At 60.3% G+C, this 56,730-nt stretch carries 48 protein-coding genes, 2 tRNA genes and 1 pseudogene; 22 read left to right on the top strand and 29 right to left on the bottom strand.

The annotated features are described in order from the left end of the window. The 9 genes and pseudogenes from WMO46_RS14065 to WMO46_RS14025 form a co-directional block, all read left to right on the top strand. Positions 1-180, top strand: a pseudogene (locus WMO46_RS14065) (hypothetical protein); the annotation flags it as partial. Between the two features lie 180 nt (positions 181-360). Beyond that, positions 361-1,059: a 4Fe-4S dicluster domain-containing protein gene (locus WMO46_RS14060; RefSeq protein WP_019149476.1), complete on the top strand. Its 699-nt coding sequence runs from the start codon at positions 361-363 to the stop codon at positions 1,057-1,059. 2 nt (positions 1,060-1,061) lie between these two features. Next, positions 1,062-2,153: a CoB--CoM heterodisulfide reductase iron-sulfur subunit B family protein gene (locus WMO46_RS14055; protein ID WP_129650633.1), complete on the top strand. Its 1,092-nt coding sequence runs from the start codon at positions 1,062-1,064 to the stop codon at positions 2,151-2,153. After that, positions 2,153-3,160: an FAD-dependent oxidoreductase gene (locus WMO46_RS14050; RefSeq protein WP_195497449.1), complete on the top strand. Its 1,008-nt coding sequence runs from the start codon at positions 2,153-2,155 to the stop codon at positions 3,158-3,160. Before WMO46_RS14055 ends, WMO46_RS14050 begins: the two co-directional genes overlap by 1 nt. 2 nt (positions 3,161-3,162) lie before the next feature. Further along, positions 3,163-3,498: a 4Fe-4S dicluster domain-containing protein gene (locus WMO46_RS14045; RefSeq protein WP_015547654.1), complete on the top strand. Its 336-nt coding sequence runs from the start codon at positions 3,163-3,165 to the stop codon at positions 3,496-3,498. A gap of 2 nt (positions 3,499-3,500) precedes the next feature. Beyond that, the gene (locus tag WMO46_RS14040; RefSeq protein WP_349094543.1) at positions 3,501-5,282 is read left to right on the top strand and encodes a (Fe-S)-binding protein; all 1,782 of its coding nucleotides are present in this window, start codon (positions 3,501-3,503) and stop codon (positions 5,280-5,282) included. 137 nt (positions 5,283-5,419) lie between these two features. Further along, a tRNA-Met gene (locus WMO46_RS14035) sits at positions 5,420-5,495 on the top strand. 590 nt (positions 5,496-6,085) lie between these two features. Beyond that, entirely contained in the window at positions 6,086-6,352 is a 267-nt protein-coding gene (locus WMO46_RS14030) for a hypothetical protein (protein ID WP_349094542.1), read from the top strand. Beyond that, the gene (locus WMO46_RS14025; protein WP_349094541.1) at positions 6,349-7,647 is read left to right on the top strand and encodes a leucine-rich repeat domain-containing protein; all 1,299 of its coding nucleotides are present in this window, start codon (positions 6,349-6,351) and stop codon (positions 7,645-7,647) included. Before WMO46_RS14030 ends, WMO46_RS14025 begins: the two co-directional genes overlap by 4 nt. Positions 7,648-7,812: 165 nt before the next feature. On the opposite strand, the gene WMO46_RS14020 is transcribed toward WMO46_RS14025, so the two are convergent. Continuing rightward, positions 7,813-9,831 (bottom strand): protein-disulfide reductase DsbD family protein, encoded by a 2,019-nt coding sequence (locus WMO46_RS14020; RefSeq protein WP_349094540.1) that lies wholly within the window; start codon positions 9,829-9,831, stop codon positions 7,813-7,815. 66 nt (positions 9,832-9,897) lie between these two features. On the opposite strand from WMO46_RS14020, the gene WMO46_RS14015 reads away from it, so the two are divergent. Then, positions 9,898-10,803, top strand: a complete 906-nt coding sequence (locus WMO46_RS14015; RefSeq protein ID WP_302588435.1) for a glycosyltransferase family 2 protein — start codon at positions 9,898-9,900, stop codon at positions 10,801-10,803. Positions 10,804-10,864: 61 nt separating this feature from the next. Here the strand turns inward: WMO46_RS14015 and WMO46_RS14010 are convergent, their stop codons facing one another. The 7 genes from WMO46_RS14010 to WMO46_RS13980 form a co-directional block, all read right to left on the bottom strand. After that, a complete protein-coding gene (locus tag WMO46_RS14010) occupies positions 10,865-11,866 on the bottom strand; it encodes an adenosine kinase (RefSeq protein WP_129650627.1) in 1,002 nt (333 codons plus the stop codon). Positions 11,867-11,889: 23 nt separating this feature from the next. Beyond that, positions 11,890-12,870 carry a 6-phosphofructokinase gene (gene pfkA / locus WMO46_RS14005; protein ID WP_019149486.1) on the bottom strand — a complete coding sequence of 327 codons (981 nt, stop codon included), beginning with the start codon at positions 12,868-12,870 and terminating at the stop codon, positions 11,890-11,892. Positions 12,871-12,992: 122 nt separating this feature from the next. After that, a complete protein-coding gene (locus tag WMO46_RS14000) occupies positions 12,993-14,315 on the bottom strand; it encodes a PspC domain-containing protein (protein ID WP_019149487.1) in 1,323 nt (440 codons plus the stop codon). A 21-nt stretch (positions 14,316-14,336) separates the two neighbouring features. Beyond that, entirely contained in the window at positions 14,337-15,134 is a 798-nt protein-coding gene (locus WMO46_RS13995; protein WP_349094539.1) for a GIN domain-containing protein, read from the bottom strand. Between the two features lie 32 nt (positions 15,135-15,166). Further along, on the bottom strand, positions 15,167-15,496 hold the full coding sequence (locus WMO46_RS13990; protein ID WP_019149489.1) for a PadR family transcriptional regulator: 330 nt from the start codon (positions 15,494-15,496) through the stop codon (positions 15,167-15,169). 4 nt (positions 15,497-15,500) lie between these two features. Next, positions 15,501-15,710 carry a PspC domain-containing protein gene (locus tag WMO46_RS13985; RefSeq protein WP_019149490.1) on the bottom strand — a complete coding sequence of 70 codons (210 nt, stop codon included), beginning with the start codon at positions 15,708-15,710 and terminating at the stop codon, positions 15,501-15,503. A gap of 12 nt (positions 15,711-15,722) precedes the next feature. After that, positions 15,723-16,250, bottom strand: coding sequence for a PspC domain-containing protein (locus tag WMO46_RS13980; RefSeq protein ID WP_019149491.1), 528 nt, complete (start codon positions 16,248-16,250; stop codon positions 15,723-15,725). A gap of 216 nt (positions 16,251-16,466) precedes the next feature. Between WMO46_RS13980 and WMO46_RS13975 the strand changes: the two genes are divergently transcribed. From WMO46_RS13975 to WMO46_RS13960, 4 genes are read left to right on the top strand one after another with little or no spacing between them, the layout of a single operon-like run. Then, positions 16,467-16,985 carry an RNA polymerase sigma factor gene (locus WMO46_RS13975; protein ID WP_019149492.1) on the top strand — a complete coding sequence of 173 codons (519 nt, stop codon included), beginning with the start codon at positions 16,467-16,469 and terminating at the stop codon, positions 16,983-16,985. Beyond that, positions 16,960-17,382, top strand: a complete 423-nt coding sequence (locus WMO46_RS13970; RefSeq protein WP_196017859.1) for a hypothetical protein — start codon at positions 16,960-16,962, stop codon at positions 17,380-17,382. The genes WMO46_RS13975 and WMO46_RS13970 overlap by 26 nt, the downstream gene beginning before the upstream one ends. A gap of 12 nt (positions 17,383-17,394) precedes the next feature. Continuing rightward, positions 17,395-18,219: an outer membrane beta-barrel protein gene (locus tag WMO46_RS13965; protein WP_129650621.1), complete on the top strand. Its 825-nt coding sequence runs from the start codon at positions 17,395-17,397 to the stop codon at positions 18,217-18,219. Between the two features lie 12 nt (positions 18,220-18,231). Next, entirely contained in the window at positions 18,232-18,714 is a 483-nt protein-coding gene (locus WMO46_RS13960) for a DUF4252 domain-containing protein (RefSeq protein WP_129650620.1), read from the top strand. 530 nt (positions 18,715-19,244) lie between these two features. Here WMO46_RS13960 and WMO46_RS13955 read toward each other — a convergent pair. From WMO46_RS13955 to WMO46_RS13945, 3 genes are read right to left on the bottom strand one after another with little or no spacing between them, the layout of a single operon-like run. Beyond that, positions 19,245-19,988: a succinate dehydrogenase/fumarate reductase iron-sulfur subunit gene (locus WMO46_RS13955; protein ID WP_015548041.1), complete on the bottom strand. Its 744-nt coding sequence runs from the start codon at positions 19,986-19,988 to the stop codon at positions 19,245-19,247. Between the two features lie 38 nt (positions 19,989-20,026). Then, a complete protein-coding gene (locus tag WMO46_RS13950) occupies positions 20,027-21,973 on the bottom strand; it encodes a fumarate reductase/succinate dehydrogenase flavoprotein subunit (protein WP_019149496.1) in 1,947 nt (648 codons plus the stop codon). A 36-nt stretch (positions 21,974-22,009) separates the two neighbouring features. Next, positions 22,010-22,705 carry a succinate dehydrogenase cytochrome b subunit gene (locus WMO46_RS13945; RefSeq protein ID WP_302588437.1) on the bottom strand — a complete coding sequence of 232 codons (696 nt, stop codon included), beginning with the start codon at positions 22,703-22,705 and terminating at the stop codon, positions 22,010-22,012. Positions 22,706-22,836: 131 nt separating this feature from the next. Between WMO46_RS13945 and WMO46_RS13940 the strand changes: the two genes are divergently transcribed. Both WMO46_RS13940 and WMO46_RS13935 read left to right on the top strand, forming a co-directional pair. Continuing rightward, a complete protein-coding gene (locus WMO46_RS13940) occupies positions 22,837-23,373 on the top strand; it encodes a 5-formyltetrahydrofolate cyclo-ligase (RefSeq protein ID WP_302588438.1) in 537 nt (178 codons plus the stop codon). Positions 23,374-23,454: 81 nt separating this feature from the next. Continuing rightward, entirely contained in the window at positions 23,455-24,246 is a 792-nt protein-coding gene (locus tag WMO46_RS13935; protein ID WP_195497424.1) for a patatin-like phospholipase family protein, read from the top strand. 378 nt (positions 24,247-24,624) lie between these two features. Here the strand turns inward: WMO46_RS13935 and gdhA are convergent, their stop codons facing one another. The 8 genes from gdhA to WMO46_RS13895 form a co-directional block, all read right to left on the bottom strand. Further along, a complete protein-coding gene (gene gdhA / locus WMO46_RS13930; RefSeq protein ID WP_129650615.1) occupies positions 24,625-25,980 on the bottom strand; it encodes an NADP-specific glutamate dehydrogenase in 1,356 nt (451 codons plus the stop codon). Between the two features lie 253 nt (positions 25,981-26,233). Continuing rightward, entirely contained in the window at positions 26,234-26,839 is a 606-nt protein-coding gene (locus tag WMO46_RS13925; protein WP_349094538.1) for a DUF4923 family protein, read from the bottom strand. Continuing rightward, complete coding sequence (locus WMO46_RS13920) at positions 26,836-28,761, bottom strand: NAD(+) synthase (RefSeq protein ID WP_349094537.1); 1,926 nt, start codon at positions 28,759-28,761, stop codon at positions 26,836-26,838. Before WMO46_RS13920 ends, WMO46_RS13925 begins: the two co-directional genes overlap by 4 nt. 171 nt (positions 28,762-28,932) lie before the next feature. After that, positions 28,933-30,150: a peptidase T gene (gene pepT / locus WMO46_RS13915; RefSeq protein WP_349094536.1), complete on the bottom strand. Its 1,218-nt coding sequence runs from the start codon at positions 30,148-30,150 to the stop codon at positions 28,933-28,935. A 92-nt stretch (positions 30,151-30,242) separates the two neighbouring features. Further along, complete coding sequence (locus WMO46_RS13910; protein WP_196017224.1) at positions 30,243-32,249, bottom strand: OPT family oligopeptide transporter; 2,007 nt, start codon at positions 32,247-32,249, stop codon at positions 30,243-30,245. A gap of 61 nt (positions 32,250-32,310) precedes the next feature. Next, positions 32,311-32,637, bottom strand: coding sequence for a nucleoside triphosphate pyrophosphohydrolase family protein (locus WMO46_RS13905; RefSeq protein WP_129650611.1), 327 nt, complete (start codon positions 32,635-32,637; stop codon positions 32,311-32,313). Positions 32,638-32,793: 156 nt separating this feature from the next. After that, positions 32,794-34,041, bottom strand: coding sequence for a UDP-N-acetylmuramoyl-tripeptide--D-alanyl-D-alanine ligase (locus tag WMO46_RS13900; RefSeq protein WP_349094535.1), 1,248 nt, complete (start codon positions 34,039-34,041; stop codon positions 32,794-32,796). Between the two features lie 81 nt (positions 34,042-34,122). Beyond that, positions 34,123-35,196 (bottom strand): mannose-1-phosphate guanylyltransferase, encoded by a 1,074-nt coding sequence (locus WMO46_RS13895; protein ID WP_349094534.1) that lies wholly within the window; start codon positions 35,194-35,196, stop codon positions 34,123-34,125. A gap of 86 nt (positions 35,197-35,282) precedes the next feature. Here WMO46_RS13895 and WMO46_RS13890 point away from each other — a divergent pair, with 86 nt between their 5' ends. From WMO46_RS13890 to WMO46_RS13880, 3 genes are all read left to right on the top strand, one after another. Continuing rightward, positions 35,283-36,002 (top strand): CDP-alcohol phosphatidyltransferase family protein, encoded by a 720-nt coding sequence (locus tag WMO46_RS13890; RefSeq protein WP_276761020.1) that lies wholly within the window; start codon positions 35,283-35,285, stop codon positions 36,000-36,002. An 85-nt stretch (positions 36,003-36,087) separates the two neighbouring features. Continuing rightward, positions 36,088-38,196 (top strand): putative porin, encoded by a 2,109-nt coding sequence (locus tag WMO46_RS13885; RefSeq protein WP_315968674.1) that lies wholly within the window; start codon positions 36,088-36,090, stop codon positions 38,194-38,196. 44 nt (positions 38,197-38,240) lie between these two features. After that, the gene (locus WMO46_RS13880; protein ID WP_026076284.1) at positions 38,241-38,933 is read left to right on the top strand and encodes a transglycosylase SLT domain-containing protein; all 693 of its coding nucleotides are present in this window, start codon (positions 38,241-38,243) and stop codon (positions 38,931-38,933) included. A gap of 77 nt (positions 38,934-39,010) precedes the next feature. Here WMO46_RS13880 and WMO46_RS13875 read toward each other — a convergent pair whose 3' ends face one another. The 8 genes from WMO46_RS13875 to WMO46_RS13840 all read right to left on the bottom strand — a co-directional run bounded on the left by WMO46_RS13875 (position 39,011) and on the right by WMO46_RS13840 (position 51,427). Beyond that, positions 39,011-40,690, bottom strand: a complete 1,680-nt coding sequence (locus WMO46_RS13875) for a PCMD domain-containing protein (protein WP_349094533.1) — start codon at positions 40,688-40,690, stop codon at positions 39,011-39,013. Between the two features lie 4 nt (positions 40,691-40,694). Then, entirely contained in the window at positions 40,695-41,579 is an 885-nt protein-coding gene (locus WMO46_RS13870) for a hypothetical protein (protein WP_195498187.1), read from the bottom strand. A gap of 13 nt (positions 41,580-41,592) precedes the next feature. Then, on the bottom strand, positions 41,593-42,399 hold the full coding sequence (locus WMO46_RS13865; protein WP_129650606.1) for a hypothetical protein: 807 nt from the start codon (positions 42,397-42,399) through the stop codon (positions 41,593-41,595). A gap of 18 nt (positions 42,400-42,417) precedes the next feature. Continuing rightward, positions 42,418-44,598, bottom strand: coding sequence for a DUF4493 domain-containing protein (locus tag WMO46_RS13860; RefSeq protein WP_302590174.1), 2,181 nt, complete (start codon positions 44,596-44,598; stop codon positions 42,418-42,420). 12 nt (positions 44,599-44,610) lie between these two features. Beyond that, positions 44,611-46,395 carry a DUF4493 domain-containing protein gene (locus WMO46_RS13855; RefSeq protein ID WP_349094532.1) on the bottom strand — a complete coding sequence of 595 codons (1,785 nt, stop codon included), beginning with the start codon at positions 46,393-46,395 and terminating at the stop codon, positions 44,611-44,613. Between the two features lie 13 nt (positions 46,396-46,408). After that, positions 46,409-47,215, bottom strand: a complete 807-nt coding sequence (locus WMO46_RS13850) for a DUF4493 domain-containing protein (protein WP_349094531.1) — start codon at positions 47,213-47,215, stop codon at positions 46,409-46,411. Between the two features lie 5 nt (positions 47,216-47,220). Beyond that, positions 47,221-49,023, bottom strand: a complete 1,803-nt coding sequence (locus tag WMO46_RS13845; RefSeq protein ID WP_349094530.1) for a fimbrillin family protein — start codon at positions 49,021-49,023, stop codon at positions 47,221-47,223. Positions 49,024-49,270: 247 nt separating this feature from the next. After that, entirely contained in the window at positions 49,271-51,427 is a 2,157-nt protein-coding gene (locus WMO46_RS13840) for a S9 family peptidase (RefSeq protein WP_349094529.1), read from the bottom strand. Between the two features lie 48 nt (positions 51,428-51,475). Here WMO46_RS13840 and WMO46_RS13835 point away from each other — a divergent pair, with 48 nt between their 5' ends. Continuing rightward, positions 51,476-52,084: an NUDIX hydrolase gene (locus WMO46_RS13835; RefSeq protein ID WP_195498181.1), complete on the top strand. Its 609-nt coding sequence runs from the start codon at positions 51,476-51,478 to the stop codon at positions 52,082-52,084. 117 nt (positions 52,085-52,201) lie between these two features. Here WMO46_RS13835 and WMO46_RS13830 read toward each other — a convergent pair whose 3' ends face one another. Further along, positions 52,202-53,575 (bottom strand): DUF5723 family protein, encoded by a 1,374-nt coding sequence (locus tag WMO46_RS13830; protein ID WP_349094528.1) that lies wholly within the window; start codon positions 53,573-53,575, stop codon positions 52,202-52,204. Positions 53,576-53,588: 13 nt separating this feature from the next. Continuing rightward, the gene (locus WMO46_RS13825) at positions 53,589-54,539 is read right to left on the bottom strand and encodes a hypothetical protein (protein WP_288661957.1); all 951 of its coding nucleotides are present in this window, start codon (positions 54,537-54,539) and stop codon (positions 53,589-53,591) included. Between the two features lie 149 nt (positions 54,540-54,688). On the opposite strand from WMO46_RS13825, the gene uvrC reads away from it, so the two are divergent. Together uvrC and WMO46_RS13815 are read left to right on the top strand one after the other, a co-directional pair. Then, the gene (gene uvrC / locus WMO46_RS13820) at positions 54,689-56,512 is read left to right on the top strand and encodes an excinuclease ABC subunit UvrC (RefSeq protein WP_019149543.1); all 1,824 of its coding nucleotides are present in this window, start codon (positions 54,689-54,691) and stop codon (positions 56,510-56,512) included. A 71-nt stretch (positions 56,513-56,583) separates the two neighbouring features. Next, positions 56,584-56,667: transfer RNA gene (locus tag WMO46_RS13815), tRNA-Leu, on the top strand. The last annotated feature ends 63 nt before the right edge of the window (positions 56,668-56,730 follow it).

Below are 56,730 nucleotides of genomic sequence, written 5' to 3'. Positions count from 1 at the left end.
CCCGAAACGGCTGCGCAGTACGGATTCAGTCCCGAAGAGATGAATACGCTGGGCGCACAGATCGCCCGCTGCAACCGACGGATCATCGCTGAGCTGCGCGAAGACTACGAGCGGCTGAAGGCGATCGACTGCCTGCACCGGGAGCCGGAAAGCCTCCCCGAAGGCGAAAATCCGGCATAGAAGACCTTGATAAGGCGAACCGGAGTCAGGACCGCGCATTGAATTTACGGACTTGCTCTGTGGCAGCGACCATGTTGTGAAACATTGTCGCTGTCTTTCGTATTTTTACGCATTTATACCACCCTGCGACCCGCCGGGATTCCCTACCTTTGCACTGCAAAGGTTTTTTTGTATATAGGTATGGGAAAATATTTCGACATGCTCATGGAAGACGTGCGGATGAAGGAGGGCCTTCATGCGTGCATGAACTGCGGCGTTTGTACGGGCGTCTGCCCCGCGGCGGAGTTCTACAACTACGATCCGCGGCAGATCGTCTGCATCGTTCAGACGCGCGACGACGACGCCATCGAGGAGCTGCTCAAAAGCGATACGATCTGGTATTGCGGCGAGTGCATGTCGTGCCGTCCGCGCTGTCCGCGGGGCAATACCCCGGGGTATGTGATCCAGGCGCTTCGCACGCTGTCGCAGAAGCTCGGGTTCTTCGTCGAGAGCGAAAAGGGCCGTCAGCAACTGGCCCTGAAGCGCATCATCGGCGAGAACATTCTCCGCACGGGTTACTGCATCGTGCCGCGGCTGGTGAAACCCGAACTGCACCCCGAGCAGGGCACCGTCTGGAAATGGATTTACGACAACGACAAGGAGATCTACGGCCAGTTCACGCCCGTCTACATGCGTCACGGCGCCGGGGCCCTGCGCCGGCTGGACGAGGAGTCGCTCGCCGAGATCAACGAGATATTCAAGGTCAGCGGCGGCAGCGAGATGTTCGACACCATCGAGCAGCACTCCGACCGCAAGGCCCGCGAAATGGGCTACGAGGAGGGCGCCGACCAGCAGTACATGATGGATGTCTTCCTTTCGAACAGCAACGAACATTATTGACGATGACGATGAAACGAAAGAGTTGGCAGGACTATCAGAAGGAGATCGCCGACGACCGCTATTACTATGCGCGCAGCTGCATCCGGCAGAATTTCTTCCCCGGAAGCGAGAAGCTCTTTATCGACATGCTGCACAACGACCTGGGGAAAGACCTGCTGGACGACCCCAAACACTCGTCGTGCACGGGCATCGGGTATCACTCGGACATCGTGCCGCTGGAGACCATTATGACCGTCGTGGCGCGGCAGTTCGCGCTGATGAACGAAGCGGGGTACGAGAATCTCGTGACTTCGTGCATCACCTCCTTCGGCGTGTACACGGAGATTCTGGCTACGTGGAACGAGTTCCCCGAGACGGAGGAGAAGGCCCGCGAGAACCTTTGGAAAGCCACCAAACGCGAGTTCCGGAAGCCCGCGAGCCTGGCCCACACGTCGGACGTTGTGTTCCACTTCCGCGAGGAGATCGCCGCGCGGGCCAAAAAACGGCTGGTGAACGCCGTCACGGGTGAACCGCTGAAAGTCGTGGAGCACATCGGCTGCCACTACGCCAAGATATTCCCGAAATCGGGCATCGGAGGATCGGAATTTCCCTATGTGCTGGCCGGCATGGTCGAGTCGTGGGGCGGCGAGTGCGTGGATTACCCCGAACGCCGCCACTGCTGCGGATTCGGATTCCGCAACTACCTCGTGCAGGCCAACCGCGGCTATTCGATCGCCAATTCGCACAAGAAGCTGGAGAGCATGGCCCCCTACAAGCCCGATTTCATCGTGGCCAACTGCCCCGGCTGCGCGATGTTCCTCGACAAGTGGCAGTACGCCATCGCCGAGATGGAGGGCACGACCTACGGCCAGAACGGCCACGGCATCCCGGTGCTGACCTACGAGGAGATGGCCGGGCTGGTGCTGGGCTACGACCCCTGGGAGCTGGGGATGCAGATGCACCAGGTCGATGTGGAACCCCTGCTGGACAAGATGGGCATCGAGTACGATCCCGCGGCCAAGTATCTCGGCCGGAACGGAAAATATATCGGAAAACCCGCGTCGGCGGTGGTGAACTGCTGTCCGACGGATACCATTTACGACATCAGAGAGTAATGAAGAAGAAGGTAATAGTCATAGGCGGCGGCGTCGCAGGCATGCAGACGGCCCTGCGTCTGGCGGAGCAGGGCGTCGAGCCCACGATCATCGAGAAGGAGCCCGAACTGGGCGGCAAGCTCCGGGGGTGGCACGTGCTGTTCCCGTCGTTCACGCCCGCGCAGGAGGTGCTGACCGAGCTGCGCCGGAGGGTCAACGAGAGCGGCATCGAGGTGCTGACCTCCGCCGAGGCCAAGGGATTCACGGCGGGCGGCGTGCTGCTCGCCGACGGACGGATGCTGACGTGCGATTCGGTGGTGGTGGCGTCGGGCTTCACGCTCTTCGACGCCTCGATCAAGGAGGAGTACGGCTACGGCATCTACGACAACGTTTTCACGACGGTGGACATCGAGCGCATGCTCAACGAAGGCCGCGTGGCCCGGGCCGACGGATCGCGTCCCAAGCGCATCGCGTTTCTGCACTGCGTGGGTTCGCGCGACGAGAAGGTGTGCCAGCAGCACTGTTCGAAAGTGTGCTGCATCACGGGCGTGAAGCAGGCTATGGAGATGAAGCGGCTCTTCCCCGAAGCCGATGTCTTCAATTTCTACATGGACATCCGCATGTTCGGCCCCGGCTATGAGGAGATGTACCGCGAGGCGCAGCAGAAATACAACATCCATTTTCTGCGCGGGCGTATCTCGGAGGCCAGCCCGACGATCGACGGCCGGGTGCAGATCAAGGCCGAGGACACGCTGACGGGCCGTCCTCTGCGCATGAGCGTCGATATGCTCGTGCTGATCGTCGGCATGCGGGCCAACGACGACAACGCCGCTTTCGCCGAGGGTGCTGGACTGAACCGCGCTCCGAGCGGCTTCATGGCTCCGCGCGACATGTTTCTGAACAACGTGAAGAGCAACGTCGAGGGTATTTTCTACGCCGGGACCGTCACCGCGCCCAAGAACATCGGCGAATCGCTGAACGAAGGGATCGTCGCGGCCGATGCCGCGGCCAAATACGTGGGGATGTAATCATGGCGGCGATCAATTTCGGATATACCATCTCCAAGCCCCGGGCCATCGACATCGACCGCAACAACCTGCGCAAGAGCGACGAGATTCTGCGCGAGATGCCCGAGTTGCAGACCTGCATCGGATGCGGGGCCTGCACGGCGGTCTGCACGGCGGGCAACCTCACGGAGTTCAATTTCCGCAAGGTTCATACGCTGGTGCGCCGCGGCGAGTATCAGGGCGCCTACGAGGAGATGAACAAGTGCATGCTGTGCGGCAAATGCCGGCTGGTGTGCCCGCGGGGCATCAACACGCGCGGCGTGGTGATGCTTATCAAACGTAAACTGGGAGATTTCTGACGATGACTTTCTACGCACCTTTCTGCATACCGTTTATCCTCGGCGCCTCGGTGATGTTCCTCACGCTGGCGTGGAAGTGGGGCAAGTGGCTCTGGCTGCTGCCCCGCGACGACAAGAAACGGATTCTGTTCGGAATACCCACGCGCCGCACCCTGGCCGCGGTGTGGGAGGTGGTGAGCGAATCGCTGCTTCACCGCCGCATCTTCCGGGTCAACCCCCTGCTGGGGTATATGCACATGTCGCTGGCCTTCGGCTGGTTCCTGCTGATCGCCGTGGGGTGGGCCGAGACCATCGCCTATCTCGGATTCCGCTACGTGCCGTTGCAGGGACACGTCTTTTTCAAGTATTTCGGCACGGGACTGGAGCATAAGCCCGTCTTCGATTTCGTGATGGACCTGCTGCTGTTGTTCGTTCTCTCGGGCGTGGCGCTGGCCTGGGGCAAGCGCTTCTATTCCCGGGCGATGGGCCTGCGGCGCACCACGAAGCACGTTCCGGGCGACCGCGTGGCCCTGTCGGCGCTGTGGTTCATCTTCCCGGCGCGTCTGGTGGCCGAGAGCGCCACGTGCGCGCTGTACGGCGGCGGGGGATTCCTCACCGGGGGCCTCGGGGCGTGGATGGCCGCGCATATCGGCATGATGCCGCTGATGAATCTCGAAACCGCGGCGTGGTGGTTCTACTCGTCGTGTCTCGGGGTCTTCTTCGTGGCGCTGCCGTTCTCGCGTTATATGCACATCTTCACGGAGATTCCGTTGATTTTCCTGCGTCACTACCGGCTGAAATCGGGCGAAAAGGAGTCCTCCTACGACAATTTTCAGGTCGAAGCCTGCTCGCGCTGCGGCATCTGCATCGACCCCTGCCAGTTGCAGAGCGTGCTGGGGATCGACGACGTGCAGTCGGTCTACTTCCTGCGCGACCGCCGCTACAACATGCTGCGCCTGCAAACGGCCGACAACTGCCTGATGTGCGGACGCTGCGCCGAGAAATGTCCCGTGAACATCGACCTCAATACGCTGCGCGTCAACTCGCGCGACAAGATGCGCAACGTCCCCGACGAACGCCGCTACGGCTATTTCAAGGGGCTGGACCGCTCCGCGGGCGAGGGCAAGGTGGGCTATTTCGCGGGTTGCATGACCCTGCTGACGCCGCGCACGATGTCGGCGATGGCGACGATCTTCGACGCCGCGGGCGAGGAGGTCTGGTGGGCCGACCGTGAAGGCGGCGTCTGCTGCGGGCGTCCGCTCAAACTGGCCGGCGAAACCGATTCGGCGCACAAGATGATGCGTTACAACGAGGAGTTGTTCCGCAAGCACGGCATTACGACGCTCGTGACATCGTGTCCGATCTGCCTCAAAGTCTTCCGCGAGGATTACAGCCTGCCGGGCATCGAGGTGCTGCACCATTCGGAATATATCCTGCGCCTGATCCGTGCCGGACGCCTCGCGCTGGAGCACGGCGCGACGCGCTTCACCTACCACGATCCCTGCGAACTGGGGCGCGGCAGCGGCATTTACGACGAGCCGCGGGCCGTGATCGAGGCCGTGGGCGAATTGTTGGAACCCGCCTCGACGCGCGAGAACGCCCTCTGCTGCGGCTCTTCGGTGGCCAATACGGCCATATCCGACGGCCAGCAGGTCCGCATCGCGCAGTCAGTCGCCGCCGAGCTCGACGCCACGGGGGCCGACGTGATCGTCACCGCCTGCCCGCTCTGCAAGAAGGCCCTCGGGCGCGGCACGAAGGGAGAAATCCGCGACCTGGCGGAGATCGTGGTTTCGGCCATAAAATAATTTGAGGCCGTAATCGGTTGACAGATAGGCGACAGGTCGCTTGCCGGGCGGATTTTGCCGAAATTAATTTGGCGGAATGAAAAATTCGTCTTATCTTTGCATACGCAATAGCGATAGATCTTATCTGAAAAATATATCGCGGGATGGAGCAGTTGGCAGCTCGTCGGGCTCATAACCCGAAGGTCGGAGGTTCGAGTCCTCCTCCCGCTACCAAAGGGGCCGAACAGCAATGTTCGGTCCCCTGTTTTTTTAGCTTCTGTAACGTGGCTGAAGGTCTTGGCAGATAATCAAAGCCGGGCTTTTAGGGGTTCGTTGGAATACCGGGCAAAATCTGAAATCCCGGGATTTCAGATTCCGACGGGACTTTCTTGTGGAACTCGATAAATATCATCGTCGGTATTTCCCGAAAGTTATGATAAACATTCTATAAGGTCAATCTTGATTTTCAGAAACTTTTAGCTGAAATTTGCATTTGCAATACCCCGCGAGTGCGTTGTATTTTAAGAAACATTTTCTAACTTTGTGGTGCTATCCGATGGGTAGTGACATATTGATTGATGAAAGTGTTTAGCTTTTATCCTTGACAATAAAATTTGGCGATTTTAAGAGAACAAGGGTAAGCAATACAAACACTCATCACTTGCGTAGATATATCATTCTTGATATACTGCTCAAGTGTGGGGTATTGTTTATTTGTTCTCGGGCCACGCCAAATGCCTATTGTCAGATAAACTAACAACTCCACACTTTCTTTTTTTAATCCCCTCGATTCGGAGTTGGCTGGGGTAAATATCTAAATTTTAATGATTAATTTGATCTATGAAAATGGTGAATTTCGTTTCGAAGAAACCTTTGATCCTGTCACTCTTCAAACAATGGATGTCTTTCTGACAGTTAAAGATGTGGTTCCCGACACGCAGCAATCTGACTTAACCCAACAAGCTTGCCTATTTATCAATAAAAAGTTAGGAACGGAATATTCGACTGAGGGATTGGGTGATCTTTCAAAGACCGAAGAAAAAACGGTTGTTTCGATAACTGAAATAAATTTTAGACTATACCGGAAATGAAAACACTAACCATATTATTTGTTGCGGCCATAATGATGGGCGTAGGATGCAGTAAAAGCGAAGACAGCGGAAATAATCCAGACAAACCCGATAAACCGAGCCCATTACCTGATTTACCGGACCCGGATGATGTTTGTTCTTGCATGGACGATATCATTTTCATGCAATATTGCTATGATAATTTCGATGTAAATAAAGATGGTAAGGTTTCTGTAATAGAAGCAAATGCAGCCAGAAAAATTGATATCAATAGTGAATGTGCATCCGTAAAAGGAATTGAAAGATTTCCGAATATAGAGATATTAAGTTTGAATGGGTCTTCCATAACAGAATTAGATCTACGATATAATCTGAAATTAAAAAGCCTTTCTTGCCAAGACCGTCAATTAACAACAGTTCTATTACCTAATACACTAACGGCAATTGCTTTTAGTGGTTGTTCCAGTCTGACCGAAATTAATCTTCCGGCTAATTTAACTTCAATTGGAGAGTCTGCTTTTTATGACTGCTCCAGTCTGACTGAGATTCATCTCCCAGCCAGTTTAACTTCGATTGGAGAGTCTGCTTTTAGTGGCTGTTCCAGCTTGACCGAGATTCATCTTCCGGCTAATTTAACTTCAATTGGAGAGTCTGCTTTTTATGACTGCTCCAGTCTGACTGAGATTCATCTCCCAGCCAGTTTAACTTCGATTGGAGAGTCTGCTTTTAGTGGCTGTTCCAGCTTGACCGAGATTCATCTTCCGGCTAATTTAACTTCGATTAGGAAGGGTGTTTTTAGTGGCTGTTCCAGTTTGACTGAGATTCATCTTCCTGCCAGTTTAACTTCGATTGGAGGGGCTGCTTTTAGAGGCTGTTCCAGCTTGACCGAGATTCATCTTCCTGCCAGTTTAACTTCAATTGGAGCTGCTTTTGGTGGTTGTTCCGGCTTGACCGAGATTCATCTTCCGGACAATTTAACTTCAATTGAAAATGCTACTTTTAATTTTTGTTCCAGCCTGACCGAGATTCATCTTCCTGCCAGTTTAACTTCGATTGGAGATCGTGCTTTTTGGTCCTGTTCCAGTTTGACCGAGATTCATCTCCCAGCCAGTTTAACTTGGATTGGAGGGTATGCTTTTGATCAATGTACGAGTCTGACAAAGGTTACATGCCATGCTTTAGTTCCACCAACGTCATATTATTATTATATTTGTGATAGTACTATTGAAAATCTATATGTTCCTGCTGAAAGCATTCAAGCATACAAAGACAGCGACTGGGCTTACTATTTCGAGAACATCCTACCTATTGAATAACGCAGCTATAAGGAACTGTAAATCGAACACTAATAAGACTTGTGTTCTTCGTTAATAGCGCTAATATTCAATCCCATTCACTTTAAGTGAATGGGATTGTTTTCCCCGGGCCCTTTCTGCTTCGATTAACTCCGGCGAGCGGCCTTTTTCATACGCCCGAAGCGCCTATTGCCCGTTGCGGTAGGCTTCGAGGCCGCTTCGGAGGAATGCGACGAATCCGGGGATGCTGAGGTCGTACCCGCGCGGCGGCACGAGCTGCTTCCCGTCGCGCCCCTGCAAGACGTAGTAGGGCTGCGCGTTGACCCCGAAGGTCTTCAACGCATAATAGGAATTGATTTTGCCGAGGCTTTTCAACACTTTCCCCGAATCGGTCGTGACCCACTCGCTCTCGGGGAGCACCTTCTTGTCGTCGGAGTAGAGCGCGACGATCACATAGTCGTTGCGCAGAATCTCCAGCACCTGCGGGTCGGACCATACGCGGGCCTCCATTTCGCGGCAGTTGACGCATCCGTGTCCCGTGAAGTCGATGAAGAGCGGCTTTCCGACCTTTGCGGCATAGGCTTCGGCCTCCGGGAGATCGAAGAACCCTTCGAGCCCGTGCGGCAGATGGAGGAAGTCGCTGTGCTTGGGTTTCCGTCCGTCGGCGGTCAGCAGCATGCGCGCATCTCCGTTCCCGGTGGACACCGGGCCGCCCTGCCCGATGACGAAGTCCTGGGTGTGGAGCGGCGGGAGGTATCCGGAAAGTCCTTTGAGGGGGGCTCCCCACATGCCGGGGATGAGGTATACGACGAACGAGAAGGTGACGATGGCCAGCGCGAGGCGTCCCACACCCAGGTAGGGCGTGTCGCTGTCGTGGGCGAATCGGATCTTTCCCAGCAGGTAGAGTCCCAGCAGGGAGAAGGTGACGATCCACACGGCGAGGTAGATTTCGCGGTCGAGCAGTCCCCAATGATAGGTCTGGTCGGCCACGGAGAGGAATTTCATGCCGAGCGCCACCTCGATGAATCCCAGCACGACCTTCACCGAGTTGAGCCATCCGCCGCTCTTGGGCAGTTTCTTGAGCATCGCAGGGAAGAACGCAAAGAGGGTGAAGGGCAGCGCGAAGGCCAGGGAGAATGCCAGCATGGTGATGATCGGCGTCCAGAACTCTCCGGCGGTGGATTTGATGAGCACCGAGCCGACGATGGGACCCGTGCAGGAGAACGACACCAGCACGAGGGTCAGGGCCATGAAGAAGATGCCGGCCAGCCCCTTGGAGTCGGCTTTGGAGTCGCTTTTGTTGACCATCCACGAGGGCATGGTGATCTCGAACGCCCCGAAGAACGACGCCGCGAAGACCATGAACACGAGGAAGAAGAGGATGTTCGGCAGCCAGTGCGTGGCGAGCCAGTTGAAGATGTCGGCCGTCACGGCGTCGCCGCCGAGGATGCGCGTGATAAGAATGATCGCCGCGATGGGCAGCGTGTAGAGGGCCACGATGAAGAATCCGTACATGCCGGCGCGCAGGCGTCCCGCGGCGGGGCTTCCGGCGCTCTTCATGAAGAACGAGACGGTCATCGGAACCATCGGGAAGACGCAGGGGGTGAGCAGGGCGGCGAATCCCCAGAGGATCGCCTCGATAATCAGCGCCCAGAGCGTACCTCCGCCCGCGGCATCCTTTTGCGCGGGGGCGATCTCTGCCGCCGGGGTTTTCTCGGGCTCCGCCGTTGTTGCCGTATTCGCGGACGTTGGGCCGGCGGGAATGGCTATGGTCAGCTCCGTGTCGTCGGGCGGCATGCAGCTCGTGTCGTCGCAGAGCATCCATTCGATCTGCGCCTTGACGGAGGATTCCGGCGCGGAGAGCTTCACCCGCTGGGCGAAGCGGGCCTTGCCGGAGAAGGTTCCGATCTCCATGCCGAACAGTTCGTCGAAATAGCGGTGCGGCGTGTCGAGCTGTTCGACGCCGCCTTCGAGCGTGACGCCCTCGCCGGGCGTGAAGACGATGGAGGTGGCGTTGGGACCGTCTTCGTAGGGTCCCATGTCGTACATATGGTAGGGTTGAGGTATCGACGCTTCGAGCACGATGCGGTAGGCGTTCTCCCCGAGGGGCTCCGCCGTGCCGGTCCAGGCGGCGTTCTGCGCTCCGGCTGCGGCGGCGAGGAGCGCCGCGACGACCGGCAGCAGGCTGCGAATCAGTTTGTACATAGTCGTAACGCGTTTAATTCGGGTGTAAAGATACGGTTTTTTGCGGAAAATCAGTATATTCGCACAATGATTCGGTTGTCGCTCGTCATTCCCACCCATAACCGTGCCGCGCAGCTTGTCGCGGCGCTCGAATCGGTCGTGCGTCAGGACCTGCCGCCGCACGTGTGGGAGTGCGTGGTGGTAAACAACAACTCCACGGACGACACCGTGATGCGTTTCGAGGAGTTCGCCGGGGCGCATCCGGACATCGGTCTGCGGCTCGTCTCGGAGCCGGGGCCCGGGGTGTCGTATGCCCGCAACCGGGGGCTGCGGGAGGCGCAGGCGCCGCTGGTGGCCTTCATCGACGACGACGAACGGGTGAATCCGGGATTCCTGCGCGCTTATCTCGATTTTTTCGATGCGCATCCCGAAGCCGTCGTGGCCGGCGGGCGCATCATCGCAGAATATCCGACGGGGCGTCCCGACTGGATGTCGAAATACGTCGAGATGCCGATCGCCAATCCGATGGATTTCGGCTCCGACGTGCGTCCGTTTCCTGCGGGACGGGTTCCGGGGGGCGGCAACATGGCCTTCCGGCGTGCGGGACTGGCGGGGTACGGGGGATTCGACCCTTCGCTGGGGCGCGTGAACGGCGAGTTGATCGGCGGCGAGGAGAACGACTTTTTCGAGCGGCTCCTTGCGGGCGGTGAGACGATCTGGTATGTGCCGGACGCCGTGATGTGGCACATCATCCCCCCGTCGAAGCTCACCGTGGCCTATTTCCGGCGGCTGAGCTACAATGTCGGCGTCAGCCAGCGCTTCCGGGCGCAGATCCATCGCCGGCTGCCGAAGACTTATGCGCTAGAGCTGGCCAAATGGGCCGCGACGCTCGGGCTGTGCCTGACGATGCCGCCCCGCAGGTCGGTCTGGCTGCTGCGCATGCGCAGCGGGATCAGCCGGGGGCTGTTCGGGAAATCGGGAATTAAAAATTAGGAATATGCTGCCGCGAATATTCGAATGAAAACGGCCCGAACAGAAGTTCGGGCCGTTTGTCTTAAAACAAATATTTTTCGTTCTTGACCTTGTTCACCAGTCGGTGGATGTCCTTCCAGCCCTCCTCGCCGAAGGTCGTGCCCACGACCTCGATCACCTTGCCGGCGGTGATGGCGCCGATCGTGCCGCACTGGCGGAGCGAAAGCCCGTCGCAGAGCCCTGAGAGGAACCCCGCGGCGTAGAAATCCCCGGCTCCGGTGGTGTCCACGCGCTTGGCCGCGGCCATGATGCCCACGTGCACGACCTCGTCGCCCTGTTTGATGAGCGCCCCCTTGATGCCGATCTTGACTACGGCCAGTTCGCACAGCTTCGAAATGGCTTGCAGGGCGTTCAGCGGCTCGCCCTCGCAGGTGAAGGTCTTGGCTTCGTCCTCGTTGGCGAAGACGATGTCCACGTAGTCGCGCACCAGCCCGCGCAGGAATTCGAGGTTTTCGGCGACGATGTTGAAGCTCGCCAAGTCGATGGCGACTTTCAGTCCGCACTCCTTGGCCGTGCGGGCGGCTTTGAGGATCAGTTCGTGGTTCTGCACCAGATAGCCTTCGACATAGAGACAGTCGTAGCCTTCGAAGATCGCCGGTTCGATCTCCGGGGCCGAGAGCTCCAGCGCCGCGCCCAGGTGGGTGACCATCGTGCGCTCGCCGTCGGCGGAGATCAGCGACACGCATTTGCCCGAACGCTCCCTGCCGCGGAAGATCACCGGCTCGATGCCGAGATTCTCCAGCGCCTGCACGAAGAAATCGCCCGTGGTGTCGGGGCCCACCTTGCCGATGAAGCCGACGCTGCATCCCAGCTGCGCCATGGCCCGGATGGTGTTGCCGGCCGATCCGCCGAGCGAGAGCGAATAGGGGAGTCCCGCCACCGATTTCGAGATTTCGGTTTGCAGCTTGGTGTCCACGAGGCTCATCGAGCCCTTGGCTAATTTGAACCTCCCCAGCACGGAGTCGGTTTTCAGGTTGACCAGCATGTCCGTGAGGGCGTTGCCGATGCCGATGACGCGTTTCATTTGTTCGGGTTAGGGTGTTGTTTCTATATCGACAGTATCTTTACCAGGTCCAGCGCGCCGCGGTCGATGCCCTTGTCGTGCTTGACGGCCTTGGCGAAGGGTACGTAGACGATCTTGCCGTTCATCGTGCCGATCATCACGTTGCGCTGTCCGTCGAGAATGGCCTCGATGGCCGCTTCGCCCATGCGCGAGGCGAGGATGCGGTCCACGGCCGTCGGCGAGCCGCCGCGCTGGATGTGTCCCAGAATCGTCACGCGGGCGTCGTACTGCGGGAACTCCTTCTTCACACGCTCGGCCAGCGCCGTGGCGCCGCCCGTCTTGGGGTTCTCCGCGACGATCACGATCGCCGAGTTCTTGCTCTTGCGGAAGCCGTGGTTGATGAGCTCGGCCAGTTGGTCTACCTCGGTCTCCATCTCCGGGATGATCGCCGCCTCGGAGCCCGTGGCGATGGCGCTGTTGAGCGCCAGGTAGCCCGCCGTGTGGCCCATCACCTCGACGAAGAACAGCCGCTCGTGGCTCGACGCCGTGTCGCGCAGTTTGTCCACCGCCTCCATGATGGTGTTCAGCGCCGTGTCGTAGCCGATCGTCGAATCGGTTCCTCCCAGGTCGTTGTCGATCGTTCCGGGAAGCCCCACGATCGGCACGTTGAACTCCTCGGCGAAGATGCCCGCTCCGGTCAGCGAACCGTCGCCGCCGATCACCACCAGCGCGTCGATGCCTGCGGCGACCATGTTGTCGTAGGCGGCCTTGCGGCCTTCGGGGGTGGTGAACTCCTGGCTGCGCGCCGTCTTGAGGATCGTGCCGCCCAGCTGGATGATGTTGCTGACGCTTTGCGACTTGAATTCGACGATCTCGTTGAACACGAGACCCTTGTATCCGCGCATGATTCCCTTCACGGTGAATCCGTTGAAGATCGCGCTGCGCGTCACCGCGCGTATTGCGGCGTTCATGCCCGGGGCGTCGCCGCCCGAGGTCAGGATGCCGATACATTTGATTCCGGCCATACTTTACTTTGCTTTTAAGACAAAACCGTCCAAAGATACAAAAAAAATTCAAAAAACAGGGGCGGCCCAAAAAGGATGCCGCCCTGTCGGAAGAGAACTTTTTATTTGAAACTGCGCTGCGGTTATTCCGCGGCTTCGGCCGCGGAGCCGGTTTTCTCCCCCGCGGAGATGCTCACCGAGGCTTTTCCGTCTTTTTCTCCGGCCTGTACCGATACCTCCCGGCCGTCGGCGTTGACGTGCAGGCTTCCCCGGTTCTTATCGACGGTAATGTCGATCGACTTCGAAGGCACGGCGATATGCAGGGTCTTGCGGCCCTCTTCGATCACGCTCTCGTCGTCGTAATCCTCCAGCAGGCGTTCCAGCGTCGTGGTGTCGCCGTCGATGACGATCTCGCTCCGGAACACCTGTTCGATGGCGTCGCGCTTCTTGCGGAACTTGTCGCCCACGTTCTCGCGGATCGCTACGCACGATACGGCGATGATCGTGGCGAGCCACACGAGGAAGATGGCCAGGACGGTCTTGCCGCCGGGTTTGCGCGAGGCGATCAGGCACATCAGCACGTAGATCAGCAGGATCAGCGGAATCAGCACGGCCAGTATGCCGAGGCTTGCGACCCAGATCGAAACGGTATTGCCCAGTATTTCGGGGGCGAAGAGGCTCTCTCCGCCGACGATGACGGCGAAAAGCCCGATAATCAGCGCGCAGGCGCCCATGATGAGTCCGAAGACGAGGAATCCGGCGAAGATTTTCAGCAGGATCAGCACCACCTTGCCGAAGACCGAGACCGCCTCGGCGATGATCGGTTTGGCCCGGGCGTCGGGGTCGGCGCAGGCTGCGGCCGAGGTTACATCGCCGATGGACTGCGCGGTGATTCTCTCGCCGTTCATTTCGAGCTTCTGGCGTGCCGTGCGGGGCGCCGGAACGGCGAACCACATGATGAAATAGCAGATCAGGAAGATGCCGAACAGGTTGCCGAACATCGGGCTGAACCAGTGCAGGAAAGGAAGCCATCCGAAGCAGGTGAGCAGCAGCGGCAGGAACAGCCCGAGCCGCACCCACACGGGGTCGATGTCGAAATACTTGCCGATGCCGGCGCAGACGCCGCCCAGCTTGGCGTTCTCCGTGTCGCGGTAGAGGCGGCGGGGGATGCGCGGGGTGTCGCAGTGCAGGTCGCGGTCGGCGCCCTGGTCGGAGATGTCCTCGGCGGAGCCCATCTGCTGAATGATGTTCAGGATCAGGGGCTTTTCCACGACGCGGGTGTTGTCCTGCGCCGAGAGGATCAGCTCGGCGATGCGCGCCTCGATGTCGGCGACGATCTCCGCGCCGTCGGCCGTGTCCTTATAGCTCTTTTTCAGGCTGTCGAGATAGGCCGCGAGAGCTTCGTAGGCGTCGGTGTCCATCGTGAACGCCACGCCCGATATGCTGCATTTTTTAACCTCTTTCATGGTTGTCGGGTGCTTCGGGGATTAGTTTTTGCGGACGCTGCCGCCGCTCGATTTGCTCAGCGAAGTCCGGCAGCCGCCCGTGTAGCCGATCGACGAGCCGCTCGATGCGCTGGCCGTGAGTTTTCCGCTGCAATCTATGTCGGCCTTGGCGGCGCTCGACGTGCTGACGGAGGCATTGACGGCGGTGAACTTTTCGGCGTCGAGTTTCGACGCCGAACTGAGATCGGCCGTGAAATCCTCGGCCGAGCCGGCGAGCGCGATCTTCGAGGCACTCGAAGCGTTGACCGTGCAGGTCGCGGCCTTCACCTCCGCGCTGATTTTCGACGCGCTCGAAGCGTCTATCGAGCACGAGGCGGCCTCCACCGCGGCTTTGATCTTGGCGGCGCTCGAAGCCTCGATCGTGAACCTGTCGGCCCGGAGCGTCGCATCGCTCGTGATTTTCGAGGCGCTCGATGCTTTGAGCGAGCGGATCTTCCCGCCGTTGGCCGGTATGGTTACCGTGATGTCGGCGTTCTGGATGTTGGACGCCTTTTTGTCGAGCGTCACTTCGAGGGTCTTGCCGCGGGTTTCGGCGACCACCAGGTCGATCAGGTTGTCGTCGGCCTCGATGCGGATGTCCGACGCCCCGGCCGAGACGACGACCTTCACGGCGCGCGATGCGTCGATGGCGTCGAAATCGGGGGCGGGAAGGGTTTTCGTGACGATATGGCCGCAGCCCTTGATGTTTTTGCCCAGCAGCGGCGCTGCGACGCAGACGACATAGGCGCTTATGGAGAACATGGCTCCGATCAGAACGGCTGTCAGCAGGATTTTTTTCATGGCGTATGTTTTTTAGTAGGGTTGATCTTGGGTTATTTTCCGTGGCGGATGAGCCGTATTTGCCCGACGAGTTCGTCCCATGTCTCGTCGAGCGTCGCAAGGTATTCGCGGCCCTTGTCCGTGAGCGTGTAGTACTTGCGGGGCGGACCCTGCGGCGACTCTTCCCAGCGGTAGGTCAGCAGTCCGGCGTTCTTCTGCCGGGTGAGGATCGGGTAGAGCGTACCCTCGACTACGATCATCTCCGCCTGTTTGAGTTCGGCGATGATCTTCGGAGCATACGAATCCTCGCGGGAGAGAATGGCGAGGATGCAGTACTCCAGGATTCCTTTGCGCATCTGCGCTTTTACGTTGTCTTCGGCCATGATGCTATGCGTTTAACCTTTTGGGAGCCTTCGGAACGATCAGCCAGAGGATGATGTAGATCCAGAGCGAGAGCCCTCCGAAGAGGATCAGGATCAGGGTCCCGATGCGGACCAGCGAGGTGTCGAGCCCGAAATATTCGGCCAGTCCGGCGCAGACGCCGGCGATGATGCTGTCTTGCGAGCGGAATAACCGCTTGTTGTCGTTCGTTGCCATATTCGTGGTTTTTTATCGGTTGCGGTTGATGTTGAATTTGCGGGCGGGCTCCTCGGGGATGACGATCCAGAGGATGATGTAGGCCCAGATCGAGAGCCCTCCGAAGAGGATCAGCAGCAGCGTCACGAGGCGGATCAGCGTCGGGTCGGCGTCGAAATAGGCGGCCAGTCCGCCGCAGATGCCGGCGATCGAACGCTCCGTGCGCGAACGGTAGAGCCTTCGGGGCGCCGGTTCGCAGGACTCTCCGCCGGCAGGTTCCGTTCCGTCCTGCGCTGCGTCGCGGGGCTCTCCGAAGTCGGCCGGGGAGCCCATCTGCTCCATCGTCGCGCGGACCACGTCGAGCGTGATGACCCGCATGGGCGACGCGACCTTCTCGCGGAAGATCTCCGCCACGCGCGTTTCGATGTCGCTCATCGTTTCGGCGTCGTCCTCGGGCAGACGGCGGCGGATGTCGTCGAAATAGTTGCCCAGCGCCCGGTAGGCATCCTCGTCGAGGGTGAATGCCAGGGAGCCGATGTTCGCGTTTACAGTCTCTTTCATAGTCGTCTAAGTGTTGTCGCAGTCGGATGTCTTGCGATTCCTACTATTTTGATAATGCAAATATAATACGGATTTTAGTATTATGCAATACAAAGTACTGAATTTTTTCGAAAAAATGAGCCTCCGTCCATGAAACGGGGGATATTCGGTGAAAAAATTCCGATATTTGGGTTCGCATTGTTGCGTTTCGCCCCTCAGCTTCGTCTTACAGATACAATGAAGGAGTCCGAATTCACCTCGCTTGTCCTGCCGCTCCGCGACCGCATGTTCCGTTACGCCCAAAGCCTGCTGCTTTCGCCGGCCGAGGCGGAAGATGCCGTACACGATCTGCTGGAGCGTCTGTGGCGCGAGCGGGGGCGGCTGGAAGGGTGCCGCCGGGTCGATTCCTTCGTGATGACCGCCGTGCGCAACCGTTGTCTCGACCTGCTGCGCCGGCAGCGGGCCGCAGGCCGCCGGGACGATGCGGTGGCGGGGTGGACGGAGCGTTCGGCGGCTGCCGAGGCCGACCGCTGGGAGATGCGCGAACTGGTGCGGCGGGCGCTGGCCTGCCTCCCCGGACGCCAGCGGGAGGTGCTCCACCTGAAGGATATAGAGGGCTACTCCACCCGCGAGATCGCCGGGATGGTCGGCTGCGACGAAGCGCAGGTGCGCGTGATCCTCTCCCGCGCCCGCAACGGATTGCGAGAGGTACTGAAAAAAATGACGGACGATGAACGAACGGCAAGAACGGATTGAACGGCTCGCGGAGCGCTGGTTCGCAGCGCAGGCGACCGATGCGGAGGAGCGCGAATTGCGCGAATGGATGCGGCGGGCGGCCGACGTGCCGGAGTCGCTGCGGGAGGTGCGGACCCTGTTCGGCGGACTGGACGCGCTGGCCGGGGAGCGTTCCCCGGAACGCTGGAAGCCCCGCCGGATACGGCGCATGGCGCCGCTTTGGGGAATTGCCGCGGCGGCAGCCGTCGTGCTCGGGATTTTCGTCTGCGCCGACCTGCTGCGCAAGCCCTACTGCTATATCGACGGGGTGGCGGTGTACGACGCGGAGGTGGCCATGCAAACGACGGTCTATCTCGAATCGTTCTCCGCTTTGGAGGAGTCGGGGCGGATGGTGGACGAACTGATAGAGAACAATTAAAAACGATATGCCATGAACAGATTGCTTATTCTTTTGGGTGTTTTCATGTTGCCGGGGCTGTGCGCCTCGGCGCAGCCGGCGGATTCCCTCCGGCGGATCGGGGATGTCGATACGGGGCCGGTCACCATGCGCCGCGCCGCCGACGGGAACGATATGGTTCTCGAAGTGGCGGGCTTCGGAATCACGCTCGGGCAGGCGCCGCACCGCGGTTCGTCGCAGAAATCCCGCTCGCACTCGCGGGTCAAGGGGCTGCTGTTCGACGGGATCGAGATGGGTTTCAATCTCCTCACGGGTGTCGATTATGCGGGTTATCCTGCCGAGACGGCGGATTTTCTCGATTTGCGGGCCGGCAATTCGTTCCACTTCGGCGTGACGCCCATCGGGCTGGCGGTGCGTCTGGACAGACGGGGAAAATTCGAGTTTGCGACCGGTCTGCGCTATACGGTCAACAACTACCGCCTTTCGGACAACACGATCACGCTGGGCCGTGAGGACGGTCTGATCGTGCCCGTGACGCTGGATGAAAGGGCCGACAAGTCGAAACTCCGCACCACCTCGCTGGGCATTCCGCTGCAATTCTCGTTCGATCCGGTCCGGAAGCTGCGCATCGCGGTCGTGGGGTACTGCGATTTCACGCTCGGGTCCAATGCGATCTACAAGAAGCCGAAGGTGAAGAACTCCCTCTCCGGGTTGAATCCCGTCCAGTTCGGGGTCGGGGGCTCGGTCTCTTACCACGGGGTCGGCGTCTATGTCCGTTACGGCGTGACGCGGCTTTTCAAGAGCAGCGCGGGACCCTCCTGCCATCCGCTGTCGTTGGGAGTCTGCGTCTTCATGTAAAAACTCGCGGCCATGAAACGATTGCTGTTGATCCTGCTGGTCCTGTTGCCGTTCCTGGTTCGGGGGCAGAACGCCTCGTGGAGATTCTTCGACCGCTACACGAAGGCCGAGGGCTTCACCAGCATCCAGCTGGAGCGGAAGATGATGCGGATGATGAGCCGTCAGGCGGCTGAAAAGGGCGACAGGGGATTGGCCGAATTGCTCGGGGGCATTGAGTATATCCGCATCGTGTCGCTCGACAAGGGCGACGGAGCGCAGTTCGTCGCCGACGCGGAGAGACTGGCCGCCGATCCGGACCTCGAATTCCAGCTGGTGATGTCGGGGACCGAAGAGGGGCAGACCACGAAATTCTACATCCGCGAGGCGTCGGTCACCGATAATTCGGAGCTGCTGATGCTGACCTGCGGTGCGAAAGAGACGGTCGTGGTGAACATCTACGGCAAGTTCGACCTCAAGCAGGTCGCACGCCTCTCGACGATCCGGCCGAAGAAATAGCTTTGTACCTTTTGATGTCAAAAGGTACCCAAAAACACGGGCTTAAAAAGCCCGTGTTGTGGGCGGTTGCGGGTTTTCACGCTGACTATCCTGTTCTGCGCTCCCAATCCTCGCTATACCCGTCGAAAAAAGGGCTGGACATTGCGTCCGGCCCTTGGTCTTATCACCTTTGGCGGTTCTTAGTCCTCGAACTTCGCCGAAAGGAACTCGCGGTTCAGACGGGTCAGTCTCCTCCCTTTTCAAAGGGAGGCCGGGAGGGTTTGTCGATATGGATGCGCTCTGCGCATATCGCCCGAAAGAGAAAAGGGCCGGACCTTTTGCGTCCGGCCCCTTGGTCTTATCACCTTCGGCGGTTTTTAGTCTTCGAACTTCGCCGAGAGGAACTCGCGGTTCAGACGGGTCAGTCTCCTCCCTTTTCAAAGGGAGGCCGGGAGGGTTTGTCGATATGGATGCGCTCTGCGCATATCGCCCGAAAGAGAAAAGGGCCGGACATTGCGTCCGGCCCTTGGTATTATCGCTGTCGGCGGTCGTTAGTCTTCGAACTTGGCCGAAAGGAACTCGCGGTTCAGACGGGCGATATGCGCGATGGAAATCTGCTTGGGGCATTCGGCCTGGCAGGCACCCGTGTTGGTGCAGTTGCCGAAGCCCAGTTCGTCCATCTTGGCGACCATCGCCTTGGCACGGCGAGCACCCTCCACGCGGCCCTGCGGCAGCTTGGCGAGCGACGACACGCGGGCAGCGACGAACAGCATGGCCGAACCGTTCTTGCACGTGGCGGCGCAGGCTCCGCAGCCGATGCAGGCGGCGGCGTCCATCGACTCTTCGGCGTCGGCCTGCGAGATCGGAATGGCGTTGGCGTCGGGCACCGAGTTCGTGCGCACCGAGATGAAGCCTCCGGCTTGCAGAATCTGGTCGTATGCCGAGCGGTTCACCACGAGGTCCTTGATGACGGGGAACGCCGCCGAGCGCCACGGCTCGATGGTGATCGTCGCACCGTCCTTGAACTTGCGCATGTAGATCTGGCAGGTCGTGGCGCCCTGGCTGGGGCCGTGGGCCTGTCCGTCGATGTGCAGCGAGCACATGCCGCAGATGCCCTCGCGGCAGTCGTGGTCGAAGGCCACGGGCTCCTTGCCCTCGTGGATGAGGTTGTTGTTCAGGATGTCGAGCATTTCGAGGAACGAGGTGTCGGCCGAGATGTTCTCCACCTTGTAGCTCTCGAACGCCCCCTTGGATTTAGCGTCCTTTTGACGCCATATCTTTAATGTAAAATTCATAGTTTCGATTCGATATTAAAGTTCAACGTCAAATGGCCTTAGTCTTTGTAGTTGCGCTGTGCGGGGTGCACGAACTCGAAGTTCAGGGGCTCTTTCGTGAGCTCCGGAGCCTCGTCCATGCCTTTGTACTCCCATACGGCGGCGTATACGAAGTTCTCGTCGTCGCGCTTGGCTTCGCCCTCCTCGGTCTGGTGCTCCGAGCGGAAGTGGCCGCCGCACGACTCCTCGCGGTTGAGGGCGTCGCGGGCCATCAGTTCGCCCAGTTCGAGGAAGTCGGCCAGACGCAGCGCCTTTTCGAGCTCGACGTTGAAGTCGTTCTCCTTGCCGACGACCTTCACGTCCTTCCAGAACTCCTTGCGGAGCGCCTGAATCTCGGCGATGGCCTTTTCGAGCGACTCCTTCGTGCGGGCCATGCCGACGTTCTCCCACATGATGTGGCCCAGCTTCTTGTGGATGTCGTCCACCGACTGTTTGCCGTTGATGGCGAGCAGTTTGGCGATCTTCTCCCGGACGCCCTTCTCGGCTTCGTCGAAAGCCTTGGTGTCGGTCTTCACCTTCGGGGCCTGAATCTTGTGCGCGAGGTAGTCGCCGATGGTGTAGGGCAGGACGAAGTATCCGTCGGCCAGACCCTGCATCAGGGCCGAAGCGCCCAGACGGTTCGCGCCGTGGTCCGAGAAATTGGCCTCGCCGATGGCGTAGAGGCCCGGGATGGTGGTCATCAGGTTGTAGTCAACCCAGATGCCGCCCATCGTGTAGTGCACGGCGGGGAAAATCTGCATCGGCTGCTCGTAGGGGCTCACGTCGGTGATCTCCTCGTACATGTCGAAGAGGTTGCCGTAACGCTGTTTGATAATATCCTTGCCCAGACGCTCGATGGCGGTCTTGAAGTCGAGGAATACGGCCAGACCTGTCTCGTTCACGCCGAAGCCTGCGTCGCAGCGCTCCTTGGCGGCACGCGAAGCCACGTCGCGCGGCACGAGGTTACCGAAGGCCGGGTAGCGGCGCTCCAGGTAGTAGTCGCGGTCCTCCTCGGCGATGTCCGAGGGTTTCTTGGCACCCGAACGGAGCGCCTTCACGTCTTCGAGTTTCTTGGGAACCCAGATGCGGCCGTCGTTGCGCAGCGACTCCGACATCAGCGTCAGCTTCGACTGCTGGTCGCCGTGAACGGGGATGCAGGTGGGGTGGATCTGCGTGAAGCAGGGGTTGGCAAAGCCGGCGCCCTTGCGGTAGCACTGGAATGCGGCCGAGCCGTTCGACGCCATAGCGTTGGTCGAAAGGAAGAAGACGTTGCCGTAGCCGCCCGTGGCGATCACGACGGCGTGTGCGCCGTGGCGTTCGATCTCGCCCGTCACGAGGTTGCGGGCGATGATGCCCTTGGCTTCGCCGTCCTCGATGACGATGTCCAGCATCTCGTGGCGCGGGTAGCTCTTCACCGTGCCGGCTGCGATCTCCTTGTTGAGGGCCGCATAGGCGCCCAGCAGGAGCTGCTGGCCCGTCTGGCCGCGGGCGTAGAACGTACGCGAAACCTGCGCGCCGCCGAACGAACGGTTGGCCAGCAGGCCGCCGTACTCGCGGGCGAAAGGAACGCCCTGGCCGACGCACTGGTCGATGATGAGGTTGGAGACCTCGGCCAGACGGTAGACGTTGGCCTCGCGGGCGCGGTAGTCGCCGCCCTTGATCGTATCGTAGAAGAGCCGGTAGACCGAGTCGTTGTCGTTCTGGTAGTTCTTGGCGGCGTTGATACCGCCCTGGGCTGCGATCGAGTGGGCGCGGCGGGGCGAGTCCTGGATGCAGAACACCTTGACGTTGTAGCCCAGTTCGCCGAGCGAAGCGGCTGCGGAGGCGCCGCCCAGACCCGTGCCGACGATGATGATGTCGAGTTTGCGCTTGTTGGCGGGACTTACGACCTTGATCGCCGTCTTGTGGTTGCTCCACTTTTCGGCGAGCGTCCCGGCGGGAATTTTAGCATCTAATTTGAAAGCCATATCGTTTGTGTGTTTATTGTTCTCTGAATGGGGTGATTAGCATGCGCCTGCGATGCAGGGGCAGAAGAAGTAGACGAGCACCACGGCGGCGAACCCGAGGAATACGATCGTGGCCACGATGTTGGCGATGCACTTCAAACGGGGATACCACGTGTCGTTGGCCCAGCCCACGGTCTGGAACATCGACCATACGCCGTGCGTGAGGTGGAACCACAGCGCGAAGAACCATACGATGTAGATCACCACGTAATACCATTTCGAGAAGGTGTAGGCGATCAGCGCGGCACCGTCGGCGGGGCTGTATCCCAGCGAGTTGACGTGTCCGCCCATGATCTCCACGAGCTGCATCTTCGACCAGAAGTTGATGAGGTGGATCAGCAGGCCGCCCAGGATGACGAAGCCCAGTGCGAGCATGTTCTTCGAGGCCCATGCCACGCCCGGCTCCTGCACCGTCACGGCGTAGCGCTGCGATCCGCGCGCCTTGTAGTTGTTCAGCGTGAGGACGACGGCGTAGATGAAGTGGATCAGGACGCCCAGCGCCAGCACGGCCGTACCGGCCAGCGCGTACCAGTTGGCGCCGAGTAACGCGCAGATCGTGTTGTACGCCTCGGGCGAGATGATCGCCGTGATGTTCATCGACATGTGGAAGAGGATGAAGAGCACGAGGAACGCCCCCGTAACGCTCATGACCAGCTTCTTGCCGAGCGAGGAATTAGATAGAAAACAGCTCATAATGATTTTAATTTGTTTATATTTGTGATAGTTTGTGTTCCGGTATGTTCGAATTTACGCGCAAAGATAGCCATTGTTTGCGGAATAACAATGAAAACAGACGGGAATTTTATGCCTGAAAGGAGGGTTTTATGACCAAAAAAGAACTGCGCGCCGCGATGCGCCAAAAGAACCTCGGGATCACTCCGTCGGAGCGGGCCGCGGCGTCGGGGCGTATTTTCGCCCGGGCGGAGCTTTCGGAAGCTTTCGGCAGGGCCCGCACGGTGGGTGTTTTCTGTTCGCTGGCCGACGAGCCGGACACGTCGGAGGCGCTGGCGCGGTGGTCCGCGGCCGGCCGCCGGCTGGCCGTGCCGCGCGTCGAGGGCGACGTGATGCGGTTTTATGAATACGATCCCCGGACGATGCGCCCGGGGGCCTTCGGCATCGCCGAACCGGGGCCGGAGGCACGGTTGTGCGAGCCCCGGGAACTGGATCTGGTGATCGTTCCCGGCACGGCGTTCACCGCCGCGGGAGCCCGGATGGGCCGCGGGCGCGGCTATTACGACAAATACCTCGCGCAGCCGGAGGTGCATGCCGTGAAGATCGGCGTTTGTTACGCTCACCAACTGGTCGGGGAGCTGCCCTCGGAGCCGCACGACGTGGCGATGGATTGTGTGATAACGGATTGATGCGCGGCACGATGCGTGCAGTTATGCGTGCGGTGCCTGCGTCTGGAACGAGGCCCGGGACCGTATAAATGAATGAATCTTATGAAGAAAAGAAAAGTGGCGCTGGTGCTGGCCGGCGGCGGGGCGCGCGGAGTGGCCCATATCGGAGCTATCGAAGAGTTGGAAAGTCAGGGTTTCGAGATCAGCGCCGTCGCCGGTACGTCGATGGGCGCGCTGGTCGGGGGCGTCTATGCCTCGGGGCATCTCGAACCTTTCAAGCAATGGTTGTGCGAACTCGACAAATACAAGGTTTTCAGTCTGGTGGACTTCGCCCTGAGCACCGAGGGGCTGGTCAAGGGCGACCGCGTGATGAATGCCATGAAGGAGCTGGTTCCGGATGTGGAGATCGAGCGGATGCCCGTGCCGTTCGCGGCCGTGGCGGCCGATCTGCTCACGGGGCGCGAGGTGGTGCTGGACCGCGGCGGGCTGTACGACGCCATCCGGGCTTCGATCTCGATCCCTTCGGTCTTCAAGCCCGTGCACCGCGACGGGCAGGTGCTGATCGACGGCGGTACGGTCAACCCGCTGCCGCTGAACCGCGTGCACCGCGAGAAGGGCGATATGTTGGTGGGCGTGGATGTCAGCGCCCCGTTTGCCTCTCCCGCGCCGAAAACCAAGGTGTCGCTCAATTACTACAAGGTGCTGATCGCCTCGTCGGAGATCATGCAGCAGCATATCGCCCGGCTGATGTGCCGGCTTCATAAACCCGACATCCTGGTCGAGATGCCTGCCGACAGCTACGGCATTTTCGAATTCTACCGTTCGAAAGAGCTGATCGAGGCGGGACGCACGGCGATGCGCGCGGCGCTCGAACGTGCGGCGGTCGAGGCTTGAAAACGGCAGGGTTTTTGCAAAGGGGTAGAAAAAGTTGCGACGGCCCGTTTTGAAGAATTCAAAGAGTAGTGACGCAACTTCACACAGATTTTTAGGGCCGTCGCAAGAATCGAGAGATCGCAGGCATGCCTCCCGGCATTGCCCGATCTCTTTGTGCCGACAAAGATAGACAAACTTTCGTGACACGCAACACCTTTGCCCGAATGTGGTATGGGTGCGCCTGAAATACCGAGCGGCCGTGCCTTTTTTTGCATCTGCCGATCTTTTTCCCTTACCCGGTACGTCTTAACGGGCGATCGGCCGCCGCTGCGACGAAAACACCCCGGAAGTCTCGTGCTTCCGGGGTGTTTCGTTGGCGGGGATTCCCGGGGCCGGCCGTCAGACGCAGCCCTGTGCGAGCATGGCGTTGGCTACCTTCATGAAGCCGCCGATGTTGGCGCCCACGACGTAGTTGATATAGCCGTCGGGCTGGGTGCCGTAGTGCACGCAGACCGAATGGATGTTCTGCATGATGGATTTCAGTTTGGCATCGACCTCTTCGGGCGACCAGGTGAGGCGAATCGAGTTCTGGGTCATTTCGAGTCCCGAGGTGGCTACGCCGCCGGCGTTGGCCGCCTTGCCCGGAGCATAGAGCAGCTTGTGCTGCTGGAAGATGCGGATGGCTTCGGGCGTCGAGGGCATATTGGCTCCCTCGGCGACGCAGATGCAGCCGTTGTCAACCAGCGCCTGAGCCTCGTCGCCGTTCAGCTCGTTCTGCGTGGCGCACGGCATGGCGATGTCGCACTTCACGCCCCACGGACGCTCGCCGGGGTAGTAGGTGGCCGACGGGTATTTTTCGGCGTACTCCTTGATGCGGCCGCGGAAGATGTTCTTCAGCTCCATGACGTATTCCAGTTTCTCGGGGCTGATGCCTTCGGGGTCGTGGATGTAGCCCGACGAGTCGGAGAGCGTCACGACCTTGGCGCCGAGTTCGGTGGCCTTCTGGCAGGCGTACTGGGCGACGTTGCCCGAGCCCGAGATGCAGACGGTCTTGCCCTCGAACGAGTCGTTGCGCGTGGCGAGCATCTCCTGGGCGAAATAGCAGGTTCCGTAGCCCGTGGCTTCGGGGCGCAGCGGGCTGCCGCCCCAGTCGCGGCCCTTGCCGGTGAGCGTGCCGGTGAATTCGTCGCGCAGACGTTTGTACTGGCCGAACATGAAGCCGATTTCACGGCCTCCGACGCCGATGTCGCCTGCCGGAACGTCGGTGTCCTGACCGATGTGGCGCTGCAATTCGGTCATGAACGACTGGCAGAAGCGCATCACCTCGTTGTCGGACTTGCCCTTGGGGTTGAAGTCCGAACCGCCCTTGCCGCCGCCCATCGGGAGGGTCGTGAGGCTGTTCTTGAAGGTCTGCTCGAAGGCCAGGAACTTCAGGATCGAGAGGTTGACCGAGGGGTGGAAACGGATGCCGCCCTTGTAGGGGCCGATGGCGCTGTTCATCTGGATGCGGTAGCCGCGGTTGATCTCGATTTCGCCTTTGTCGTTGAGCCACGGCACGCGGAAGATGATGACGCGCTCGGGCTCTGCGATGCGTTCCAGCACCTTCATCTTTTGCAGGATCGGGCTGGCGACGATGTGCGGTGCCAGCGATTCGGCCACCTCGCGGACGGCCTGGTGGAACTCCGGTTCACCGGGATTGCGGGCGATGAGCCGGGCCATGAAATCTTCGACGTACTGTCGGGCTTGCTCGTTCATAAGCGAATGGATTTTGAGGGGTTTGTAATCGTTTCTCGCCCCTAAAAATAGTACATTCATTCGAGTTTCGCAACTTCTTTAAGAATTTCATAAAATATTTTATTTACCTGCGCCGCGCATTTGCTTACTGTCTGCGGGGCAGCCGGGTCGCGGGGCTGAAAATCCGTAACGAAAAAAGACGGATTCGCTATGAATCCGTCATTGAAATTTTTTTTCGATTTTTTTGCGCTTCCTCCCCGGAAACGCCTGCCTGTCACTTGGAAAAGGCGAATCCGACGTAAACATCCTTGTACTTCGACAGCAGGGCGGCGGCCGTCGAGAGCGAGGATATCCGGCTGCCGAGGGCGGTCATCATCTCCACGAGCCGCGTGACCGGAAAGACCAGCACCAGTTCCGTGCCGCTGATATAGGCGTGGCCCGGCATCGATCCCAGGTTGATCTTGCCCTTGGCGAAATGGAGCGTCACAACGTGCGTCTCGGCGTCGTATTCGTAGGTTCCCGTGAGTTTGTGCTTGCCCAGCGTCGCCGAGAAATCGTCGCTGTCGCGTTCGAAGGTGAACGTTCCGGCGCCGGCTTTGAGTCCGGCCAGCGCATAGGCTTTTTCCAGCTGTTTGACGACCGTGGTTTCGAGGGCTGCGCCGCCGAGTTCCGAGGCGAGGTCCCCGCCTTCGAACTTGACGCCCGGGCCCGTGTAGTTCCACGTGCCAGCCAGCGCATACTGGGTGAGTTTGCCGTCGGTGATCTTGTCGGCGGCCGCCGTGGCGGCTTTTTTCAGCGCGTCCTTCCAGTCCTGCGCCGAAGCCGTGCCGGCGAGCAGGAGCAGGGACGCTGCAAGCAAGAGGGTTCTTTTCATATTCATAATTCTTCGACTTCCCGGAGCCATGCCGCCGCCGAGGCGTCGGAGGGCATGCGCCAGTCGCCGCGGGGCGAGAGCGACACGGAACCGACTTTCGGGCCGTCGGGCATGGCCGAGCGTTTGAACTGTTGGGTGAAGAAGCGGCGGACGAAGACCGTGAGCCACTTCAGGATGGTCGCACGGTCGTAGCTCCCCTCGAAAGCCTGCTCGGCCAGCAGCAGGATTTTCGCAGGACCGTAACCCGCGCGCAGGAAATTGTAAAGGAAGAAGTCGTGGAGTTCGTAGGGGCCCACGAGGTCTTCGGTCTTCTGGGCGATCTTCCCTTCGGCGTCGGCCGGAAGCAGTTCGGGGCTGACCGGCGTGTCGATGATGTCCAGCAGCGTGGCGCGCGTCGCGGCGTCTCGCTCCGTGTCGGCGGCCCACTTCACGAGGTGGCGCACCAGCGTCTTGGGAACCGAGGCGTTGACGCCGTACATCGACATCTGGTCGCCGTTGTAGGTCGCCCAGCCCAGCGCCAGTTCCGAAAGGTCGCCCGTGCCGACCACCAGTCCGCCTTCCATGTTGGCCACGTCCATCAGTATCTGCGTGCGTTCGCGGGCCTGGGCGTTCTCGTACGCCGCGCCCCGGTCGTCGGGATCGAGGCCGATGTCCCGGAAGTGCTGCGTGCAGGCGTCGCGGATGGGGATTTCGCGGATCGTGACGCCCAGCCCGCGCATCAGCTCCAGCGCGTTGTTGTAGGTGCGGTCGGTGGTGCCGAAGCCCGGCATCGTGATGCCGATGATCCCCGCGCGGTCCATTTTCAGGAAATCGAACGTGCGGGCCGTCACGAGCAGGGCGAGGGTCGAATCCAGCCCGCCCGAGATGCCGACGACGGCTTTTCCGGCGCGGGTGTGGATCATCCGCTGCGCCAGTCCGTGCGACTGTATCCGGAAGATCTCCTCGCAGCGTTCGCTGCGGTGCGCCTCGTCCTTCGGGACGAACGGCATCGGGTCGATGTCGCGGTCGAGGACCACGCCGCGAAGCCCCTCGGGTATCTCCATCTCGATCACGGTATTCTCCGTGGCCCCTTCGTTCATGCGGAACGAGGTGTTGCGGCGGCGTTCGAACGCCAGCCGTTCGAGGTCCACGTCGGCGACGACCAACTGTTCCTCGGGCGAGAAGCGTTCGGCTTCGCGCAGGATCGTGCCGTTCTCGGCGACGATGCCGTTGCCGGCGAACACGAGGTCGGTGGTGGATTCGCCGAAGCCTGCCGAGCAGTAGACGTAGGCCGCGATCGTGCGGGCCGACTGCTGGGCAATCAGTTGCCGCAGGTAGGCGTGCTTGCCCGCCGCCTCGGGCGAGGCCGAGAGGTTGAAGATCACCTTCGCGCCGTTCAGTGCCAGCTGCGACGAGGGCGGCACGGCGCTCCAGAGGTCCTCGCAGAGCTCGACGCCGAATTCCGCGCCGTTGACCTCGAACGTGAGGTCGGCGCCGAAGTCGGCCTGCTGGCCCGCGACGGCGATGTGTTCGTCCGAAATCCCGGCTCCCGAGGCGAACCAGCGGTTTTCGTAGAATTCGCCGTAGTTCGGGATGTAGGTCTTGGGGACCACGCCCAGCACCTTGCCCTGCGTGAAGACCACGGCGCAGTTGTAGAGCGCCGATCCGTGGCGCAGAGGGGCCCCGGCGATCAGCGTGAGGGGAAGTTTGCGCGTGGCGCGCACGAGGCGTTCCAGCGCTTCGTCGGCCGCGTCGAGCAGCGTGGATTGCAGCACGAGGTCGCCGCACGTGTAGGCCGTCACGCCCAGTTCGGGGAATGCCGCGATCTCGACGCCCCGCCGGGCGGCCTCCTCGGCCATCGCCGCCATGCGCTCGGCGTTGTAGTCGCAGTCGCCGACCCGCAGATGCGGGATCGCCGCGGCCACTTTCAGAAATCCAAAGGAATCCATAGCTATCGCAATTGAGAATTAAGAATTAAAAATGAAAAATTCGGCTTTTGTCTTAGCGTCGTGAAATCCCGAAGCGTCGGGGCGAACCCTCGCTTTCGGTGATCCCGGGTGGATCGATGGCCCGGAGCAGGCGACAGCGAATTTCAATTTTTAATTCTTAATTTTTCATTTTTAATTAGCCCACAGGCTTGTCAGGTTCAGAATCACCTGCTGGGCCTTGCGCATCGTCGTGAGCGAGCAGTATTCGAACTTGCCGTGGAAGTTCATGCCTCCGGTGAAGAGGTTGGGGCACGGCAGGCCCATGAACGAGAGGCGTGCGCCGTCGGTGCCGCCGCGGATGGGCCGCACGAGGGGCTTCACGCCGGCCATCTCCATCGCCCGCAGCGCCTTGTCGATCACCTGCGGATGCGGCTCGACCATCTTGCGCATGTTGTAATACTGGTCTTTGAGCGTGATGGTCAGCACCTCGTCGCCGTATTTCTTTTTCAGCAGATCGACGCAGGCCCACATGAAGACCTTCTTCTGCTCGAACTTCTCGGCGTCGTGGTCGCGGATGATGTAGCTCAGCGAAGCCCTCTCCACCGTGCCGTTCACACCGACGCAGTGGTAGAAACCTTCGTAGCCCTCGGTGTGCTGCGGACGCTCGGCGGCGGGCAGCATCGTTTGCAGTTCGCACGCTACGTCGATGGCGTTGATCATCTTCGCCTTGGCGTAGCCCGGGTGGACGTTGCGGCCCTGTATCTCGATCTTCGCGCTCGCGGCGTTGAAGTTCTCGTATTCCAGCTCGCCTTCCATGCCGCCGTCAACGGTGTAGGCGAAATCGGCGCCGAAGGCTTTCACGTCGAAGAAATCCACGCCCCGGCCCACCTCCTCGTCGGGCGTGAAACCGATGCGGATCTTGCCGTGTTTCACCTCGGGGTGCGTCAGCAGATATTCCGCGGCGGTCATGATCTCCGCCACGCCCGCCTTGTCGTCGGCGCCCAGCAGCGTCGTGCCGTCGGTGTGGATCAGCGTGTGCCCCTTGAAGAAGGCCAGCTCCGGGAACTCCGAAACCTTCATCGTCAGCTGGCCGTTCAGGGCGATGTCGCCGCCGTCGTACTCCTCGATCACGCGGGGCTTTACGTCTTTTCCGCTCATGTCGGGCGAGGTGTCCACATGGGCGATGAAGCCGATGACGGGGGCGTTCTCGCACCCCGGCGCGGCGGGGATCGTGCCCATCACATAGCCGTACTGGTCCATCGTCACTTCGGTCATGCCGAGGGCCTCCATCTCGTCGCGCAGGGCCGCCAGGAGGACCTTCTGCTTCTCGGTCGAGGGGAATGTGGTGCTGTTTTCGTCCGACTGCGTGTCGAATGATACGTATTTCAGAAAACGTTCTTTGAGTTCCATAATTTCAACAGGTTAAAGGTTAAAAGTTAAAGGTGAGAGGTGAAAAACAGGCTATCTGCATTTTTTACGCTCCACTTTTAACCTTTCACTTTTCATTTTTCACTTTTTGCTTTAATCGTGTGCCAGCCCATGTAGCCGATCAATACGAGGTACATCACGAGCCCCACCCATTCGGCGGCGTTCGATGCGGCCCAGCCCGAGAGGAACCAGTCCACGCCGGCGAATTTCAGCACGGCGCTCACCACGCCCATCAGCGCGCCGCCGGCGATGAATCCCGAGGCGATGAGCGTACCGCGGTCGAAGCGGGCCTTGTTCAGCCCTTCGTCCTTCGAGCGGTTCGAGACGAACCACGCCACCAGTCCGCCCACCACCAGCGGGGCGTTCAGCTCCATGGGGATGAACATGCCCAGCGCGAACGCGAGGGCCGGGATGCCGATCGACGTGAGCACCAGCGCCAGCGCAGCACCGCAGAAGTAGAGCATCCACGGGGTCTGTCCGCCGGTCATCAGCGGCTGGATGACGGCCGCCATAGCGTTGGCCTGCGGGGCCACCAGCGCGCCTTCGCCTACGAATCCGTAGGATTTGTTGAGGATGATCATCACCCCGGCCACCGTCGCCGCAGCAACGAACGTGCCGAGGAATTTCCATGCCTCCTGCTTCTTGGGTGTGGTGCCCAGCCAGTAGCCGATCTTGAGGTCGGTGATGAAGCCTCCGGCCATCGACAGGGCCGTGCAGACCACGCCGCCGATCACTAGCGCGGCGGTCATGCCCGTCGTGCCGCTCAGACCCACGCTCACCAATACCAGCGACGCGAGGATCAGCGTCATCAGCGTCATGCCCGAGACGGGGTTGGTGCCCACGATGGCGATGGCGTTGGCCGCCACGGTGGTGAAGAGGAACGCGATGACGAAGACGATCAGGATCGCCGTCAGCGACTGGGTCCAGTCGCCGCCCAGCAGTCCGAAGTGGAAGAAGACGAAGACCGAGACGAGCGTGGCGATCAGAATCGTGAGGATGCGCTTCATCGAAAGGTCGCGTTGCGTGCGCTCGGCGATCTCGGCGGAGCCTTTGCCGCCTCCGAACTCCGAGACTGCGAGGCCCACGGCCTGACGGATGATCTTCGACTGACGGATGATGCCGATGATGCCCGCCATGGCGATGCCGCCGATGCCGATGGGCTTGCCGATGAATGCGAAGAGGTTCTCGGCCGTGAAGATCGACTGCGGGTCGGCGAGGATGTCGGCGCGCGTCACGCCTAACAGCGAGATCATCGCGGCGGGATCGACGGCTTCGGCCAGCGAGCCCACCACCGGGACGATCACGAACCACACGAGGCACGATCCGGCGGTGATGATCATGGCGTATTTCAGGCCGATGATGTAGCCCAGTCCCAGCACGGCGGCCGAGGTGTTGAGGCCGAAGACCACCTTGAATTTGTCGGCGGCGACGGCGCCCCATGCGCAGATGCGCGTCGAGACCGATTCGGTCCAGAGGCCGAACGTGCCGACCGCGAAGTCGTAGAGACCGCCCACGAGGCCCGCGACGGCCAGCAGTTTGGCCTGCGATCCGCCCTTTTCGCCCGAGACGAGGACTTCGGTGGTCGCCGTGGCCTCGGGGAAGGGGTATTTGCCGTGCATCTCCTTGACGAAGTATTTGCGGAAGGGGATCAGCAGCACGATGCCCAGCAGTCCGCCGAACAGCGACGAAAGGAACACCTGCCAGAAGGCGGCGTCGAGCCCCAGGATGTAGAGGGCCGGGAGGGTGAAGATCGCCCCGGCGACGATCACGCCCGACGAGGCGCCGATCGACTGGATGATGACGTTCTGTCCCAGCATGTTCTTTTTGCCCAGCACCGAGCCCATGCCTACGGCGATGATGGCGATGGGGATGGCGGCTTCGAAGACCTGCCCGACCTTGAGGCCGAGGAAGGCCGCGGCGGCCGAGAAGACGACGGCCATGATGACGCCCATCGTGACCGAGTAGGGCGTCACCTCCTTCGGGTTCGACGAGGCGGGCATCACGGGCGTGTACTCTTCGCCCGGTTTGAGTTCGCGGTAGGCGTTTTCGGGCAGCGAGGTGAGTTGCTTGTCCTGTTCCATGTGTAGTTGTAAATGCTGAATTTTGAATTTTTAATCGCAATCTTTCGGTGTCGCCGGAAGATTACCTGTTGTCGCCGCTGCCCGAGATGTGGTTGCGCTGCATGCGCGAGCGGAGTTTTTCGACGTTCATCTGCGCCACCTCTTCGAGTTCGTAGCCCAGGTCGCGCGAGAGCGTGGCGCAGTACCACAGCACGTCGCCGATCTCCTTGACGATTTCGAGTCTCTTTTCGGGGGTGAACTCCTCGTGTCCGTCGCGGATCACTTTCTTCACTTTGTCGGCGACTTCGCCCGCTTCGCCCGTGAGCCCGAGCGTGGGGTAGATGATGCGGCGCTCGTCGGGATAGATGGCCGTTTCGAGGGCGTGCTGCTGGTATTCGTTGAGTGTCATAGCTTTGATTTGAAGGTTTACAACAGGCAAAAATAACAAAATAATTTCGAAATAAGCCGAAAAAAGCCCCGGCGATTGCACGGGGCGGGTATTTGTGCTGTGCCGTCGCGGTCTGCCGCCGCTCCGGACGCCCGCCTTTCGGGCGGGGCGGGGGATTCAGAGCTCGGGGATCGCCTTCTCCAGCCCGATGCCGCGCGAACCTTTGAGCAGCACGAGGGCGTTTTCGACGGGGGAGAGCCGCAGCCGCGAAAGCAGCTCTTCGCGCGTGGGGCAGAGGGTCGTGCGGGCCGGTTTTTCGGGGAGCGAGGCGCAGGCTTGCGTGAATTCGCTGCCGACGAGCAGCAGCTCGGCGTCGGGAGACTGCGCCGCCTGGCGGATGATCTCCGTGTGCTCGTGCGCGGACCATTCACCCAGTTCGAGCATGTCGCCCAGGATCAGCACCCGGCGCTGCCGCCGGCCGAGCGGTTCGGCGAGGAAACTTTCGACGGCCAGCCGCATACTCAGCGGGTTGGCATTGTAGCAGTCGATGACGAGCGTGTTGCGGGCCGTCTCGGTGCGCTGCGAACGGTTGTTGTCGGGGACGTAGCCGGCTATGGCGCGGCGGATGCGCTCGTCGGGAATGCCGAAATAGCGTCCCACAGCTACCGCGGCGGCGATGTTGTAGCGGTTGTAGGCCCCTTCGAGGTGGTTCTCCATGCCGTCGGCCAGCGAGACGGGATAGTATTCCGCAACCAGCGAATCGCGTTCGGCGGCCATCTCCGTCAGCACCCGGTCGTCGGACGGCACGAAGGCGCGGCCGCCGTTCGCGGCGAGATAGTCGAACAACTCACCCTTGCCCCGGCGGATTCCCTCGGGGCCTCCGAAACCTGCGAGGTGCGCCCGTCCGATGTTGGTCAGAATGCCGTAGCCGGGTTCGGCGACGGAGGTCAGCAGGGCCAGTTCGCCGCAGGCGCTCGCGCCCATCTCCACCACGCCGAATTCCGTGTCGCGGGTCATCGAAAGCAACGTCAGCGGAACGCCGATATGGTTGTTGAGATTGCCGCGCGTGGCGCAGACCGCGAACCGTTCGCCCAATACGCGGCTGACGAGCTCTTTGGTGGTGGTTTTGCCGCTGCTGCCCGAGATGGCGAGGATGGGGATGCCCAGCGCCCGGCGGTGTTCCCGGGCCAGCTCCTGAAGGGCTTGCAGCGTGTCCCCGGCATAGAGGATGCGTTCGTCGGCGGCCGCCGCACCGGCGTCGTCGGAAACGGCGAAAGCGGCGCCTTTCTCAAGCGCCTCCGCGACGAAGCGGTTGCCGTCGAAGTTGGCGCCCCGCAGGGCGAAGAATATCGAATCGGGCTCGATCTTCCGGGTGTCGGTCGAGATGCGGGGGTATTTCAGGAAGAGGTCGTAAAGTTCGCTCATGGCGGGTGAAAAATAAATGGAGGACGGTCGCAGACCGCCTCCGGGGATGGGTGGTGCGACGACGGCATATCTGATCCGGGATCAGATGTGCTTGTCGCCGTTGTTGAATTTCACTTCGTCGATGAATTTCTTGATGTTCTGCTCCTCGGCGCGGGGGCAGATCAGCAGCACGTCGTCCGTATCGACGATGATGTACTCTTTCAGGCCGCTGATGACGGCGATCTTCTCCTTCGGCAGCGAGACGATCGACGAGCGCGTGTCGTAGAGGTAGCACCCCTTCTCGGGAATGGCGTTGGCGTAGCGGTCCTTGCGCGAGTGCTGGTAGACCGAGCCCCACGTCCCGACATCGCTCCAGCCGAACTCCCCGCAGCGGACGTAGACGTTGTCGGCCTTCTCCATGATGCCGTAGTCGATCGAGATGGCGCGGCACTCCGAATAGGCGATTTCCAGCACGTTACGCTCGGCGTCGGTGCCGATGGCGCGCATCACGCCGCTGAACATCGCGTGGTGCTCGGGAAGGTATTTCTCGAAAGCCTCGACGATCGCGCGCACGGTCCACACGAAGATTCCCGAGTTCCAGTAGAATTCGCCCGATTGCAGGAACACCTGCGCCAGTTCGAGGTCGGGCTTTTCGGTGAAGCACTTGACCTTGCTGATGGGGCGGTTGTCCGAGACCTGGATGTAGCCGTAGCCCGTGTCGGGGCGCGTGGGCTTGATGCCCACGGTCATCAGCGCGTTGTGCTCCGATGCGAAAGCGAGACATTCGGCGATGATCTCCCGGAAGTCGTCTTCGTTGAGGATCAGGTGGTCCGCCGGGGTGACGATCATTTCGGCGTCGGGATTGCGCTTCATCAGCGTATAGGCCGCATAGGCCACGCAGGGGGCGGTGTTGCGGCCCACGGGTTCGCAGAGCACCTGTTTCTCGCCGATCTCCGGAATGTGTTCCAGCACCAGTCTCTTGTATTTGTCGTTCGTCACCACCAGAAAATTCTCCGGCGGGACGATTTTTGCGAAGCGTTCGTACGTGTGGCGGATAAAGGATTTTCCCGTTCCCAGAATATCGAGGAACTGTTTGGGCATCGACTGCCGGCTTTTGGGCCAGAAACGCGATCCGATGCCGCCCGCCATGATGACACAATATTTATTGCTTGCCATAGTTATTATATGGAGTTAAGTTCGACAAAGATAAAAATATTTTAGTAACTTTGCCGCCTATTGGAAAATTAATTTTCGACCCGGCAATGAAAATCAAATTCTTCACCATACCCAACCTGCTGACCCTTTCGAACCTGCTCTGCGGTTCGGTCGCAGCGGTCGCCGCGCTGGTCTGGGGCAACCTGACGCTGGCTTTCGGGCTGATGATCCTGGCTGCCGTGTTCGACTTTTTCGACGGCTTTACGGCGCGCCTGCTCGACCAGAGTTCGCCCATCGGGCTGCAACTGGATTCGCTGGCCGACGACATCACCTTCGGGTTCGCGCCCGCCGCCGCGATGTACGTCCTCTATCAGCGGATGCCGGGCGTCTGGCTGCCGGAGGGAGCCCTCGGGCTCATCGTCTTCGCCTTCACGGCCTTTGCGGCATTGCGGCTGGCGAAATTCAACATCGACGACACGCAGCGCACGGAGTTCTGCGGACTGCCTTCGCCGGCTGCCGCGATGCTCTGCGCCTCGCTCGGTATGCTGGCCGAGTGTTACGGGCTGACGCTCCTGCGCGAGACGGTGTTGGCCGTGGCCGTGGTCGTGGGGCTGCTGATGATCTCGGACGTGAGGATGTTCGCCCTCAAATTCCACGGATTCGGCTGGAAGGGGAACGGTTTGCGCTATACGTTCATTCTCGTCAGCGCCGCGATGGCGGTCGTCCTGCGCGGATACGCCGTGCCGCTGATCATCGTGCTTTACGTCCTGATTTCGCTCGTCCGGGGGTTCGCCTGCCGGGCAAACGGCTGTGGGAAAGCCGAATAGTTTATTAAAAAATTTTAATTACCTTTGCCGCGGATTTCCGCTCTTTAGGTTGGATATGTCGGGATTTTCGAATCGCATATTGCTGGTGCTCCTGTTCGGCCTGTTTTTTGCAGTGCCTCAGACAGGGCGTTGCCAGGGCTTCGATGCGAAGACCCTGATGCGCGCCCAGCAGAACGGCCAGTCGGGAAATCTCTACGGCAACAACCCTTTCGAACAGCCCGAGGGCGAGGAGGGGGAGCAGCCGCAGGATACGACCAAGAAGGAGCGCAAGATCCGCAAGCCGCTGGAGTCCTATTTGTTCAACGACTCGATACGTGCGCTGAACAACTTCAAATGGCACGTGAGCCGCGATTTCAACCGCGTCGAGATCGGACCTTTGGACACCACGCTGACCGATTACCGGATCGACTATCCGTTCTACCGGGAGGAGGTGGGCGACATCGCCCAGGGAGCCCTGGGGCAAACGTCGCTGCCGCTGAACTACTTCCGGCGGCCTCAGTTCTTTGATTTCAGTTTTGCGAGTCCCTACTATGCGTACACCTACAACATGGAGAACGTGCCCTTCTACAACACGAAGAAGCCGATCATCCGCATGAGCTACGCCGAGTCGGGGCAGAAGCGTTTCCGCGAGGAGAATTTCAACATCATGCACGCGCAGAACATCTCGCCGACGACGGGATTCAACGTCGATTACAAGGCGCGGGGCACGCGCGGGCAGTATGTGTGGTCGCGGACCAAGAACCACAACCTCTCGGTGGCCGTCAGCCATACCGGAAAGCGCTACTCGGTGCATGCGGGTTACTACAACAACCACATTGAGCAGCAGGAGAACGGCGGCGTGGTCGGCAACTGGGCCATTGCGGACACCGTTTTCGAGATGCCCTCGGGCGTGCCGATGCGGCTGGCCGACGCCGAGGCCAAGAACCTCTACCGCAACAACGCCTTCTTCGTCACGCAGTCCTACGGCATTCCGCTGCAACGGCTCACCGAGCACGATTTCTCGATGGCCAACCTTTCGGCGGTCTATATAGGCCACTCGTTCGAGTACAGTTCGTGGAGCAAGGTCTACACCGACAGGAACGAGCCCTATACCAACGAACGCGACCACCGCGACGAGAACGGCAACTACGTGTCGGCCGAGGGCCGCTACTACGACAACTGGTACATCAACCCCACGGAGACGCGCGACTCGATCTACGAACGGGTCGTCTCGAATCGCTTCTTCGTGCAGGCGCAGCCCTGGGACCGCAACGGGGTGGTGGGAACGATCGACGCCGGCGTCGGCATCGACATGCACACCTACTCGCAGTTCGAACTGAAAGATTATCTGACGGGCAAGTACACGAAGGTCAACAAGACGAGTTACTTCTTTTACGGCTCGGTCAGCGGAAAGATAAAAAAGTATGTCGATTGGGACGGGAATCTCAGATTCTACCCGTCGGGATACAGAGGCGGAGACCTTTCGATCGGCGCGCACCTCGCGCTGAAAGGCTACCTCCGCGGACACCCCCTGATTCTCGAAGGACGGTTCACGATGGACCGCCGTTCGCCCAACTACTGGCAGGAGAATCTATTCTCGAACCATTATATATGGAACACTCCTTTGGACAAGGAGAATGAAACTCGGTTCGAGGTCAAGTTTTCGGTCCCCGATTTCGCTTTCGAAGCGGGGGCATGGCAGGGAGTCGTCTCCGACAAGATCTATTATGCGTCGGACAGCAACGTCGCCCAGCACGGCGGAAACGTCAGCCTCACGAGTGTGTATGCTCGCAAAGATTTCCGCTTGGGCGGACTTCATTTGGACAACAGGGTATTGTTGCAGTGGAGTACGGATCAGGATGTCGTACCCGTTCCGCTTTTGAGCGCCTTCCTTTCGTATTACTACGAGTTCTGGGTCGTGCGCGACGTGCTGCGCTTGCAGATCGGTCTGGACGGACGCTATAATACGCGGTATTATGCGCCCGGTTACAATCCGGCTCTGTCGGTGTATTACAACCAGCGCGAGGTCGAAGTGGGGAACTATCCCTACGTGGACGCCTTCGCAATGGCGAAGTGGAAGAGAATGCGGATATTCTTGAAATATCAGCATGTGAACAAGGGACTGTTCGGTAACGGAGAGTATTTCTCGGCGGCTCGTTATCCGCTGAATCCGGGCATGTTCAAAATCGGTATCTCGTGGGGATTCTATGATTAGCGTGCTGTTCTGCGCGGTGTAAGCTGCCCGCAAAACAACCTTTTATGTTGAAAAAGACCGTATTAACGTTTGCGTTCTTGACCATTCTGACCACTTTCTACGGCTTCAACGCCCGGTTCGCCGCACCCGCGACGGACGGCGCGCCGAACGGAATGGAGGCGATGAACCGTTCGCTGCTCCCCGAGGGCAGCTACGTCATCTCGGCTTACGACGATGTGATCCGCCATATCAGCGAACAGGAGGGCAACGACTGGCGGCTGATGAGCGCCATCGCCTACCACGAATCGCGCTTCAGACCCGACATCATCTCGCGCCGCGGGGCCCGCGGACTGATGCAGATCATGCCTTCGGTGGCACGCCAGTTCGACGTTCCCGTGACGGAGGTTTCCAATCCGGAGACCAATATCTGGCTGGCGAACAAGCTGCTGACGAAGATCGCATCGACGCTCTGCCTTCCCGAGGACATCTCCGAGAAGGACCGGATGAGCATCATCCTGGCGTCGTACAACAGCGGCGTCGGTCATGTGAACGACGCGCGCCGTCTGGCGAAGCTGGACGGGGAGAACCCCGATTCTTGGGAGGTCGTGGCGCGTTATCTCAGCCTGAAAGCCGATCCCGCGTATTACGAGAGCGAAGTGGTCAAATGCGGACGTTTCACCGGCAGCCGGCAGACGCTGGCTTATGTGAACGACGTGATAGGACGTTACGACAGATACTGCCGCGTCGCCGGGAGGTGACCGCAGGCAGGTGTATGATTAAAGGCAGGGTCCGGAAACGGACCCTGCCTTTTTTGCGTTCGGTGACGGGAGGGGCGTCAGTATGCCCACTCGAAATTGTCAATGTAGAGGACGTTCGACTTGCAGCCGGTCATGAAGTCGCCGTAGGCGCTCGTCGAGCAGGAGATGACGAGCTGATAGAGGCCGCTGGGCTTGGCTTCCCGGTCGTAGAAGTGGAGTTCGAGCTCCGTGTCGATCATCCGGTCGCCGGTCGAGCTCTCGTCGATGAAGAGCGACCCGTAGGCGATGATCTTACCCTGTTCGGTCGAAGCGGCTTCCTGCGGGTCCCAGGTGCCGGTGGGAGGTTCCGTGCCCGATCCGACTTCGCGGCGGGCGTTCCAGTCCACGATGGCGACCATGATGCGGGCCCGGTCCTGGTCCCCCATGCCGATCGGCGCGCCGAACTTCTTGTCGATGTCAACGGGGCCGATATGCTCGGCGAAGTACTGCACCTTCAGGGCTCTGGGACGGGCTTTCCAGGCGTAGGTCTGGCCGAACGATACGACGCCCCGGGTGATGAGGTCCTTCTGGAAAAGTCCCGTGAAGAGGTTGCCCGAGGCGAGGACTCCCACGGCGGAGGTGGCCTGCAATTTGGCGCGCGTGCCGCCGGCGAAAGACGCCTGCGTACACAGTCCCTTGGTGAAGGTGTTGTTGCCGCTGCCCCAGAATTCGGCCGTCTTGTTGTTCTGCGTCCAGCAGCTCATCGAGGCGTCTTCCATGTCGCCGTTGGGGATGGTGTTGCCCGCAGGGGCCGTGTACTCCAACGGTGCGCCCTGCTCGCTGCCGCCGACCAGCAGCCGGAATTCGTAGGTGTGGCCTGCGAACAATCCCTTTTTCGGCACCAGTTTGTAAACGGTCAGTCCGTTCGGATTGGTTTCCGTTTTCCATTCGGGGGCGATCGTCGCCGTCAGGATGCCGGCGTCGTAGCCGCTCTCCTGCATCGGCTGCCACTCCGTGTCGCCCTTGATGCGGTATTCCAGCGCGGCGCCCGAGGCGTACTCGTCGGCGGAGATGAGCGCCGTGACCGTACCCGTATTCTGCCACAGGTCGGCTTCCCGAAGCGCCACTTTCACGTTGGTCGTCTCCACGTAAAGCATCCACCGCTCGGTGACGCCGTGGCAGGTAACGTCCACGAAGCGCACCGATTCGAAACTGCTGCCCGAAAGCTCTTCGAGCGAGGGCGAATAGGTGGTGATCTCCGCCGGGCCGAGTTTGAGCTCCTCGATTTCGATATGCCCCAGATCGGTGTCGTCGGGGACATAGACCCTGACGATGCGGTTTTCGGTGTCGATCTCCGTGGCGCCGATCTGTCCCGTCACGCTGAAGCGCCGCTCGATGGTCTGCACGGCGCGGATCGTCCAGTCGTAGTCCTGATAGAGCGACAGCGTGGTGTAGATCGGCGAGAGCAGGTTGAACGTGCCGGTCAGCTCCTGCGAACTGCGCACCTGATCCAGAAGTTCCGCCTTGTTCAGCTCGATGCTGTGTATGACGGCGTCGTAGGTCACGGCGTCGATCTTCACGTTGCGGATGTCGGTGGCTTCGTCGAGCGTGAGGGTGACGACCCGCGAGGTGACGTTGTTCTCCGAGACCGAGAAGCCCTCTCCCTCGACGTTGGCGATGCGCAGTTCGACGACGGGGTAGGGAATATCGTTGCTGATGCACGACGCTGCGAGGAGCGCCGCGGCCGCTGCGAATGCTGTTTTCAGGTATCTGGTCATAACTTTACTTCTTTTTCTTGTCCCACAGGTGTATCGTCATGCCGAAGTTGATGGCGGCGATGTTGAGCCGGAAGCGCATGTTCGAAGCCTCGCGCGAGCCGGTTTTTTTGCCGCTCTCGTCCTTTTGCGTGACGGAGTTGTACTGGATGCCGCCCAGCCCGAACGACACCGTGGCGCAGACGTTGGGGAAGATATAGACGGCCGCTCCCGGATTAAACGCCAATTTCACCTGCGTATTGTCGCTGTACGTGGTTTTCATCTCGTCGTTCGACGTGTTCGGCTGGTAGGAGAACTTCGAGGAGCCGGTCGCCAGCGAGAGTTCGAACTCGGCGAACAGACCGAAACGCCCTTTCGGATCGAGCCCCGCATAGGAGCGGTGGAAAATGCCGAACGAATAGTTGTCGCTGTTGATGTCGAGTTTGGGAATCTGCCCCGAGGCGTCGTTGCTTTCGCCGAGGTCGTAGCGGGCGTTGTCGAGGCTTCCGCCCATGTGGCGGTAGCCGAAACGCACGCCCAGACAGCTGTTGTCGCGGTAGAAGTAACCCACGAACGGTTTTACGGTGGCGATCGAACCGTCGGCGTTGATGCCGTCGATCAGCAGCATGATGTCCGTGTCATCGCTCGACAGCGTGCCGTAGGAGGCGGTCAGACCCATTATCACCTCGCCCTTGTAGGCGAATTTGAGCTTGTTGATTTCGCGGTCCATGCGCCGGCGCGTGGGCAGGAAGCGCTGCTGTTTCTTCGGCTCGGCGGGAGACGCGGAGATGCCGGAGGCCGCCGGGGCGCTCTCTGCCGCCGGGGTGTTCTCCGGGACCGGAACCGACGGCGTTTCGGCGGCGGCCGTGAAGGCGAGGCATGTCGAAAGGAGGAAAAGTATGATTCGTGTCATTGCTGTGCCGTTTTTAGAGGTAGAAGGCCATGCCGAGGCCGATCGAGAAGATGTTGACTTTGAAGTTCATCATGCTCGTGTTGCGGTTGCCCACGGTGACCTGGTTGTGAACCTGCTTGGCATGGTTGTAGGTGATACCCATCACGCCGACGTTCACCTCGACGGCCATGTTGTTGGTCGCAAAGGCCACGATGCCCGGCGAGATGCCCAGCGAGAGGGTGTAGCCCGTCTCGTAGGTGCCTTTCACGGGCGAATCGTTGGCGAATCGGGCCTGCGTGCCGCCGGCCGAGAGCGACATCTCGTTGAACAGCGCGAAACGTTTGTTGCGCCCCAGCGGGATGTACTGGCGCCAGATCGCCGCCGCCGAATAGGTTTGGCGCAGCGCATAGTAGTCTTTGGCCACGATGTTCGTGCCCGTCTCCGAGTCGCCGAAGTGGAGTTCGGCGTTGTCCAGTTTGAGCAGCGTCCGCGAGTAGATGAAACGGCCTCCGAGAGCCATGTTGTCGCGCACGGCATAGGCGATCAGGGGGCTGATGCGGAAGGTGTAGCCTTTCGAGTCGATGCCCTCGACCACCAGGAATTTGTAGTTGTCGTTGGTGTGGGTCGAGTAGGACGCCGTGCCGCCGAAGACCCATTGTCCTTTGGGGACGAACAGGTTGTGGGTGTCGGTGAGTCCGCGTTCGCGGCGCATTTCGTTGATTGTCTTCGGAACCGGGCCGGCCGCATCGGTGTTCGGGGCTGTTTCCTGTGCGCGCAGGGCCTGCGCCGCGGCCGAGAGGCACAGCGCGAGGACGAGCGGGCGGATGAATAGTTTGCGCATCGGATTGCGTTTATTTGGTTAATAGACCCATTCGAAGTTTTCCACGCAGAGGAGATTGGATGTACTTCCCGTCACATAGTCTCCCTTGTAGCTCGTAGCACAGGAGATGACCAGTGAATAGTTGCCTGCGGTCGGGGCCTTGTCCTTGTCATACCAGAGGAGCGGCAGTTCCATCGTCTCCCAACCTTCCGTTGACTTCCCGAGTTTTTTCGATGAATAGCCCAGAATCGGGCCTTCGTTGAAGAGAGACTTGGTCTCCGGGTCCCAAAATGTGGATTCGTCGGACGATGCTCCCGATTTTACGGCGTGGCGTCCGGTCCAGTCGATGACGCAGACGAAGACGCGTGCCGAGTCGATGTCGTTTGTTGTCAGACCGCTGTTGCCCGTATTGGTGATATTGGTTACGGTTGCCTTGTAGCGGAGCCGCAGGGCCCGGGGACGGGCCGTGAACGTGTATTGCACGCCGAAACGGGCGTAGCCGAATGTGTCGAGTAATCCTGTCCCGCAATCGAATGTTCCGGTGAAGAGATTGCCGGCAGCGAAGATGTTCATTTTCACATTGGGTTTCAGTTGTGCACACTTGTCGCTGTCATCGTTGTCATTGACATTAACTCCGGTGCAGAGGGCATTGGTTTGGGCGTTGTTGCCGCCGACCCAGAACACGGTGCTGCTGTTCTCATTCGGATACGGGACGGTTCCGCCTGTGATCGAGCTTCCCGTGACATTATAAGTCGTCCAGTAGTCCATTCCGGCATTGTAAATGGTGTCGCCTGCGGGAGTCGTCAGCGATGCGGAATAGGTTCGATCGCCGATCATGCTTCGTAATTCATAATCGTTGCCGGCGGTGATGCCTTCTTTACCGGGTTCCGGGGTGTAGACCTTCAGCCCGGCTTCGTTCGTCGATTCGGTCCATTCGGGTCGGTAGGTGGCGGTGTAACAGCCGTTTCCGTTGGCCGTTCCCTCCGTTTCCAGCCACGATTCCCCGTTTTTCAGTCCGAAAGTGACGGCCGAGACGTTCGGATCGACGACCACGGCCCGCAGCGTGACCGTGTTGGCCCAGAGGTCGTAATCCTCTTTTCCGACCGGCAGGATTCCCTGCACGCGGAGTTCCGAGGCGACGGTGGCTTCGGCGTCCTTCGTGTCGGCGATGCGGAACGAGGCGGAGTGACTGCCTGCGGGACATCCTGCGAGGAACGCTTCGGAAAGGGTGACCGTCAGGCTGAGGTCGTTGTCGCGGACGACGGTGATTCCCTCGGCCGGAGCGTCGCTCATCATCAGGTCGTAGGTCTGTTCGCCGAACCGGAGTTCCGCGGTTTTCAGGGGCGCCATAGCCGCGAGTTTGTAGCTTCGCGTCCAGGTGTCGCCGGGGATGTAGCCTTGGGGCCGGGCGATGTCGAAGCCGTCGCCCTCGATGGTGGGGTCGGGACTGAAAATGATCGTGTCGTCCTGCTCGTCGGGGTCGGTGTTGACCTTGATGACGACACATTGGATGAACCCCGGCAGGTCCTTCGAGAACAGGCAGGTGAAGACATACTTGCCTCCGGCCTGGATGTTCTCCTGCCGGCCCTCCATGACGATCTGCCCGCGTTCGGAGTGGGTGCCTTCGAAATGCCAGACGAAAGTCGTCACCCCTTCGGGCAGGGTGAAGTAACCCGTGGCGTCGGAGGTGTATTTCAGCGCCGGGACGGCCTCCTGCTCGGCTTTTTCCTCGTCGAAAGCATCGTCGGCGACGATCCAGAAGCGGAAGTCCGTGCCGAAAGCCTCGGTGACCGAGGCGTCGAATTTCACTTCGGCGGCGGTGTTCTGCCTGCGGCAGTTCACGTCGGCTTCGGTCGTCTCCCCGGGGGTGACGGTGAAGGTCTCTTCGCCTTTGTAGAAGCGTTTGGTGAACGAGGCGGGGACAGCCTCCCCGGCTTCGACGGTGATCCGGTATTCCCCGGCGATGAGCTCCAGTTGCTTCACGAAGGTTTCGGAGGTGTATTTGCGGATCAGTTCATTGCGCGAATTGTAGATGCGTGCGACCAGATGGTCTTTCGGGTCGTATTCCGCGTCGGCTTCGGCGCGGGTGGTCGAAATGTTCATTTCGAGTACGCCCGTGCCCGCTGCGCCGCCTTCGCCCGTCGCCTCCTTGGAGCAGGATGCGGCGACGGTCAAGACCGTGCAGAGCAGCAGAGCGGCGTGTGTGATATGCTTTTTCATGGTGCGGACGGGTTAGGGCAGGGGATGAACGTAGAGCTGAAGGGTCGCGATGGTCGTTTGTCCCGCCTTGTCCGTAATTGTGAGTTTGAAGTCGTTGTTACAGTCGGAGGCGACCTGCTGCATCAGCGCAACGAATGGCGTGATAGAGATCGTCGGCAAGACGGTTTTGCCCGCAACCTCTTCGTTGACCGGGAACCCGAATCCGCTCAGGATGGCGGCGACTTCCTCCGGGCTGTTGCTTCCGGCGGCGGGAACGTTGCAGAGGTCGAATACGGCGGGGATGCCTACGCTCAGCAACTCTTCGGGAGTCAGTTTTTCGGAGATGATCTCCACGACCAGCGATTGGATGCCCGCTTCGGCCGTGATGTCGATGTCGATCGTTTCACCTCCGAAGATCTCGTGCCGCTGGGTGAGGTCGTGCCCCTGCCAGGCGACGGTCGGCTTTGCCGAACTCTTGCTGACCACGAGGCGGAGCTCCGCCGAGGTCGAGAGGCCCTTGGCGTCGGTCAGCGTGCAGGCGAAGGTGTGGGTGCCTTCGAACCCGGGATCGGCGTAGAGCATCGGAATCTGTCCCGCGATGTCGAACTGTTTGGAGGTCGCGCCGCGGAGCTTGTCGCCCAGCGGAAGCCCGAAGCCCGAGAGAATCGCATAGGCGGGGCCCTGCGTGGTGGCGCAGAGGTCGAGCGAATGGGGAATCTGAATCTCCGTGAGAGCGTCCATGAAGGCGGAGTTCGTCGATGAGAAGGTCAGCACGAGCGATTCGATGCCGTTGGGGGCGGTCAGATTCAGCGCGAAGGGCTCGGTGCACTTGCCGTCGGCGTCGAACATCGAGGAGGTGATCCGGAACGGTTCCGTGAGGTCGTGCCCGGGCCATTCGATCGCCGGGGCCAAGGGGTCGGGACCCTCTTCGAAGATCGGTTCCCAGACGTTCGCCGTGCCGTCGATCCGAATCTCTTCGTCCATTATGAAATTCTTAACGTCGATGTCGAATTTGATCCCGCCCTTGTCGGCATAGGTGATTACGAGCGTGATCTTGCGCCACTGTCCGGCCTTGACGTTGGGGATCTCCTTGTTGAACTGGAGGGGCGTTTCGGGCGTTTCGGCGAAAGCTCCCGTCAGGTTGAACTTGAGCGTGTTGAGCTCTGCGAGGGAGGTGAAATAGGCCGCGCGCGTCTCACCCTTGACAAAGACCATCGACGTTTCGCCCAGCGAGACCGTGGAGATCGTTTCGGCGGTAAACTGGTCTGCGAGGTCTTTCGAGCACGTGAGCGTCACCTTGATGTTGCTCAGCGTGCAGACGATCTCTTCGAGGACGGTGTCCTCGTTTTTTTCGATCGCAAAATCGCGTGCCGCGAAATAGACCGGATGGTCCCAGTCGGCGAGTTTCGAGGAGGGTTCCTCCGAACGGACCTCCAGTTTGTAGCTGCCCGTCGGAAGCTCCATCTTGCCGTCGGTCGCCGCCGTTTCGGTTCGCAGATTGGCATACGTGTCCTTGTAGACCGACGTGCCTTCGGCGTCGAAGATCTCGACGATGAATTCATCGACATCGGGCTGTGCCTCTTCGGCGCGCGTCTGGGGCTTGACCGTTTCGCCCGACGTGTCGTCGGGCTGCGTGTCGGTCTGGTCGTCGTAGATGACGCGCATCGTCATGCCGGCCATCGACAGATAGCCCGTGCCGTCCTCCGGTGCAGGGGTGGTGCCGGGTTCGTTCTTGTAGGCCGGTTCCTCGTTCACGCAGCCTGCCGCGAAGAGAATCGCCGTGATGGCTGCCGTCAGGATGATGGAAAAAGTCTTCATATTTCGTCGTTTTTTATTTGCTTGGAATGGCCTCTTCGTTCAGTTCGACGGGGATTACCCGCGTTTCGCCTTCGCCCTCGCCGAGGACGATGTTCAGCGAGGCGCTGCCGGCGTTCGATGCGTCGAAGGTGAAGATGTGGCAGGTGGCCGCCACGGTGACGTCGAGCGTCTCGGCGGGGAAGGTGTAGAGGGGGCCTTCCTTCTCGCCGTCCTGGCTTTGGCTGCGGGCCGTGCCGCTGACCGTGAGCGTCGTGCCCGTCTTCACCCAGATGCGCTCCGGGTCTCCGGTTCCGTCGGGACGGAACGTGAATTCGTTGCCCGAACCGGTCGTCACGGTAAACTCGGCATCGTGGTAGAATTTAGCGAAAGCCTCCGTAATCCGGACGAAGGTCTGCGATTTGGCGACATGGGCCGTCACTTGGGCGGTGTTGACGCGGCGGGCCGCTACGTCGATGTCGGTCGAACCGGAAAAATAGGGCTTGTCGGGTCCTTCGGTTTCGGGATCGCCGTGTTCGACGGCGATTTTGTAGGGGCCTTCGGCGAAGACGTTTTCTTCGGCCTCGAAAGCCGCGACGCTCTCCCACGAGCGGTCGAAATCGGTGCCCGTGATCCGCAGGGCGAATTCGCTGCCGTCCGGGGCCGTGATTTCGGTGCGGGTTGCCTTCGGGGAGGCTTTTGCCTCGGCGTCGATCGAGAGATCGGTTCGGCAGGCGATGCGGATCGTGCCGCAACCCCCCCCCGCGTTCGTTTCATTCGTTTCGTTACATCCCGCGACTGCGACGGCCGCCGATGCAAGGATGCTGATAAGATGTCTTTTCATGGCGGTTATTCGTTGGCGATGGATACTTTGATATTGTCGAGGTAGAGCCACGAATTGGCATTGGCAGCCCATGCACTTCCTGTAGAATTTACCTCCCAGGACAAACGATGCAGATTGGTGCAATTCTCGATAGTGTATGTTTTTTCTTTCGGTATAGAATTGAAATTTGAGTCGAGCGGAAGGTCGTCGAAGACCGTGGCACCACTGATATACCAATTTTGCTTACTGTCCGATTTGCTGTCTATCTTGCCTTGCGTAGTTGTATATCCGTATGCGGCGATCGGACTGTAACTATCGTTACCACCACGGCCACCGCCATAGTTGAATGATATTTTTACCGTAGGGGTTTTGTCTGGTTTTATGCCATTGAGCGGAGCCGAATCCAAACGTCCGTGGTATCGGGAAACGCCAAAGGCATTTTGCGAACGGCAGCAGACACGAATTGATCCTTCATTTCCTTCACCTTTTTCCTGAACTCCGGTGCGAGCTCCAGTCCAGCCAATGAGCCCGTATTGAGAAAGATCAGAGGCCGTAGTAGTTCCGTCAATCGTAGTCCCGTATTCAGCATTGTCATGGTCGCTGTAGCCTGTTATGTTGTTAAAATCCTCCTCCATCAGATAAGGTACGCTCAGGGTTGCGATGGTGTTCGTGCCTCCTGCCATCAGTTCCGGGATGACGAACGAACCGCCGCTGAGCAGGGCGTTTTCCGATTCGTAGCTGACGGCAACGGACTGACCCGCGAGGGCTTCGGGAAATTCGTCGAACACGAAGTCGAAATTGCCGGCCGTCTCCACCGGGAAGGTGAGCACGTTGGACCCCCCCCCGTTCAGATCGACACCTTCGGCGGCGGTCAGCGTGAAGCTGGTGATATTTTCACCGAGGGTGCTCTTGCCGGTGTCGGGCAGGCTGACGCGCAGGGTGGTGGGGCCGACGGGCGGAATGCTGTAAGAGATCGGGGTGGTGTGCCCCTCTGCGAAATGCTTCCCGGGGAACGTCTTCGGCCGCGATTCGCGGGTGGTGCCCGTGGCCGTGATGGTCACCTCCTGCTCCGACGTGAGTTCCACCGGCGCGATGACGGCATAGACCGTATCGTCGGGCTTCTTCGGGGTGTCGAAGCTGAGTGTCAGGATGTTGCTGCCGTCGGTCAGCTGCGGTGCGGCGGCGGGATCGGCGGCGTCCACCGTCAGGGTGCCCGCGACGGGTTCGGGGAAGGTCAGCGTGATCTTCGAAATCTCTTCGCCGAGGTCGTTCGACGGAATGCGGATCATTAGCACGTGGACCTTGTGATCGAATTCGAGGTTCACCATCTCGCTGTTGTCGCCCTGTTGCAGGGCCGTGCCTTCGACCGGGGCCGCGACCATGATGTCGCAGTCGCTGCTGAACGTGCCGTCCTGCTCGGCGGGAATCCGGTAGCTGGCCTTCAGACCCTCGGCCGAGACGGGTTCGGGCGATACGGCATAGTAGACGTAGGTGTCCTCCGGCATCTCCGGGACGGTGGCCGTGAATTTGGCCGTATTGTACTCCGCGTTGTAGTGCCAGAGCTTGAAAACCTGCCGGTCGATCGTCGTCTGCGCCTGGGAGTTGACGGCCCAGAGCACGATCCGGTCGTTGTCGGCCCACCGGACCGATTTGCCGTCTTCGTCCAGTTCGGTGCGGGTCTGCGCCCCGGTCCGAATCCCGATCTTCGGGCCCGAGCCTATCGAAACTTCGATGGTACCTGCTGCGGGTTTCGTGTCTGCTGCGGGAGTCTCGGAGCATGACGCGAACACCAGAGGCAGCGCAAGCAAGGTTGTCCAGATTCGTCGCATAGCGTAAGTTCTTTTACCTGAATGTCTACAAAAATAGGTACACGCCCGGTTTAGTGGAAATAAATTCAATGAACACCCGGTTTTTCATCACGAAAAGCCCTGTTTCCGGAAATTTTTCCGGAAGGATCGTATCCCTGAAAAGCCGTTCCGCCGGGGCGGCGTGCGTATGTGCGGGGGCTCTCCGACTCCGGCGCGCAAAAAAGGCCGCCCGGGAGTCGGACGGCCTGAATTGCAGGGTTCGGGCTTGTCATTTCACGTATTTGTCGAGCCAGCCGAAGAACTCGCGGTTCCAGACCAGCGAGTTCTGGGGTTTGAAGACCTGATGCGCCTCGTTCTCGAACTCCACGAGCCGCGCCGGGATGCCCCGCATGCGGGCTGCCGTGAAGGCTTCGAGCGACTGGGTGTAGGGGATGCGGAAATCCTTCTCGCCGGTGAAGATCAGGATCGGGGTGTCCCATTTCGTCACGAACTTGTGCGGCGAATTGGCGTAGGAGCGCTGCGCCGTGGCGTTCTTCGCGTCCCAGTAGGGGCCTCCGAAGTCGTTGTTGACGAAGAACAGCTCTTCGGTCTCGCCGTACATCGAGTCGAAATCGAAGATGCCGCAGTGGGCGATGAAGGCTTTGAAACGCTTCTCGTGGCATCCGGCGAGGAAGTAGACCGAGTAGCCGCCGTACGATGCCCCCACGCAGCCCATGCGTTCGCGGTCGGCCCACGGTTCGCGGGCCACGTCGTCGATGGCCGAGAGGTAGTCGCGGATGTTCTGTCCCGAGTAGTCGCCCGAGATTTGGTCGAGCCACTCCTGTCCGAACGAGGGCAGGCCGCGGCGGTTGGGAGCCACGACGACATAGCCCTGCGCGGCCATCAGCTGGAAGTTCCAACGGTAGCTCCAGAACTGCGAGACGACGCTCTGCGGACCGCCCTGGCAGTAGAGCAGCACGGGGTATTTCTCCGAGGCGTCGAAGTCGGGCGGCAGGATGACCCACGCGAGCATCTGTTGGCCGTCGGTGGTCTTCACCCAGCGTTTCTGCACCTCGCCCATCCGGATGTTGTCGTAAACGGGTTTGTTAATGGCCGACACCTGCGTCAGCGTGCCGTCCGCCGGGTTCACGTCGAAGAACTCCGTGGCCATCGAGATCGTGCACATCTCGGCGGCGATCCGGCCCGATGTCATCGTGAAGGCGTTGATGTCGTGGTCGCCGCGGGTGACGACCTCCACTTCGCCGACCGACGGCTCGATGCGGCAGATCTGGTGCGTGGCCTCGATCGGGGCGATGAACCAGAGACGGTCGTTGCCCTCCCAGACGACGTTCATGGCGTTGTAGTCGAAATCCTCCGTCAGGTCCTGCATCCCTCCCGACGCGCAGTCGTAGAGGAAGAGCCGCGCCTTGTCCGACTCGTTGCCCGGGCGGCGCTGCGAGAGGAAGGCGATCTTCGAATCGTCGGGCGACCAGACGGGATATTTGTCGTAGCCGACCATCTCGGCCAGGTCGAGGCTGGCTTCACTCTGACATTCGGATTTGCCTGTGAGCGGTTTGCAGATGTTCTTCGTTTCGCCCGACGCGAGGTCGTAGACGAAGATGTCCGAATCGGTCGATACGGCGTATTCGGTGCCCGTGAGCGGTTTGCAGGTGTAGGCCAGCTTGTCGCCGGCGTTGCTCCAGGCGATTTCGGCCATGTCGAAGTAGGGGGCCAGCGGGGCGTCCCACTGTGCGTCGGGCATGATGTCCTTGCCGCCCGTCACGAGCCCCTTGCCCAGCTCGCCGACGAAGATGTGGCGGTATTCGCCCTCGTCCCAGTAGTCCCAGTGACGGGCCATCAGGTCGTCGTAGATGCGGGCTTTCGACTTGTCCATGTCCTCGTAGATGTCCGACGAGCGGCGGTCGGCCGTCCGCACGGTCTGCACCCACCAGATGTGCTTCCCGTCGGGGCTCACGCCGAAGCCCTCCACGTCGGGAACGCCCTCGCCGTTGCCGCTGCCCGTGATCTGCGTCGCGTCGCCGCCCGAGGCGTTCATCCGCCACACCTGCATCGAACCGCCGCGGTCCGAGAGGAAGTAGATGTGCTGCCCGTCGGCGCTCCATTGCGGCGAGAGATTGTTCGACGTGAAGTCCGTCAGGCATGTCACGGCCTTCGAATCCATCTCCTCGACCCGGATCGTCGTCACGCCGCGGTTCTCGGCCATGTTGTAGTCGGTCTGCTGGTAGAGGAGCCGCTTTCCGTCGGGCGAGAGCGACGAACCGCCCGCACGGCTCATCTTCCACATCACCTCGGGGGTGAGGCGTCCGGCGGCGATCTCTTCGGCCGTCAGCGCATTGTCGATCTTCAGGGGCTCCGGGCGTTTTTCGCATCCGCCCGCTCCCGCAGCTGCAATAGCCATCATCAGGATAAGTTTTTTCATTTTCATTGAGGTTCCCTTATTTATTCTTAATTTTGTCGTCAAATCTTTTCGAACATGAACCGTACCGTCTATTTCGCCGACAAGGCCGTGTTATTCACGGCCGAGACCCCCGGAGGGGCGTGGTACGCCGTTTCAGCGGACGCTGGGGACGGCTTATCACGGGACAAGATACTGAATTTTCTCGAATCGCACAATAGCGTGGCCGTCGTGGCGGCCGATCCCGACGCGGCGTTCGCGGCGTTCGCGGCGGAGTTCACGCCCGTCGAGGCGGCGGGCGGCGTCGTGGTGAACGGCTGCGGGGAGTGGCTGATGATCCATCGCAACGGCCGCTGGGACCTCCCGAAAGGGCATCTGGAGTGCGGCGAGCGCATCGAGGAGTGCGCCGCGCGCGAGGTCTGCGAGGAGACCGGCGTGGCGGCCGAGGTCGTGCGTCCGCTGTGCGAGACGCTGCACGCCTATTATTTCCCGAAAACCGCGCGCTGGGAGCTGAAACGCACCCGCTGGTATGAACTTTTCACCCCGGCCTGCGCCGCCCTGAAACCCCAGACCGAAGAGGGGATCGACGCCGTGGCGTGGTGCTCCCCGGAGGAGGCCGCGGCGCATGCCGCCGCATGTTATCCGACCGTCAGGACGGTGCTCGCCTGCCTGAGAGGCGGGATGTAGGGGGCGGCCGACGCTTACGGCGCTGTACTCCCGGTTCTGCGCCTGCATGCAGAGACAAAGAAACACCCCGGAAACCTGCGAAACGGTTCCGGGGCGTTTTTCGTTGCGGAGCGGGACTCAGCGTTTGTCCTGCTCCCGGACATAGGCTGAGATGCGGTGGCTGCGCTTGCCGATGGGCACGCCCAGTCCGAGGGTCACGTTCATCGTGCTCTGCTTGACGGGTATCCACTGCGGCGTGTGCTTGCTGACCAGCATGTCGGTGGCGATGAAGAAGTTGATCCAGCTCGGACAGAGGTTCAGGGCCAGTCCCACGGCGCCGCCGCGGTTGTCGATCACCGAGTAGCTGCCCGTGAGCGAGAACCAGCGGACAGGGTGGAAATTGACCGATCCGGTGATGTTGTGCAGGGTTTTGTACTCCCAGAAGCGGGCCGTGTAGAGCAGGCCGATGCCGACCTTGTGGCGCCACACCTCGTATTCCAGACCGGCGTTGATCGACGCGCGCAGCATTTTCGATGCGCTCTTGCCGTCGGTCGGGTTGAATTTCAGCATCTCGAAGTCGAAATCCGGCGCGGGCTCCGTACCGTCGTCCGGCACCGTTACGCCCGTGAATTCGGTCTCCTGCGTCGAGGTTCCCGAGATGGAGTTCTTTTTGCTCCAGCTGATGAAGCCCAGGTCGTTCACGGCCAGCGACGCTTGCAGGTTGGGCAGAATGTCGTACGTGGCGCCCAGGTCTACGGCGAATCCGTAGCCGGCGGGTTTGGTGGGGTTGATGTCGATGTCGCCGATCTCGAAGATGTCGCCCTCCGCAGGCATGTCGATCTCGGCTCCGGCGGCCGTGACATCGATCGTACCCTGGGTGCTGACAGCCCAGCGGTCGTGCTGGAGCGATACGTCGAAGCGGTCGTAGATCATCTTCGCCCGGGCCAGTCCGGCGAGGAACTTGCCCCGCACGCCGACATAGAGCCGGTCGTCCATCAGCGGGAACGAGTAGCTGAACGCGGCTTCGAGGTAGGCGTCCATCGAGGTTCCGAAGTTCCGGATCTGCCCCTCCTTGCCGAGCTTGATGAACTCGAAGAGCGAGTAGGGCAGGTTGGCGTCCTCGTTGACCCGCACGTTGAGGTCGAACGACCAGAAATTCTTGTGGTTCTTGGTGAAGGCGCCGAATCCGATGACGTTCATGCGGAAATCGGCTCCCAGCAGGTTGTCGGTTTTGAGGTTTCCCAGCACTTCGGCGGCGGATACGGAGCTGTCGAGCAGCGTCACCAGCCTGCCGTCGCGCGGATAGAGGATGTTGTCGAGGGCGATGTTGCCGGCCATGTTGACCTGCACGCCGCCCAGTACGGGGATGTTCACGTAGCCGCGCAGCGGCGCGAAGGCGGGGTTGAACTGCGACCGGAAGGTCGAACCCTCCATGAAGTAGGCCGAAGGATTCTGCGCAGCGGCGCCGGTCGCGAGGAGCGCCGCCGCGATGAGGATGTATGGTTTTTTCATGCGATGGTGCTGTTTAGATGTCGAGTTTCAGACCTCCGTGTTTGATGAGGTGCAGTTTGATTTCGATCTGGGGCTTGTCGGTTTCGAAGCCCCTGCCCGGATAGTATTTTTCGAGCGTCACGGGGATGTTGATCGCGGCGTTGTCCACCAGCTGCCGCAGGCTCTCGGCATAGAGGCGGGTCTCCTCGGACTCCTCGATCTCGTTGATCTCCTTCGTGGCGTCCACCGTGACATCGAATTTCAGGAACGGGGCGGCCGCGGTTTTGAATTCCGGTTCGAGATACAGCGATACGGGCAGTCTGCTGACGATCTCCCCGGCGAGGTAGAGCGAGTTTTTGGAACTGCCGGACCCTTCGGGATCGAGGTTGTCGGCGATCATGTCGATCACGTCGTCGCTGATGTCCACGCGCCCGATGTTGTAGTCGATCGGTTCCACGCTGAGATCCTCCGTCAGATAGCCGCTGAACTGCGATTTGACCTCGTTGAGAACCCGTTGCTCGGTATTGCGGACCGCCGTCCGGAACGCCTCCTTGAACTGAGTTTCGTACTGATCTTCCGCCGGAATCCCGAGTGCGCCGGCGATTTTATGGCGGTAATCGGTCCACATCATGTCGGTCATCACATCGAGTTTGGCTGCGCTCGACTGCATTTCTGCGACGAGGGCGTCGAAAAGCTCGTCGGTGTAGGAATTCCGGGAGAGCAGGACGAGATCGACGAAATCGGCGTTCCCGGGCAGCTTCGAGGGAAGCCATTTGTCGGCTTTCTCGCAGAGCTCCAGGATGTTGAGATCGCCGTTGGCGATGTCTTCCAGGGTGACGAGCACCCGGGCCAGCGGAACCTCGAATTTCGAATCGTCGCCGCCGATGGCGATGTTGTCGGTATCGACGTTTTCGAGATCGTAGTCCTTGTCGATGCACGCGGTGAGGAGTGCGCCGGCCAGAATCGGTAGAAAAAGTTTTCTCATAGGCTTGGATTACGTTGAAAATGATGGTGGCACAAATGACGTTCCGACGAATAAAACAAAATACCGGACTTTTTTCGGTATGTTCCGCCCTGCCGGCGAAAACCTCCGGCGGGGAATTTTGCCGAAAAATTGCTACATTTGCCGAACGTATGGGCGGAACCGAGAACAACAGCCTTCGGGAGCAGGTCGCCCTGCTGCCGCTGTCGCCGGGCGTCTACCAGTTTCTGGACCGCTCGGGGACGATCATCTACGTGGGCAAGGCCAAGAGCCTGCGCAAACGGGTGTCGTCCTATTTCGTGCAGTCGAAGGAGCACAGCCCCAAGGTGCGCGTGCTGGTGAAGCAGATCGCCGCGATCCGCCATATCGTCGTGGGCAGCGAAACGGACGCCCTGCTGCTCGAAAATTCGCTGATAAAGACCCTCCAGCCGCGTTACAACATCCTGCTGAAGGATGACAAGACCTACCCGTGGATCGTGGTCCGCCGGGAGCATTTCCCCCGCGTGCAGTCCACGCGGACCCTCACGCGCGACGGGTCGCAGTATTTCGGACCCTACGGTTCGGTGATGATGCAGCACAGCGTGCTCGATTTCATCCGCGAGGTGGTGCCGCTGCGCACCTGCAAACTCAACCTCGACCCCGGGGCGATCGCCCGGGGCAAATACACGGTCTGCCTGCAATACCACCTCGGGAACTGCAAGGGGCCCTGCGTCGGACGGCAGTCCGAGGAGGAGTACGGACGGCTGCTGGAGATGGTCGTTTCGGTGCTGAAAGGCGACCTGCGGCCCGTGCGGCAATACCTCGAGGGGGAGATGGCGCGGGCTGCCGCGGAGCTGAAATTCGAACTGGCCCAGCGTTACAAGCAGCGGCTCGACGCGCTCGATAACTATGCGGGCAAGTCGGTGATCGTCAGTGCGAAGATCGTCGATGTCGATGTCTTTTCGCTGCTGCCGGACGACGACGTGGCATGGTGCAACTTCGTGCGCATCCGCCACGGCTCGATCGTGGGTGTCTCGACGGTGAAGCTCTCGACGGGCGTCGGGGGCGACGAACGCGACATGCTGACGCTGGCCATTCAGCACATCGTCGAACACATCGCCGGGGGCGGACTGGCCCGCGAGGTGATCGTGCCGTTCCTGCCCTCGACGACCCTGCTGTTCGACGGCGTGACCTTCACGGTGCCGAAGCGCGGCGAGAAGCTCGAACTGCTGGAGTTTTCGCAGAAGAGCGCCCGCATCTACCGCGCCGAACAGCTGAAAAACCTGGAGATCAAGAATCCCGAACGCTATGCCGACCGGCTGATGAACGCCATGCAGAAGGAGCTGCGCCTCGACCGGCAGCCGCGGCACATCGAGTGCTTCGACAACTCCAACCTGCAAGGGAGCCATCCGGTGGCCTCGTGCGTGGTCTTCCGCGACGGGAAACCCTCGCGCAAGGAGTACCGCCACTTCAACATCAAGACCGTGGAGGGTCCCGACGACTACGCGTCGATGCGCGAGGTGGTCTTCCGGCGCTATACGCGCCTGATGGCCGAGGGGGCCGAGCTGCCCGACCTCATCATCGCCGACGGCGGAAAGGGGCAGATGGGGGTGATCCACGAGGTGCTGGAACGCCTCGGGCTGGACATACCCATCGCCGGACTGGCCAAGGACGACCGTCACCGCACGGCCGAACTGCTCTGCGGATTCCCGCCCCTGCTGGTCGGCATCCGTCCCACTTCGCCGCTTTTCCACTTCCTGTCGCAGATTCAGGAGGAGGTGCACCGCTTCGCCATCGCATTCCACCGTCAGAAACGCAGCAAAGCATTTATCCACAGCGAGCTGGAGCAGATCGAGGGGATCGGCGACAAGACGGTCCAGACCCTTCTGCGCCATTTCCGCACGGTGGAGAAGGTCCGCGCAGCCAATATCGAGGAGCTTTCGGCGTTGGTGGGGCCTGCGAAAGCGAAAAAAATCAAGGCTTTCTTCGAAAAATAGGGCGATTTTTTGAAATTTCGTGAAAATCGCGTATCTTTGCCCTCCCGATTCGCCGCGCGATGCGGTCGTTTGCCCGGATGGCGGAATCGGTAGACGCGTTGGTCTCAAACACCAATGACAGCAATGTCGTGCCGGTTCGACCCCGGCTCCGGGTACAGGAAAAACTGCCTAATTCATTGATTTCAATGAATTAGGCAGTTTGTAATAGAGGGATTTTC

Source organism: Alistipes intestinihominis (genome assembly GCF_040095975.1).
In the GTDB taxonomy this organism is placed as follows: domain Bacteria; phylum Bacteroidota; class Bacteroidia; order Bacteroidales; family Rikenellaceae; genus Alistipes; species Alistipes senegalensis.
Note: the sequence above shows the minus strand (reverse complement) of the source record. Positions and strands in the feature narration are given on the sequence as shown.

What these genes read in the sequence shown, in the direction of transcription:
- WMO46_RS14050 (WP_195497449.1), top strand. Translation starts at nt 2,153, where the DNA reads ATGAAGAAGAAGGTAATAGTCATAGGCGGCGGCGTCGCAGGCATGCAG.
- WMO46_RS13875 (WP_349094533.1), bottom strand. Translation starts at nt 40,690, where the DNA reads ATGACCAGATACCTGAAAACAGCATTCGCAGCGGCCGCGGCGCTCCTC.
- WMO46_RS13975 (WP_019149492.1), top strand. Translation starts at nt 16,467, where the DNA reads ATGAAGGAGTCCGAATTCACCTCGCTTGTCCTGCCGCTCCGCGACCGC.
- WMO46_RS14055 (WP_129650633.1), top strand. Translation starts at nt 1,062, where the DNA reads ATGACGATGAAACGAAAGAGTTGGCAGGACTATCAGAAGGAGATCGCC.
- WMO46_RS13955 (WP_015548041.1), bottom strand. Translation starts at nt 19,988, where the DNA reads ATGAATTTTACATTAAAGATATGGCGTCAAAAGGACGCTAAATCCAAG.
- WMO46_RS13935 (WP_195497424.1), top strand. Translation starts at nt 23,455, where the DNA reads ATGAAGAAAAGAAAAGTGGCGCTGGTGCTGGCCGGCGGCGGGGCGCGC.
- WMO46_RS13895 (WP_349094534.1), bottom strand. Translation starts at nt 35,196, where the DNA reads ATGGCAAGCAATAAATATTGTGTCATCATGGCGGGCGGCATCGGATCG.
- WMO46_RS13860 (WP_302590174.1), bottom strand. Translation starts at nt 44,598, where the DNA reads ATGAAAAAGCATATCACACACGCCGCTCTGCTGCTCTGCACGGTCTTG.
- WMO46_RS13850 (WP_349094531.1), bottom strand. Translation starts at nt 47,215, where the DNA reads ATGAAAAGACATCTTATCAGCATCCTTGCATCGGCGGCCGTCGCAGTC.
- WMO46_RS13990 (WP_019149489.1), bottom strand. Translation starts at nt 15,496, where the DNA reads ATGGCCGAAGACAACGTAAAAGCGCAGATGCGCAAAGGAATCCTGGAG.
- WMO46_RS13865 (WP_129650606.1), bottom strand. Translation starts at nt 42,399, where the DNA reads ATGCGCAAACTATTCATCCGCCCGCTCGTCCTCGCGCTGTGCCTCTCG.
- WMO46_RS13900 (WP_349094535.1), bottom strand. Translation starts at nt 34,041, where the DNA reads ATGAGCGAACTTTACGACCTCTTCCTGAAATACCCCCGCATCTCGACC.
- WMO46_RS14020 (WP_349094540.1), bottom strand. Translation starts at nt 9,831, where the DNA reads ATGTACAAACTGATTCGCAGCCTGCTGCCGGTCGTCGCGGCGCTCCTC.
- WMO46_RS13845 (WP_349094530.1), bottom strand. Translation starts at nt 49,023, where the DNA reads ATGCGACGAATCTGGACAACCTTGCTTGCGCTGCCTCTGGTGTTCGCG.
- WMO46_RS13940 (WP_302588438.1), top strand. Translation starts at nt 22,837, where the DNA reads ATGACCAAAAAAGAACTGCGCGCCGCGATGCGCCAAAAGAACCTCGGG.
- WMO46_RS13985 (WP_019149490.1), bottom strand. Translation starts at nt 15,710, where the DNA reads ATGGCAACGAACGACAACAAGCGGTTATTCCGCTCGCAAGACAGCATC.
- WMO46_RS13920 (WP_349094537.1), bottom strand. Translation starts at nt 28,761, where the DNA reads ATGGATTCCTTTGGATTTCTGAAAGTGGCCGCGGCGATCCCGCATCTG.
- pepT (WP_349094536.1), bottom strand. Translation starts at nt 30,150, where the DNA reads ATGGAACTCAAAGAACGTTTTCTGAAATACGTATCATTCGACACGCAG.
- WMO46_RS13830 (WP_349094528.1), bottom strand. Translation starts at nt 53,575, where the DNA reads ATGAAAAAACCATACATCCTCATCGCGGCGGCGCTCCTCGCGACCGGC.
- WMO46_RS14060 (WP_019149476.1), top strand. Translation starts at nt 361, where the DNA reads ATGGGAAAATATTTCGACATGCTCATGGAAGACGTGCGGATGAAGGAG.
- WMO46_RS14000 (WP_019149487.1), bottom strand. Translation starts at nt 14,315, where the DNA reads ATGAAAGAGGTTAAAAAATGCAGCATATCGGGCGTGGCGTTCACGATG.
- WMO46_RS13965 (WP_129650621.1), top strand. Translation starts at nt 17,395, where the DNA reads ATGAACAGATTGCTTATTCTTTTGGGTGTTTTCATGTTGCCGGGGCTG.
- WMO46_RS13910 (WP_196017224.1), bottom strand. Translation starts at nt 32,249, where the DNA reads ATGGAACAGGACAAGCAACTCACCTCGCTGCCCGAAAACGCCTACCGC.
- WMO46_RS14045 (WP_015547654.1), top strand. Translation starts at nt 3,163, where the DNA reads ATGGCGGCGATCAATTTCGGATATACCATCTCCAAGCCCCGGGCCATC.
- WMO46_RS14015 (WP_302588435.1), top strand. Translation starts at nt 9,898, where the DNA reads ATGATTCGGTTGTCGCTCGTCATTCCCACCCATAACCGTGCCGCGCAG.
- WMO46_RS13825 (WP_288661957.1), bottom strand. Translation starts at nt 54,539, where the DNA reads ATGAGAAAACTTTTTCTACCGATTCTGGCCGGCGCACTCCTCACCGCG.
- WMO46_RS13855 (WP_349094532.1), bottom strand. Translation starts at nt 46,395, where the DNA reads ATGAAGACTTTTTCCATCATCCTGACGGCAGCCATCACGGCGATTCTC.
- WMO46_RS13970 (WP_196017859.1), top strand. Translation starts at nt 16,960, where the DNA reads ATGAACGAACGGCAAGAACGGATTGAACGGCTCGCGGAGCGCTGGTTC.
- WMO46_RS13925 (WP_349094538.1), bottom strand. Translation starts at nt 26,839, where the DNA reads ATGAATATGAAAAGAACCCTCTTGCTTGCAGCGTCCCTGCTCCTGCTC.
- WMO46_RS13995 (WP_349094539.1), bottom strand. Translation starts at nt 15,134, where the DNA reads ATGAAAAAAATCCTGCTGACAGCCGTTCTGATCGGAGCCATGTTCTCC.
- pfkA (WP_019149486.1), bottom strand. Translation starts at nt 12,870, where the DNA reads ATGGCCGGAATCAAATGTATCGGCATCCTGACCTCGGGCGGCGACGCC.
- WMO46_RS14010 (WP_129650627.1), bottom strand. Translation starts at nt 11,866, where the DNA reads ATGAAACGCGTCATCGGCATCGGCAACGCCCTCACGGACATGCTGGTC.
- WMO46_RS13840 (WP_349094529.1), bottom strand. Translation starts at nt 51,427, where the DNA reads ATGAAAATGAAAAAACTTATCCTGATGATGGCTATTGCAGCTGCGGGA.
- WMO46_RS13905 (WP_129650611.1), bottom strand. Translation starts at nt 32,637, where the DNA reads ATGACACTCAACGAATACCAGCAGCACGCCCTCGAAACGGCCATCTAT.
- uvrC (WP_019149543.1), top strand. Translation starts at nt 54,689, where the DNA reads ATGGGCGGAACCGAGAACAACAGCCTTCGGGAGCAGGTCGCCCTGCTG.
- gdhA (WP_129650615.1), bottom strand. Translation starts at nt 25,980, where the DNA reads ATGAACGAGCAAGCCCGACAGTACGTCGAAGATTTCATGGCCCGGCTC.
- WMO46_RS13890 (WP_276761020.1), top strand. Translation starts at nt 35,283, where the DNA reads ATGAAAATCAAATTCTTCACCATACCCAACCTGCTGACCCTTTCGAAC.
- WMO46_RS13980 (WP_019149491.1), bottom strand. Translation starts at nt 16,250, where the DNA reads ATGAAAGAGACTGTAAACGCGAACATCGGCTCCCTGGCATTCACCCTC.
- WMO46_RS13945 (WP_302588437.1), bottom strand. Translation starts at nt 22,705, where the DNA reads ATGAGCTGTTTTCTATCTAATTCCTCGCTCGGCAAGAAGCTGGTCATG.
- WMO46_RS13960 (WP_129650620.1), top strand. Translation starts at nt 18,232, where the DNA reads ATGAAACGATTGCTGTTGATCCTGCTGGTCCTGTTGCCGTTCCTGGTT.
- WMO46_RS13870 (WP_195498187.1), bottom strand. Translation starts at nt 41,579, where the DNA reads ATGACACGAATCATACTTTTCCTCCTTTCGACATGCCTCGCCTTCACG.
- WMO46_RS13880 (WP_026076284.1), top strand. Translation starts at nt 38,241, where the DNA reads ATGTTGAAAAAGACCGTATTAACGTTTGCGTTCTTGACCATTCTGACC.
- WMO46_RS13950 (WP_019149496.1), bottom strand. Translation starts at nt 21,973, where the DNA reads ATGGCTTTCAAATTAGATGCTAAAATTCCCGCCGGGACGCTCGCCGAA.
- WMO46_RS13835 (WP_195498181.1), top strand. Translation starts at nt 51,476, where the DNA reads ATGAACCGTACCGTCTATTTCGCCGACAAGGCCGTGTTATTCACGGCC.
- WMO46_RS14040 (WP_349094543.1), top strand. Translation starts at nt 3,501, where the DNA reads ATGACTTTCTACGCACCTTTCTGCATACCGTTTATCCTCGGCGCCTCG.
- WMO46_RS14025 (WP_349094541.1), top strand. Translation starts at nt 6,349, where the DNA reads ATGAAAACACTAACCATATTATTTGTTGCGGCCATAATGATGGGCGTA.
- WMO46_RS14030 (WP_349094542.1), top strand. Translation starts at nt 6,086, where the DNA reads ATGATTAATTTGATCTATGAAAATGGTGAATTTCGTTTCGAAGAAACC.